The sequence below is a fragment of the Paenibacillus sp. FSL K6-1330 genome, assembly GCF_037976825.1.
Classification (GTDB): Bacteria; Bacillota; Bacilli; order Paenibacillales; family Paenibacillaceae; genus Paenibacillus_AQ.
The window spans coordinates 433,357-491,027 of record NZ_CP150269.1; the positions used below are offsets into that span (position 1 = coordinate 433,357).

The window sequence follows — 57,671 nt, forward strand, 5'->3', positions numbered from 1 at the left end:
AAAATTGGGGGCTGCTTTCACATAACGCTACGCAGCTGCTATGGGGAGCAGGACCGCCCAGACAGGAGACTTTTGAATGGGATGGCAGCCGGGACGGAATCAAAGGCGGGAATACGGATGGCAAGCTGGCTTATGCCCGTTATGTGAAGGTAATCTTTTATATGCATCCTACACAGTGGGAATACATTGACGAAATCGAAATTATGGGTATGGACGGCAAGATTGAAGGGGCGGTAAAGGTTCCTGCCGAGCAGCATCGTTTTTTGGAGCCGGGAGAAGCTACGGCCGGGATCCGGAATCTGAATCTGCTATATAACGGGCAATACGCGAATGGTTTGGGCGATTGGAAGAAGGAACGGATTATCCCTAATATCAGCTATGTAAATAAAGACGGCGAGCCGGTCGATTGGCTTTATGACGGCGTTCTATACCTCGGAATTGCTTCGCCTGCTGGTCGCGATTTCGGTCAGGGACAAACGAACCTGGACGATTGGAAATGGTATTTGGATAAAACATTTGCAGCCACGGGCGATATGCAGCAGTTGAATGAGGCCGCCAAGGAAGTTGGGGCCAAGCTGAAACAGCCCGATCATCAAGTCAAGGTTGTGTTAATGATTCCGAATCCAGGGGAATCCTTAACAGATTTTGGCGACATTGACGGTAGCGGTTCCTTGAATTTCAACGACTCCGTCGTAGGCAAAGAAAAAGCGTCTGAAAACAGAGGAAAAGCGGTGCAGTGGTGGCTGGACCAGACCCAGCAAAGATGGCAGGCTGCCAACTACTCTAATCTTGAGCTTGTCGGCATGTACTGGATGCCGGAACAAATCGACATATCCGAATCAGGACCGGACATAGCTCGCATGGTGTCGGATAAAGTGCACGCCATGAACATGAAGGTTTTCTGGATTCCACACTCATATGCTTACAAAATGTTTATGTGGAAAGACGTAGGGTTCGATGCCGCGGCGCTTCAGCCTAACTATTTCTTCGGCGGAATGGATTCCGACCGTCTGGACGATGCTACAGATACTGCAAAGCGGTACGGAATGGGGAACGAAGTTGAATTTGATGACGGAATGCTGACAGATCCCGTACTTCGTCAGCGTTTTGTCGAATACTTGGACAGCGGCGTCAGATCCGGTCTGATGCAAAATGGCTTCAGAGCTCACTATCAAGGCAATAATGCAGTATACAACTTAGGGGTAAGCAAGGATCCAAGTTTGCGTTTAATGTATGACTGGCTGTATCAGTATTTGAACGGAATGTACGCCACTGACAGCAGTCCGGCGCCGGAGACGATGACGGAGCTTGTACAGCGTTATGTCGAGTCGAACGAAATCAATTCGGCTTTTGGTAATGATTTGACGTATCGATTGCAGACCATCAAGTTTCTTCTGGACGATAACAAGCCGAAGGACGCTGTGACGTATATGCAGGATTTCCTCGCGCACATTCACGACCCGGCCGTCCAAGCGCAAGGGTTGATTTCGGTCCCGGCCGCAACGGTGCTTGATTCCTACGCCCAAGTTCTCATTCAAACCTGGTCTGACGGAGGGGGACTCAGCAATCTGGTTCTTGGCCAAAGCTATACAATTTCACAGCAGCCTAACAGCAACTATCCCGATTCCGGGAACGAACTTACGGACGGCCGATTCGGCGGGACGGATTACCGCACCGAGCAGTGGCAGGCCCATGCGGGAAGCGACTACCCTGACGAACGAAGCCGCACCATCACATTTGATTTGGACGGTAACAAATCGATCGGGGCAATTAGAGCCCATTTTCTTCAGGATAAAGGGCCTGGCATCCAATTTCCTCAGAATGTCACATTTTCTGTTTCATCTGACGGCCAATCCTGGAGCACGCTGGCAACCGTTTCTCCGCCACCGGCACAGGATGCTGCCTCGGCCGAGTTCGTGGGTTGGAGCGGAATAACAGACGGTGTGCCGGGGAAAGCTGGAGCCGATAAAGTGTCTGCCCGCTACGTTAAAGTCGAATTCCCGGTCAATGTTTGGGTCTTCCTGGATGAAATCGAAGTTCTCGGTACGGATGATCAGGCAGGAGGTGAGACGGGTATCGACGGCGCAAGAGCCGTGGTGGATGCCGCTGCGAAGAAATTGACAATCGACGGTCTGGTCGTGAACGGCAGCCAGTCCCAAGTGAATTTGAAAATACTCGATTCGAAAGGGAAAGTTCGCTACGAAGGCCAGACGACCAGTACAGAAACGGGAAGTTTCGAATTCATGATCAAGCTTACCGGCAATTTAAAGGGAACTTGCGACGCCTATCTGTCTATGGAAGGAATGTCGGATCCCGTTAAGATTTCATTCGAGTACAATAAAAAGGACTGATGAGTTATTTCCAGCACGAGCTCAGGTTCCGATGGCATATGTCCTGATTTCCATGATGTGGCTCGTGGCTTTTGCTTTCGAATCGGTCTTGATGACTACATGAGAAATATGTGGCGCATCTCGATATGGCAGGGGAAGAAAACCACCAAATTGACACCATAATTTATTGATTAAGTCTTAGTCCCCATGATGGAAGTCATGGGGATTTTTTTGTTTATACGCAAAAACACTTAAAGATTGACAAAAGATAGTGGATAGTAAACACTTAAGATGACTGAATATCCAAATTGAGGAATGTATTTTAGCAAATATTGACGATTATTAGTGATTTTTAATATTTTTTTACCTAATATCTGAATCTTTTAGAAATCTTTAACGTATTAATACCGATAATATAAATAGATGTCTTTAAATTGGGTTTTAAGTTGGATCATACTCTAAAATCTAGTTATAAAGAACTATTTCGAGAGGAGGTGATAACCGTGACAATTTCTCTGGTAAAAGGTCAAAAAGTTGATTTAACCAAAGGCAACGCTGGACTTTCGAACATCATTGTTGGCTTAGGATGGGATCCAGCCGAGACTAAAGGCAAGGGCTTTTTTGCCCGGAAAAATACAACCGCGAACATCGACTGTGATGCTTCTGCATTGCTGCTCAATGCAAATGGTAAATTGTCGAAAGAGGAAAACGTCATTTGTTTTTATAACACCCAAAGTCCATGCGGTTCCGTTCGACATACAGGAGATAACATTACCGGTGATGGTGACGGAGATGATGAGCAAATTATTGTTGATCTTGCTAAAGTTCCGTCGGACATCGAAAAGATATTAATGGTTGTAAACATATATGATTGTGTATCTCGCAGACAAGATTTTGGGATGATTCAATCAGCATTCATTCGTGTTGTTAACCCTTCGAACAATCAAGAAATCGTACGATTCAATTTAACTGATAGTTATGCCGGGATGACAGCTCTTCTCGTTGGTGAAATTTACCGACACAATGGCGAATGGAAGTTCAATGCCTTAGGTGAAGGAGCACACGCTCCCCACATTAATGATTTAGCCCAGCGGTATACTTAATTTATATCAAGAGGAGTTGTATCTATGTCTATTAGCTTGGAAAAAGGCCAAAAGATCGATCTTACGAAAACTAATCCGGGGCTGACTAAAGTAGTTGTCGGTTTGGGATGGGATACAAATAAATATGATGGAGGCCAAGACTTTGATTTGGATGCCTCTGCATTCTGCCTAAACGCTACGGGAAAAGCTGGTAGCGAAAAAGACTTTATTTTTTATAACAATAAGGAAAACATCAATGGGTCTGTACTACATACCGGTGACAACCTGACTGGTGAAGGCGATGGAGATGATGAACAATTAAAGGTAGACCTTTCTGCTGTACCGGCTGAAGTCGATAAAATCTCCTTTTGCATCACCATTCATGATGCGACTGGACGTAACCAAAACTTTGGACAAGTATCCAATGCCTTCGTTCGCATTGTTAACGAAGATACGAATGTGGAACTCCTTCGTTATGACCTTGGAGAAGACTTTTCCGTAGAAACCGCGATTGTTGTAGGTGAACTGTACCGCAACAATGGTGAGTGGAAATTTAACGCGGTAGGGAGCGGCTACAAGGACGGTTTGTCCGGGCTTGTTCGTGATTTTGGACTTTAACCATTAAAAGCCTTATAAATGGGCCGTCTATCTGACAGGCGGTCCATTTTTATGGGCAAATCACTTTAAGGGGACGATATTTATGGCAGTTAACTTGGCGAAAGGTCAAAAAGTTGACCTGACAAAATCCAATCCGGGCTTGACTAAAGTTATTGTTGGACTGGGGTGGGATACCAATAAATATGATGGAGGGAAAGATTTCGATCTGGATGCAACTGCTTTTTGCCTTAATGAAAATGGTAAGGTAAGCTCAGACGCAGACTTTATGTTCTATAACAACCCATCTAACAGCAATAATTCTATCGTTCTTTCGGGTGATAATAGGACAGGCGAGGGTGCAGGAGACGATGAAACCGTTAAAATCGACCTTGCCAATATACCAGCTGATATAAATAAAATAGCATTTTGTATTACGATTCATGAGGCCCAAGAGAGAAATCAAAACTTTGGACAAGTTGCTAACTCGTATGTGCGTGTTGTAAGTGAAGCTTCTGGAGAAGAACTCATTCGCTATGACCTCGGTGAAGATTACTCTGTGGAAACTGCGGTTGTAGTTGGTGAGCTGTACCGCCATGGTGCCGAATGGAAATTTAGCGCTGTTGGCAGTGGCTTTCAAGATGGATTAGCGGGCCTTTGCCGGGATTTTGGTGTAAGTATCTAATTAACGAGAAAGGAGAAGCGAATAGCATGACGATAAGTTTATCCAAAGGACAACGTATTGATTTAACCAAGACGAACCCAGGTTTGAAAAAAGTACATATTGGCCTTGGTTGGGATATTAATAAGTACAATACTGGTCAAGACTACGATCTGGATGCATCTGCATTTTTGCTTCATGAAGATGGTAGAGCTAAAAGCGCTGATGATTTTGTGTTCTATAACAATCCTAAGACGGCTAATGGTTCTGTTGTTCATACAGGTGATAATCGGACTGGTGAGGGGGAAGGTGATGACGAGCAAATCATTATCGACTTTTCCTTAATTCCGCAACATATTTACCGCATTGGCATCACGGTAACGATACACGATGCAGCATCTCGAAATCAAAATTTTGGTCATGTATCTAATTCCTTTGTTCGTGTACTAGACGCAGAAACGAATAGGGAAATCGCGCGATATGATCTGGGAGAAGACTTTTCTCTGGAAACTGCTGTCGTCATTTGTGAATTATATCGTCATGGTTCCGATTGGAAATTTCAGGCGATCGGGTCGGGGTTCACAGGTGGATTATCTGCGCTTTGCAAAAACTATGGTTTGGATGCCCAGTAACATAACCATTTAGAGCATTTCTGTGTAATCATATTTTCAAATAATGAAAGGTTGATATCCGTGACGGTCTCCCTTGTAAAAGGTCAAAAAGGTGACCTTACTAAAAACAACCCCAACCTGACTAATGTCATCATAGGAATGGGATGGGGTAACAGAAATAGTTCCCTTGATGTTGATTTCTCGGCATTTTTACTAGCACCAAACTCAAAAGTAACCAAAGATGAGGATCTGATATTTTACGGAAATCCGACCAATCATGGTAATTCCATTTCCGTTATATCAAATAGGCAAACCTATTCAGGAATAACGGATCAAGCTCAAGTATCAGTATCACTAAGAAATATTCCATCCCAATACGATCGCATTTCTTTTGCGTTAACCATCTATGATGGCGAAAAAAGAGGGCAGGATTTTTCCCAGGTTGATGATACTTACATTCGTATTATAGATCCTACGAGCGGGAGCGAAATTATTCGCTTTAACATCGGGAAATCTTTTTCTGTAGAAACAGCAATCGTTGTAGGAGAATTGTATAGATACAATGGCGAGTGGAAGTTTAATGCCATAGGTTCTGGTTACTCAGGTGGGTTGGCCGCTTTATGCAGCAGCTACGGCATTGAGGTCAAAGAGCAGCCATCCAACAATTCTACGGACATATCGTCTGAATCGGGCACTCCAGCACCTACACCGGTACCACCTACACCAGTATCACCCACACCCAAACCACCAGTTAACCTTTCAAAGATAGAACTGAAGAAACGCGGAGATGTAATCAACCTTGAAAAGGGCTCCGGTTCTCTAGGTGAAATTCTTGTTAATTTAAATTGGAACCAAAAGAAACAGAAGGGGTTTTTCGGAAATAAGGGGGTAGACCTTGACTTAGGCTGCTTATTCGAGCTTAAGGATGGTAGCAAGAGTGTAATTCAGGCATTAGGGAATCGCTTTGGTTCTCTGAATCGCTCGCCCTACATTTCCCTTGATGGGGACGATCGAACGGGAACGGTTGTCGGAGGTGAGAACCTTAGAATTAACGGCCATCATATTTCCGAAATTAAAAGGGTCCTTGTGTTTGCCTTTATATACGAGGGTGTAACGAACTGGTCAGAAGCCGATGGAGTCGTAACGATAACGCAAAAAGGCGGACCAGATATCGTTGTTCGTATGGACGAGCATAACAACCGAAAGGGTATGTGCGCAATTGCGATGATTCGTAACGTGAAAGACCAAACTTTCAGCATTGAAAGACTTGTGGAGTATTTCTCTGGGCATCAAGAGTTAGATCGGGCATATGGTTGGGGAATGAGATGGACTACAGGGTCTAAATAATTTTAATTTCTATGGGGGAATCTCAAGCACATGTCCGACTTCATTAGTAGTTTTGTTGATAACTTTATGGCCTTTTTTGATTGGAATAACCTCACCAGTCTCCTATCAGATCCAGTCACATGGGGAATTATTGCTTCGCTCGTTCTTCTTGAAGGGCTATTATCAGCAGATAATGCGCTAGTACTTGCGGTACTGGTCAAGCACTTGCCTAAAGAACAACAGAAGAAAGCATTACTTTACGGTATCATTGGTGCCTATGTATTTCGCTTTATAGCTATCGGTGTGGGTACTTTTCTTGTCAAGATTACCTGGGTTAAAGTTGCCGGAGGTTTATATCTCCTGTGGATCGCCTGCAGCAATTTGTTTGATCTGCAGGTGAAGTGGATCCGTGCAGGCAAAATTCCTGTAATCCCCTACATTGGTAAAAAGGTAGATGACGAGGGTGAAATAGAAGGAAAAGGTTTGAGTTTCTGGCGTACGGTTATTACCGTTGAGTTGATGGACATTGCGTTTAGTATCGACTCTGTCATCGCAGCATTTGGTGTAAGCGAACAAGTATGGGTCCTGTTCCTGGGAGGTATCCTCGGGGTTCTCATGATGAGGGGAGTCGCGCAAGTTTTCCTAAAACTTATTGACCGTTTTCCTGAACTTGAGAAGGCAGCATTTATTCTAATTATTATTATCGGAGGAAAAATGCTTGCTGCTGTAGTTGGATTCCATATGAGTCATGTCCTATTCTTTGGACTATTAATTGCAGTTTTTGTTGGGACGATGATTCTCAGTTCTATTCGCAAAAAATCAGAAAAATCGAACGTGGAGTCCATGTAATAACACATGAGAAATGTATTTGGATTTAAGTGCCTTAGCCTAAAAATAAATATCCCTCCTCATATATCAAGGGAGGGATATTTTTTAACCTTCGAAAATTAGCAGATGAATAATTTGCTCAATCATAGATTTATAGGCTTATGAAGGAGGTAAATGTGGTGCGCTATTTCAATTATTTACAGGGTAACGAAGACTTTTTCTTTCAAAGTCCACAGCCATTTACCAACAAGTCTAGTAAAGAAATTATTGCTCATGCTGTAGGCGCAGCACTATACATGCCTGCAACAAGACCGAACATCGCAAACGAACTGGTGTCGGGTAAGATTCAGGGGTTAGTTACGGCTGTTATTGATCTGGAAGATGCAGTGGGCGATAACCAGCTGGAAGTAGCCGAGAAAAACCTATGCGTTCAATTGTACAGGATCTCTACGTTAAAGAAACAGGGGGTGGTCACAGAGGAAGACATCCCTCTTATTTTCGTCAGGGTCCGTACCCCAGAACAAATGAAGAGGATTATAACTGTTTTGGAAGAGACAATTGAAGTCATAACGGGATTTACTCTTCCTAAGTTTTCGTTAGCTAATGGACAGCAATTCTTGAATTTATTACACGAGTATAACCAGAGTAAGAGTGACTGCGCCCCAACTGTATACGCAATGCCAATCTTGGAGACGAGTGATGTCATTTATCGCGAATCTCGAATGCGGACGCTACTGGACATCAAAGACCTGCTGAACTGTTATAAAGAATACGTTTTGAACGTTCGAATTGGGGCTACGGATTTTTCCAGTCTATTTGGACTAAGGCGAAACCCGGACATGACCATATACGATATTGGAGTTATACGTGACTGTATTGCAGACATTATAAACGTTTTCGGAAGATTTGATGATCCGTATGTGATCTCAGGGCCTGTATGGGAGTATTTTAAGAGCGACCGTGTGCTTAAACCCCAGTTAAGACAGACGCCTTTTGAAGAAGCAGCAGGTAAGCAAGGACGCCTTATTCGAATGGATTATATAAATATGTATGTAGATGGACTGATTCGCGAAACTGTTCTGGACAAGGAAAATGGGATCATAGGAAAAACGATTATTCATCCGTCTCATTTGTTACCAGTTCAGTCTATGTACGTGGTTACGCATGAAGAATATATAGACGCTACGAATATCATTGCCAATAACAATGGTTCTTTCGGGGTTTTAAAGAGCCAATATGAGAATAAAATGATCGAAATCAAACCACATTTGAACTGGGCAAAACGGATTATATTACGATCTCAAATTTATGGGGTGTTACATGAAAACCAAAACTATACAACACTACTCATCGAAACTAGAGGTATCGAACAGGTACACGTATAAAGTCCTCGGCGACCTGGAGGTTCATATTGAAGTCTTGGATAATCCCTTCGGATTACCGCTCGAGTCATTATTTCGGATGGCTGCCAGAATCAACAAAAAAAGAAGCTTTTTGTTTGTAAGCAAATTGTTGGGAAAGCATATTCCTGTCATTCCGGAGGTCTCTTTGCTTGGCGGAGCTGCATTGGCACTGCTTTATCAGATGCATGCTAATGGAAAGTTAACGCTCGATATTCATGACATTATGCGTGCCCTTGTAGATCTTAACTCTGCAGGTGAAACATATAAGTATATGAAGTCCAACCTGCTTGAACTATCGGAGCCAACGTTATTTATAGGCTTTGCTGAAACTGCAACAGCCTTAGGGCATAGTATGTATGATGTTTTTAATGGACCAACGAAGTACATTCACACTACAAGGGATGAAATTGTCGGAACCAAGCCGCTTCTTACTTTTGAGGAAGAGCATTCACATGCTACTGCACATCGGTGTTATTCGTCTGATCCGGAGTTTTTTCATGGAGATACACCGGTAGTATTAGTTGATGATGAGATTACAACAGGGAGAACAGCGTTAAACATCATAAGGGACCTACAGCAAAAACATCCAAGAACTCGTTATGTTGTTGCCAGTCTATTGGATTGGCGTTCTAATGAAGATATTAATCGCTTTGCTGCGATGGAAAGGGAGCTGGGTATCTCCATACACTGTTTGTCTCTTCTAAAGGGTCGAATAAAAGTGGAGGGTGCTGCTCCGGAAGTTCACGGGGTAGACAGTTTATCTTTGATTCCGACACACAAGGTACAGGTGCAGCATCACTATATAGGACATGCTTTCAGTGATATTCCAATGTCTTCCATTAACTCATTGAGAGAACAGAATGATAAGCCTTACTTGGAACTAACCGGTAGATTTGGTTTGCGGAGTTCAGACAATAAAGTACTGGATCACATGATTTCTTCAGCGGCTTCATTATTAAAGAACCACAGAGTAGGAAAAAGAACCTTGTGTATGGGTACAGGTGAATTTATGTACATACCGATGAGGATCGCGTCTGAAATGGGACAAGGAATTCTCTATCAGTCGAGCACGAGAAGCCCTATACATCCCAGTAGAGAAGCAACTTATGGAATCCAGAATGCTTATTCTTTTCATTCCCCTGAGGATCGTAATGTAGATTACTACTTCTACAACATAGCTGATGGGCAGTATGATGAAATTTTTGTATTCGTAGAGCGGTCAGACGAATCAAGCCTAGATACTTACTTAAATGCCATAAGACTGACCGAAATTCCTGTTATCCATGTTGTGCATTTTAATGTTAATAACCAGGATGCTGCCCATAATGTTCTTCTGGAGGTTGAAACATGACTGTTATAAACAGGATAATTCCAGCTCCTGCTCCTCTTGGCAGTTATAAGAATGAAGATGTTGTATTTCTATTAAAGGATTTAAGCGATATCCCCCTTGAAAAAGGGAATGAGGACCGTGAGGTGGCGATTCAATCGGGCACTCATTATTCGGAGATGTTACCTGTAGAATATCAGCCGACTGATGAATATATACAGCTGTTTCACTCTACATTAGCTGCGTCAGCCCAAAAAGTAGCTGCAGCAGCAGCTGTCACAGCCGAGCTGATCGTCCGAAAAAGAGGGTTCAATACAATTATCGCTTCATTAGCAAGAGCAGGAACACCAGTTGGAATCCTCATTAAACGATATATTAAGATGGTATATAACCATGATCTTCCGCACTACAGCATATCTATCATTCGAGGTCGAGGAATTGATGAGAATGCGTTGTTGTTCATGCTTCAGAACCATTCCGGTTTAGATATTCAATTTGTAGACGGGTGGACCGGAAAAGGAGCAATCCGAAACGTACTGATTGAAGCTTGCAACTTATTTGAAGACAAGTATGGAATCACACTTAGTGATGATCTGGCTGTCTTGGCAGATCCGGGCTGCTGTTCGACTACCTTTGGCACGCGTGAAGATTTCCTTATTCCCAGCGCGTGTCTGAATTCTACCGTATCCGGATTAATGAGCAGAACGGTGCTTCACAAAGATCTTATAGGTCCGAATGAATTTCATGGAGCAAAATATTATAAAGAATGGTTGCCAAACGACGTATCTAATTTGTTTGTAGACCATATCTCCAATCAATTTAAGAACGTCATCGCACAGGCAAAAGCAGAAGCAGATACCCTGATTAGAAACCCTTCTCATAATATAGCCACCTGGCAAGGTATGAAGGATATCCGAAGAATACAGGAGGAGTTTGGTATTGAGAATGTTGATCTGGTGAAGCCGGGGATTGGTGAAACAACCAGAGTTCTTTTGCGTCGAGTTCCCTGGAAGATTCTTGTGAACCGTTTAGACAATCCTAACCTTAAACATATTCTACTTTTAGCCAAAGAACGCAATGTTCCTGTTGAGATGTATCCTGAACTTACTTATTCTTGCTGCGGAATTATTAAGCCGTTAAAAGGCGGTGAACCAGTATGATATTTGCCAGTGATTTAGACCATACCCTCATTTATTCCAAGAGATCTATGGGGGATGAGCATAGAAATTCAGAGCTTATTCCTGTGGAACTTCACAATAATGAATATAGATCGTTTATGACCCAAAATACCTTATCGCTGCTGCAACAGGTAATGCAAGTTTCAACATTCGTACCGGTCACGACTCGAACCGTAGAACAATATAAACGGGTGTTCCATATTTCTGAAAATTTGAAAACTAAATATGCTGTGACAAGTAACGGCGGTAACATTTTGATAGATGGTATGCCAGATCCAATATGGGCCAAGAGGATAAAGGCAGCATCGGACCGTTGTCTTGATCCTGCTGAAATCAATAAATTGTTTGAAGAAATTTCATCGCCGGAGTGGGTACTTCGGGGGTATCTTGCAGATGGCTTGTTCTTCACCTATATGATCGATCAAACGAAAATTCCAGTTGATATAGTAGAAAATTTCAGGATTAAACTGGCTTGCCTAGGATGGAGTCTTTCAATTCAAGGTCGAAAGCTGTATCTTATCCCAACAGAAATAAACAAAGGGAACGCTGTTAAATATCTTAAAGAAGTGTTATCGTGCTCATTCGTGGCTGCCTCGGGAGACTCTTTACTGGATGAGAGCCTATTAATGGCTGCTGATTTTGCGGTGGCCCCCTCTCATGGTGAATTGTTCAGTACGTATAAAAATAGCGGAGCGTATAACTTCACAAAGGCAGTGGGTATAGTGGCAGCCGAAGAAATTCTGAAATCGGTTTTGGATGCTTTTAAATTACGACAAGTCACGTCAGCTTAAATCATATTCGTGAAAGAGGGAAGATATGTGATCAAGAATATATGGTTTAATCGGACATTCTCAACAGCGAGTCATTATGTTGAAATGATTCGTAACAATCCAGATCGAAATGACTTCAACATTTTCGCTACTCATCCAAAACGTCACTCATTAATGCTTCAAGTTGCTGACTATGCTGAACTTGAGCCGATATTACAACTCGATGAATACCCTGCTTACTGTTTAGATTTCTGTAAAAGGCATAAAATCGATATTTTCATTCCTCATTACGGATTGAATGAGATTGTAAAATTTAGAACACAGTTCGAGGAAATCGGGACAAAAGTAATGCTAGCTGGGGATGAGAATCTATTATCACTTGTTGATGATAAAGGCATGCTGTTTGAAACCTTGAAAAATGTTTCGGGCCTTCATATTCCAGATTATTACGTTGTACAAACATTGAATGAATTTATGGAAGCATACACAAGTTTAGCTGACAAAGGTCACCGGGTCTGTATTAAGCCTGTTTCAGGGGAAGGAGGAGCAGGCTTCAGGATTGTGACGGAGGATCGGAAATCAATTTCCAGCTTATACCGATCTGTAGATTCTTCGATACATCTTGATGAAATCATTAGGTTGCTTGGCAGTGAACCGAGATTTCAAAGATTAATGGTGATGGAGTATATGCAAGGGAACGAGTATAGCGTCGATTGTTTAGGAACCCCTAACGGAATTGCGGCCGCAATTCCACGTAAAAAAGTAGAGGGGCGTATACGGGCCTTGGAATGTAATGACGAGTTAATATCCATGGCTCATTCTATTCATAAGGAATTGCCACTGCAGTATAATTTCAATATACAATTTATCTATCAAGGAAGTACACCGAAACTATTAGAAATTAATCCTCGTACATCCGGAGGGTTATATACAACATGCCTATCGGGAATAAATTTTCCGTATCTTGCCGTTAAACTTATACTTGATCAGGAGATCGAAATACCTGTTCCAAAGTATAATATTTATGCAACTCACATAGAAAAAGAAGTGCTGTTAAGCCGGCAATTTTAATAGTTTCATCTTGTATCTTTATATTGGGACGCTCCATTGAGAGCGTTTTTTCTATAGTTCTCCAAGAATTGACAGGCTGTTGCTTAGGACTTAAGATACATATATTGATAGGCGAAGAAAAGTAAGGAAGTGTAAGGAGTGTTGTGAATGTAAGGGCTCCTTGTCCTGAAAACACTGCTTGTCTACTAACTATGATCTATCCATATGTTAATGCTAACAGATTGGAGGTTTACCCACATGACTCGATATAAAGCTGCTGCAGGGATATCTCTGCTTGGATTCATCGTATCTTTGTTTACATCCAAATTTTTACCGGAGTTAATCAACTTACTAATACCCACATTATTTGCAATGGCAGCAATTGCCCTTTTAAGCCGGTTTTCTACTCCAAAGATAAAGGGCCCTGTTGTTCCTCAGACAGAGTCTATGGAGCAATCTAGGGCTGTTCCTGACCGTTTAGAAGAGAAAGTGCAAGTACAGCCTGATGTTGAGGAGAAAGGTTCCGAGATAAACGATCCTTTTTGGGGACCTGTTATCGAATATATTCAGGTTACCGAAGATATGGTTATATCAGAAGGACAAAAAAATAATCTTGATGATGAGATTGTCGAAAAAACACTAAGTGTACTAGCGAGAGTAAACCGATTAATACCTCAGTTGAAGACATTACAGGATGGTAATATTAATCACAATATTCAAAGACTCATTTTCAAGGATTTAAATGGAGCTATAAACCCATTCTTAAACTTAAGCGGTGAAGCCAAGCGTCAAAACCGCAGATTATTGTTGAACGGCTTGAAGGATATTAACACAAAACTCTCGATGTATGTAGAAACTATTGAACATAAAGATCTTATCGAATTACAGACCAGAGTGGATCTGATTCAACAAAGATATCGTTCTGTTTAATTAAGAAACCGTGAAGAATAACAATATACTATAATGGGAGGACATATTCATGTCTACAATACAAATGGTGCAATTAAAAGAGACGGACATCACCAAAGTAGAGCAAGAAGCACAGCAGCTCATCCAACGTGTTGCGTCTACGGATTCGATGGAACTTGAAACTTTAATGGACAACATCGGACGAATGGGACAAAAGACCATGGAACAGGCGAGCCAATCACTCGGCATGTTACAGCGTCCGGTAAATGAAATGATGTCGGGTAAAAGATCCGAAGTTTCCAATAATATATTAAAACTTAGATCAGAGATCGACTCACTCAGCAAAAGCAAGCAACTCGGTTTTTTTGATAAGCTGTTGAAGAAAACGCCACTAAAAAATTACATATATAAGTACCAATCTGTTAAAACAAATGTCGATGCGATTGTTCAGTCTTTAAGAAATGGTAAAGAAACATTAGAAGAAAATATTGTTTATATGAAAAATCTCAAACGTTCATCTCTGGAATCTGTATATAATTTGCAAATCCGTATTGCAATGGGGCATAAACTAAAAGAGCTATTTGAGCTTGAAATTGCAAAGCCGGATAATGCAAATCGGAAAACCCATTTGGAGCGTGGTTTGCGAAAAGTGGTAACCCGAATACAGTCCTTTGAAGAAATGGTTATGCTCTATCAACAAGCAATCGCTGGAACAGATATTATTAACGATAACAATGATAAGCTTATTGACTCGGTTGAATCGACAATTGATAAGACCCAGCATTTAATTTCCGTATCGGCAATGATAACTATGGCTCTTCAGGATCAGTTAGACACGATCGATGCGGTAAACTCTGCAAATTCGACACTTCAGAATATGTTTGAAGAGAATTCACGCATGCTGAAGGAGACAACCCAGAAAACCAATGACCTGCTAGGAAAACCTGCTATTCAATTGGAATCAATTGATCGAGCAATGACGGATTTATTCACCGCAATTGATCTGTATGAACAATCCAATCGCTCTATCATTCAATCAGCGTCAGAGCATACAAAGCGTTTAAGCGAGATTAACGGCAAGATGCACGATCGTTTGGGTTTAATGCCTGGAAATAAGCCGAATCAACAACTGGAGCCGAAAACAAGCGAAGCAGTGAGCAGCAGTTTTCTGGATTAATTGTTCATGAGAGGTGCCTTTGGGCACTTCTTTTTTGCAAGACTCAGGCTGTAAAAGTATTTATATTAACATAACGGAACAGCCCTCTTCATACACTATTAAAAAAATGAAGAGAGGCTCAAATATGTGGGGACCCATCGTTTGCGGAATATTAATCGTTGTGTTTATCATTGTGGCCAGTTTAAATAAGGCTGAGGGCATAGATGACCACACGAAGTAGTTTAAACAGCAACTGATGACCGGCACTGATCAATTTGGTTAGGAAACAATTATCAGTTAATCCCATAGCCAAGGAGCGCGTTCTAAATGGAGGATTTTAGTTATTCTCAACCAACTGAAACCAGCTATAATATAAAGTTTATGTATGGAGGGGAACCCTTCAATTTCAATCTTTTTCTAAAAAACGGATCTTGGATTCTACATCCGTTTGACGGGATTTTACTTGGTAATCAACAGATGTGCTCTTTAGTAATGAATGAGCTTTTTAAATATAAACCCTTTCAGGTGATGCTTGCCAAACAGCGTATTTCTTTTTCCGAGATCAGGAGCTCTATTGAACTGGAAAGTGTGGACGAGCCGATTTCCATTTTTAGAGATCAGGATCAATTTAAGTCGAATAGTCAGAGAGACGAAATCATGGATTTTGTTGAACAGAATACTGTCGAAGAGGTCATTCAAATAGAGTGCGATTTCATTCGGGAACGAAGAGACTTCCACCAGAAAATTCTGGAACGAATGTTTATGGACAACCTGAGCCCTTCTGATCATGAGTTTGTTATTATTCAGAAGATCGCTAAAATATACAATCAAGCTGAAATGCAAATGTCAGACCTCCTTGGTCCTCCATTTAATTTCGAAGACAAGAGACGGTGGTAATATAGCAGCAAATTCAATTCGTTAGGCAGGGCTTTCTGCCTATTCGTGTTATTTTCTATTAAATAATAATGTTTATGTTTTCGGTATGCTAAGTGATGCTCATCTTGGCTTGTATGGTATCCAAAGTTTTATTTTTACCGTCACTAAAATGTAAACGCATACTTATTCATGGTATAATGTTTCTAATAGATTAAGCGATTTTAGTCATTTGGGATTATAATGCTGCAAATCTGGCCTGGGGGTGTTGCGAGGATGAGAAGGTACAGCGTGTGGCGTCCGATTATGTTGATTGCGGTGGCGCTGCTTACGAACAGCTTGGTTACGAATTTGGCGGGGGTATTTGGTATGACGCCAGAGTCGGCAAGCAGCTTGGGCGTAGTCGCCATGATTATTGCCGGATTAATTACGTATAATCGCATGATGAAGTCCCGCCGCAAATGAATAATCATTCAAAACATTCATTGAAATGAACACCATGTTTGTAAGCACCTTGCCGGGTGCTTTCTTTCATAAGGGGCTATTATTTTTTTCCAAATTGCAGGGTCTGATCACTTGCAAGTTTTCGTAACACACCAATTGTAACCCCCCGTGTTATCTATAAAAACCGTGATATCAACACCGCGTTAACTACGGCTTCCTATCTCTACTAGAATTGGAATAAAACATGTCTTAAACGTTTCACCGCGACACAGATGCAGCTTGACAGATTCACCCAAATTTATGTTGAAAAGGGTCTGTTTTATTAATATATTGTAAATAGCACGAATCTAGTATTCGGGCATATATACCTAGGAGGGTTATCCTTAATGAAAAAAGGGGTCATATCTTTAATCAGTTTGGCGTTATCTGTCACAATGCTGGCAGGTTGCGGCGACAAACCGGCGTCAGAACCAAGCGGCGGCGCAGGCGGCGATGCACCTAAGGCAAACTTCAAGGTAGGGATGGTTACGGACGCGGGAACCATCGATGACAAGTCGTTTAACCAGGGAACGTACGAAGGTATCGAGAAGGCGAATAAGGACTTCAACATGGAGTATAAATACCTGAAGCCGGCCGGAACGACAGAAGCCGACTACTCGAAAGAGATCGGAAACCTGTATGATGCCGGATTTAAGTTCATTGTAACTCCAGGCTTCAAATTTGAAACAGCCGTGTTCAAAGCACAGGACAAGTATAAAGATGCTAAATTCGTTATTATCGATGGAACACCTCATTCCGGCGACAGCAATCCGGTAGTTAAGGAAAATACAGTATCCATCTTCTTCGCTGAGCAAGAGTCCGGTTTCCTGGCTGGCGTAGCGACTGCGCTTCATGTGAAGGATGGACAAGCTGGATTTATCGGCGGAATGGAAATCCCTCCTGTACAGAAGTTCAACTGGGGCTTCCAGCAGGGTGTAGCTTACGCCAACGAGAATCTCGGCACGAAACTGGTAATTAACAAAGAAAACGTTGTTTACCAAGGATCCTTTGATGATGTTGCAGCAGGCAGCCAATTGGCGGCTCAAATGTATGACCGTGGCGTAAACGTGATCTTCGCAGCAGCAGGCGGCGTTGGCGTTGGTGCGATTAACGAAGCGAAGACTCGCGTACAGAACGGATCCGAAGTATGGATCGTTGGCGTAGACGTTGACCAGTATCAAGATGGCGTTTACGAAGGCGACAAATCCGTTGTCCTGACTTCGGCCGTGAAGAAAATCGACCATGCAGCTTACGATATGATCAAAGCTGAAACCGAAGGTAAATTCCCAGGCGGACAGACGCTTACGCTGGATGCGACCAATGATGGTGTCGGCCTTCCTGAGAAGAATCCGAACCTGAGCGATGACGTCCTTAAGCAAGTTGACGAAGTGTTTGGCAAGATCAAAGCCGGCGAAGTTAAAGTAACGGCAGAGCAAGGCGATTTGATTAAGTAATCCAAGACAACCAGGTCATCTTCAGAAGCGTGGATAGACTTACTTGAAAAGCAGTGATACCGCATGAAAAAAGACGGATTCCCTCCGTCTTTTTTTAAGGTATCAGAATTTATAAGTTATTTCAGCGAAGCGTAAGCAATTCTGTAATTGCATTTATATGTTTTGGGGCCCCCCGCAAAGTATTTGGAACAAGCATCGAAGCATAGGCTCCACTTTGTGGGGCTATTTTAGGTATCAGACCGTATCACCAGCGCAAGCGATTGCATCCTGATATTGAATGTAGAATGATCTCTATGAAACTGCGTTCGGGCGGTTTGGAAGTGAGTCGATCCGCGTTTTTTAGCGGTTAATAATGAACAGGAAGATATCCAACAAAAAAGAAGGAGAGGACCCAAAACCATGGACTATGTTGTCGAGATGGTGGGCATCCGCAAGGAATTTCCGGGGATCGTGGCCAATGACGATATCACGATTAGACTGAAGAAGGGCGAGATTCATGCGCTGCTCGGCGAGAACGGCGCGGGCAAGTCGACCCTGATGAGCATCCTGTTTGGCATGTACCAGCCTGACCGTGGCGTGATCAAAGTCAACGGCAAGGACGTGCGGATCTCGAATCCGAACGTCGCGAACAAACTTGGAATCGGGATGGTGCATCAGCATTTTAAATTGGTCGAGCCGTTTACCGTAACCGAGAATATTATTCTGGGCAGCGAGACGCGCAAGTTCTTTTTCGGCTTGGACGTGAGATCGGCTGCCAAACGGGTTGAGGAGCTGTCCAAACGATACGGCCTCAACGTGGACCCTTATGCCAAAATCGAGGATATATCGGTTGGAATGCAGCAGAGAGTGGAAATTCTCAAAATGCTGTATCGCGACGCGGAAGTGCTCATATTCGACGAGCCGACCGCTGTGTTGACCCCTCAGGAAATCGAAGATTTGCAGGGCATTATGAAAAACCTGGTCAATGAAGGCAAATCCATCATTCTGATCACCCACAAATTGAAAGAAATTAAAGCGGTTGCGGACCGATGCACGGTCATTCGCCGCGGCAAGACGATTGGCACCGTAGAAGTGGCAGACACGAGCCGCGAGGCAATGGCCGAAATGATGGTGGGCCGCAGCGTTTCCTTTAAGGTGGACAAGCAGGAGAGTCACCCGGGCAAGACCGTTCTTGAGATTAAATCGCTTACGGTAAAGAACAGCAAGAAAGTTGATGCGCTCAAAGGCTTTAGTCTGGACCTGCATGCCGGGGAGATTGTGGGCATTGCAGGCGTGGATGGTAACGGTCAATCGGAACTGATAGAAGCCATTACCGGACTTCGGCAGGCGGAGAGCGGAACGGTGAGCTTGAATGGAAAAACGCTCAACGGTCTATCTGTCCGTCAACGAAATGAAAGCGGAATCGGCCACATTCCGGAGGACCGCCAAAAGAGGGGCCTCGTACTGGATTATACGATTGAAGAGAATTTGATCCTCGAGGTGTATAACCGCCCACCGTATTCCAAGAACGGGCTGCTGCAGCCAGCAGCGATTCGCAAGCATGCGGAGCATATCATTCAGAGTTTTGATGTGCGTTCCGGAACGGGCGGCCGGTCGATCGTGCGTTCGATGTCCGGCGGTAACCAGCAAAAAGCGATCATCGGCCGCGAGGTAGAGCGCGATCCGGATCTGCTTATTGCCGTCCAGCCGACTCGGGGCCTTGACGTAGGCTCGATTGAATATATTCACCGGCGTCTGATCGAACAGCGCGACAAGGGGAAAGCCGTTCTGCTGGTTTCCCTGGAGCTTGATGAAGTGCTGAACTTGTCGGACCGCATTGCCGTTATCAATAACGGTGAACTGGTAGGTATCGTTAAAACCTCCGAAACGAACGAAAGAGAGCTCGGACTGATGATGGCCGGGTATCAAAAAGAGGAGGCACCACATGAATAACAGCGTAAAATCGTTGCTTGCCGTCCTGTTCGGACTCATTGCGGGGGCACTGCTTATGGCGCTGACCGGACATAATCCGGTAGAAGGGTATAAGTATCTCATCCAGGGTGGACTCAAGAACCCGGAGAGGATCGGAAATACGCTGGCGACGGCGACTCCGCTTATTTTGACCGGTTTGTCCGTGGCCTTTGCCTTCCGTACCGGACTGTTTAATATCGGTGCTGCAGGCCAGATGCTGTTCGGTGGCTTTTGCGCGACGGCTGTCGGCCTCTCGCTGGATCTGCCGCGGGCTCTGCTCCTGTTGGTTATGGTACTGGTCGGGTTTATCGGAGGTGCGCTATGGGCGGTTGTCCCAGGTTTCCTGAAGGCTAAATATAATGTGCACGAGGTCGTATCCACGATCATGATGAACTGGACGGCCTACTGGACCGTTTATTATGTTATTCCGGGTTACTTCAAAGGGGCGAGCCTGGAGACGGAATCGCGCCAGCTTCCGCCGGAAGCGATGCTGCATCAGCAGTGGCTCAGCGATATGTTCCAAGGTTCTTATGTCAATCTGGGCTTTTTTATCGCGGTCATTGCTGTTCTGGTCGTCGCTTTCCTTATTAACAAAACAACGCTCGGGTATGAATTGAAGGCGGTCGGATTCAACCGGCACGCTTCCGAATATGCGGGTATCGCTGTCAAACGCAGTATCGTACTGTCCATGTTCATCTCCGGCGGCCTCGCGGGCCTCGCCGGTGTTGCACAGTATACGGGGAATGCCTCCAGCATGCAGATCGGCATTCTGCCGAGCCAGGGATTTGACGGGATTGCCGTAGCTCTGCTCGGAATCAATGCACCTATCGGTGTATTGGTGTCGGCCTTGTTCTTCGGAATTCTCTATTCGGGCAGAGGGTTTATGAATGCGATGACGGAGATTCCGCCGGAAATCGCCGATTCGATTATCGCCATCATTATCTATTTTGCGGCAACCAGCATCTTGATCGAACGACTATACCGTAAAATGAAGCTGCGTCGCGCGGCTAATAAAAAGCAGGGGGAGTAAGGACATATGTGGACAACGATTGAACAGATTTTTCCGTATGCCATCGCTTACACGATCCCGCTTTTGATTACCGCCTTGGGCGCGCTGTTCAGTGAACGAAGCGGGGTCGTCAATATCGGCCTTGACGGCTTGATGATTGTTGGTTCTTTCATCGGAGCCTTTGTCATATTCAAAATGCAGGCCCAATGGCCCGGCCAATCGTGGGTACTTTGGGTAGGATTATTGGCAGCAGCGGCAGCGAGTGCACTATTCTCGCTATTACATGCCTTTGCCAGTATCAACCTCAGTGCCAACCAGATCATAAGCGGTACGGCGATCAATATGATCGCGGGTGCCCTGACGATTTTCCTTGCCCGTAACATTACGGGGAGCGGTAAGATCAGCATTACGAATGGTTTTGCACCGTTTGATGTGCCTGTGCTGTCTAAGATACCGGTTATTGGGGATTTGTTTTTTACCAAAACCTATGCAACAACCTGGCTTGTTCTATTAGTGTTAGTGCTCAGCGCACTAATATTGTACAGAACGCCGTTCGGTCTGCGACTCCGGTCCTGCGGCGAGCATCCGCACGCAGCGGAAGCAGCAGGTATTAAGGTACAGTCCATGCGGTATGTCGGCGTCATGATCTCGGGTGCTTTTTCCGGACTTGGGGGGGCTGTCATTCTGTTGACGTATTCCGGTGAATTTACGGGGAACGTAGCGGGACTAGGGTTCCTGGCGCTGGCGTCCCTCATCTTCGGACAATGGAAGCCGCTCGGCATCCTGCTGGCCACCTTGTTCTTCGGATTTGCCACGACGGTAGCCAACGTATCGCAGGTGATCCCGTCATTGGCGGTGATCCCGCCGGTCATTCTCAAGATTTTCCCTTATGTTGTCACGCTGATCGCACTCGTGATTTTCTCCAAATCCTCGAATGCGCCGAAAGCCGTAGGGGAGCCGTTCGATTCAGGTAAACGGTAACGGATTGCGCAAGTCGATGTAAGACATCTAGAACCTCTGATATGCCTATGCCCACTTAGGGTTAGGTCTATTGGAGGTTTTTTTACATTTAGCATACTTTAGGTTAGAACTCCCAAAACATCTCTGGTATATATAGTAAATAAGGCTACAGAATTTAATAGAATAGAGGAGTGAAAACCTGAATGCGCATTCGGTTACATAGGTGCCAAAAGCAGCTAAGTATGTTTATGGCTATTGTAATGCTTCTGAGTCTCATCGTTCCTTTCAGTCCCGTGAAGGTGGCGGAGGCTGCTCCCCAACATGATCAGGTTGTAATCAGCCAAGTGTATGGCGGCGGCGGGAATGGCGGGGCAGTGTATACGCATGATTTTATCGAATTGTTCAATCCGACCGGCAGTCCGGTTGACCTTACAGGCTGGAAGGTACGTTATGCAAGCGCAGCAGGCAGTTTTAACGGCACGACCTCTTTAACTGGTATTATAGAGCCTTATTCTTATTATTTAATCCAACAACAGAGTAGTGGCTCGGTAGGTGCTACTTTGCCGACAGCTGATGCTGCAGGAACACTGAACTTAAGCGGCTCTAACGGCAAAGTAGATCTGGTAAACGCCGCGGGCGATCGTATCGACCTCATTGGCTATGGATCGGCTTCGGAATCTGAGACGAGTCCGACCGCAGCTTTATCTAACAGTACGGCTGCGGTCCGCAAGGAATTGACCGTTGGTCAAAATGACCGCGGCCACGACAGGGATAACAATGCAGCGGATTTTGCGGTTACGACACCGGATCCCCGGAACAGCTCGAGCCCCGCTACGCCGGTCACTCCGGGCACGGGCTTGGGAATGGTAACGGCTAATCCGGAGCCTAACGCCTGGCCTGCCGGTACGAAGATTACGCTGAATCCGCCTACGGTAGGGGCTTCAGTCTATGCGGATGTGTATCTGTCCGGCGGAAACGGCTCCGGCTTCCAGCTCGTCAACGGCCCGATCACCATAAACGAGCCTACGAGAGTGGATGCCTATGCAGTCCAGGATGGCCAGCCGGATGGTCCGGTATCCTCTTTCCAATATGATATTTTAACGCAAACGTCTGTCGCTGAAGCCCGCAGCAAGGCAAAAGGCGAGCATGTGTGGACGGAAGGCATCATTACGCATATCGAAGGCAGAGAAACCTACATTCAAGACGACGCGGCAGGTATTGTTCTCTATGACTATCCCCTCAATGCCAGCGTTGGCGATCGGGTGAGCGTGGCCGGCGTGATGGAGATTTACAACAATCTTCAGGAAATCAAACCGCACGCCTTGCTGCCGCATGACGTGACGGGGAACCAAGTCGGAGTGCCGCAGGCTCTCCCAATTACCGGAGCTGATCTATCTGCAGCTGCAGGGGAGAATTATGAGGCAAGACTAGTCTCCCTGAATGATGTCACCATCAAGTCCGAGAATAGACCTGGGGAATACACAGCCGAGCAAGGCGGGCATGAATTCATCATCTATTCCGGCTTGTCCAAGCTGAAGACGGTGAAAACCTTTAGCCGCATCACGGGCGTGGTGAAGCAGTTCGGCAACATCTATGAGCTGATTCCTCTCGGCGAGCATGCCTTAATCGAGGAGATGTTCTCCGTGATTGCCAGTCCGGGTGCGGGACCGATCATCATCGGGGGAACGGTGACGCTGTCCAGCCCTACGCAAGGGGCGAGCATTTATTATACGCTCGATGGGTCAGACCCGACGCAAGCTAGTACACAGTACAGCTCGCCGATTCAAATAGACCGTGACACAACCATCAAAGCGGTTGTTGTCTCGGGTGCAGATGTGAGCAAGGTATACGAATTTGCTTATAAAGCTACTCAGCAGCCGCGCATCGCGGATATTCAAGGCGAGGACCATACTTCGCCGTATACAGGACAGACGGTAACCGATATTGAAGGTGTTGTAACCCAATATGGTTATACGTTCTCTAACGGCAATATCAAGGGATTCTATATCCAGGATTCGAAGCCGGATTCCAATCCGAATACCTCGGATGCGATTTTTGTGTATTCCACAGATCCAATCCGGCCTCAAATCGGAGATCTGGTGAGCGTAACCGGAAAAGTGGCCGAGTTTAACGAGGGAAGCTCCAGCAACTTGACCTCCACCCAAATCGAGCTGCAATCCATCAAGAAGCTTGATCAGGCTCAGCAGCTGCCCGAACCGGTTACCTTAGGTAAAGGCGGGCGCCCGATACCTGCCGCCATTATCGATAATGACAGCATGACAACGTTCGATCCGGGCGAAGATGCCATCGACTTCTACGAATCTCTGGAGGGCATGCTGGTCAGACTTCCGCAGCCAACGATCATTAGTCCGTATTGGACAAGCAGCGGAACCTACAACATTGCGACCCGGGTCGAGAATGATACCGCGGATGTCATTACGCCTGCGGGCGGTCTCGTTCTGAAAGAACAAGGCAATTTCAACCCGCAGCGTCTTATCATTGCTTACGGCAATCCGGGGCAAGAAGTAAGCACCGGCGATACGTTTGCCGATGATGTGATCGGCGTAATCGGTTATAACAGTGGCAATTTCAAGGTGATTCCGGCTAAAGGAGAGTTGCCTGCAATCCACAGCAGCTCTTTTAAGCAAGAGGTATCCACTATCGACGTGAATGATGAACAGCTCAGAGTGGCGACGTATAATATCGAGAATTTCTATCCGGGTGTTAGCTCCGCTAAAATCAACAAGCTGGCGGAGTCGATCGTAAACAACATCAAGTCTCCGGATATTATCGGTCTCGTAGAAGTACAGGATAACAACGGAGAGCAGAACAATGGAACTACCGCGGCAGACCAAAGCTACCAGACCTTGATTAACGCCATCAAGGCAGCGGGAGGACCCACGTACAGCTTTACCGATATTGATCCGGTGAATAATAACGATGGGGGAGCGCCGGGAGCGAACATTCGGGTCGGATTCCTCTATAACGCCGATCGTGTCCAGTTATCGGACAGTGTAAAAGGCAAGAAGGGGTTGCCGACGGAATCGGTTGCGTATGATGCGGCAGAGGATCAGTTAACCCTGAATCCGGGCCGGATTGATCCGCTGAATTCAGCATTCAACGCATCGCGTAAGCCTCTGGCCGCACAGTTCGAATTCCAGGGCGAGAAAGTGATCGTCATCGCGAATCATTTTAACTCGAAATCCGGGGACCAAGGACCATTCGGCAATACCCAGCCGCCGGTTCTCTCCAGCGAAACGCAGCGCCATCAGATTGCAGCGGTCGTGAACGGGTTCGTGAAAGACGTTGTGTCCGCTAATCCTGATGCGAACGTCGTCGTTCTGGGAGATTTGAATGATTTCCAATTTACCGAGACGGCGAACATTTTGAAAGGCAACGAATTAGACAATCTGATCGATACGCTTCCGCTTAAGGAGCGGTATACCTACACGTATGACGGGAACTCGCAGGTACTGGATCATATTCTCGTCAGCAAGAATCTGACCCGTTCTACGCAAGCCGATGTCGTGCATCTGAACGCCGACTTCCCGGCTTCCAAGGGCCGCGTATCGGATCATGATCCGGTTGTCGCGCAGATCGACCTGAAGGGAGAAGCCGTGAACGGCTTCCCGCTGACGATTTTGCATACCAATGACACGCATGCCAATCTGGATACTGTAAGCTCACCGGATAACATTGCGCGCCGGGTGACGGCGATCAAGGAAGCCAGAGTAAACGCGATCAATCCTCTGCTTGTGGATGCAGGGGACGTATTCTCCGGCACGCTGTATTTTAATCAATATTTGGGACTGGCGGATCTGGAGTTCATGAACCTGGTTCAATATGATGCCATGACCTTCGGTAACCATGAGTTCGATAAAGGATCTGAGGTGCTGAACGATTTCATTGAGCATGCGGAATTCCCGTTTGTTTCCTCGAACGTGAATTTTTCGGCCGATGCTATATTGACCCAGAAATTCAAGAATGAAGTGACCCGGGATGCCAAGGATGCAACCATCTACCCGGCCATCATCATGGAGGTAGACGGGGAGCAGGTTGGCCTCATTGGACTTACAACCGAAGACACGGCGAACATCGCTTCGCCTGGAGACGTCACCTTCGATGATGCGGTGCAAAAGACAAGAGACACCGTGGCGATGCTGCAGAAGGAAAGCATTAACAAAATCGTCGTGCTGTCGCACCTCGGTTATGACGTGGACGTTAACCTTGCTAAGGAAGTTGAAGGCATCGACATCATCGTGGGCGGTCACAGTCATACCAAGCTGGATCAAGCAGTCGTGGACAGGTCGGACAGTGAACCGAAGCTGATCGTGCAGACAGGGGAAAAAGGACAATTCTTAGGTCGGCTTGAGGTCGTATTTGACGACGAGGGTGTTCTGCAGGAGTGGAACAGTAACCTCATTTCCGTTGACGAGAAAGATAGTGCCGGCCAATACGTGGTACAGCCGGATCCCGAAGCCTTGCAAATTCTGAACACCAAATATAAGCCGGGCGTGGAGGAACTAAAACAAACGGAAGTCGGTTTGACCGAAGTGAAGCTGAACGGCGTTCGTGCCGACGTGCGGACGAAGGAAACGAATCTTGGCAACCTGATTGCCGATGGCATGCTGGATGCGGCGCAAGCGGCCGGCACGAATGCGGTCATCGCCTTGCAGAACGGCGGCGGCATACGCGAATCTATTGAGGCAGGCAAAGTCACAATGGGTGACGTGATGACGGTGCTTCCGTTTAACAATGATCTGGTCACGATTACGTTAACGGGCGCCGAGATTAAAGAAGCCATGGAGAACGGGGTTTCCAAGACGCCGGCACAGGACGGGCGCTTCCCGCATATCGCGGGCATGAAGTTTATCTATGACTCCACCAAGCCGGTTGGATCACGCGTCCTGCGTATCGAGGTCAAAGGCAAGAACGGATACGAGCCGATCGATATGAATAAATCCTACGAGGTAGCGACGAACGCGTTTACCGCTAAAGGCGGCGACTTCTATGCTTCGCTCGAGAAGGCTTATCTGGAAGGACGTGTGAACCTGCTCTATAAGCCTGACTATGAAGTATTCTCGAACTATGTGAAAAGAGTAGGCACCATCACAGCCAAAACCTCCGCCGTCGAAGGACGGATTACGGACTTGAAGGGAGCGCCGCTTCCAGGAGGACCTGATCCGGGCGGACCGGGAGAACCTGGACCGGGGAACCCTGGGAACCCGGGCACCCCTGGAACTCCAGGACCGACGACGCCTCCCGTGAATCCTTCGAATCCTGGCACGACCCCGCCGGTCGAACCAGGCAAGGTAAAGGTTCCGGTTAAGGTGGAGAATGGTGTGGCAACAGGCAGCGTCACTGGGGCTGCCATGAAGGAAGCCCTGAAACAGCCTGTTGGCGGAAAAATTACCGCAGAGGTAACAAGCACGCAGCCAATCACTTCTTCATCCGTTACCATCGAGAATGAAGCGCTCCAGGCCTGGCTTGATCAAACAAGCGCACAGGTGCTGGTGGTAGCGACGCTTTACGGAAGCTATGAGCTTCCGAAGAAGGAGATCAATCTCCAAGCTCTGGCTGCGCAAACCGGCTCGGATATTAGCGGCCTTCACTTGGTCATTCAGCTTGCAGTGGATTCGGATGCTCTTAAATCAGCAGCTTCCAAAGGATATCATGCGCTGCAGGCTGTGAGCTACACCGTGACAGCGAAGTCCAGTAATGGCAAGACCATCACGCTCGGTTCATTCCAATCGTATGTGAAGCGGTCCCTGAATGTCGACAAAGCGCATGCTTTGACCGATATTGCGGTTGTTCGAGTGGGCGGAAACGGCAATGAATATACGCCGGTACCATTCAAGGTGAATGGTCAACGAATCGATATCTATAGCCGTACCAACAGCACGTACCTGGTGCTGCAGAACCCGGTAACGTTCCAGGATATTGCTACGCATTGGTCCAAGGCAGACGTTGAATCGCTTGCGGCCAAAATGATCGTAACCGGACGCACAGAGCAGACCTTTGTTCCGAACGCATCGGTCACTCGAGCCGAGTTCGCAGCGCTTGTCGTCCGGGCATTGGGCCTTTCTGCAGACGCTGCGTCAGGCAGCTTCCAGGACGTGGTGTCATCCGATTGGTATGCCGGAGCTGTCCAGGCAGCGGTCGATTCCGGTATCATTACTGGCTACACGGACGGCACCTTTAAGCCGAACCGGACGATCACGCGCGAAGAGATGGCCGTGATGGCCTACAACGCGCTGGAGTATGCCGGATACAACCAAGCCGACGCGGCAAAAGCCCATTTTGCCGATGCGACCTCGATCGGTGGTTGGTCCAAGACAGCGGTGTATGAATTGGCGGCTCTTGGTATTCTGAACGGAGACCAGAATCAGCGCTTCAACCCTAAATCGAGTGCCACCCGCGGCGAAAGCGCCGCTGTGCTCCATCGTTTGATGCAGGATTTGACGTACGCAAAATGAACATGTTGCATAGCGGCAGGATGTATATTGGATTTGCATCTGCATCTTTGTAGTATACGGGGGGGGCAACAGCAAATCTGCTGAAGATCGCTCCAATTGATCAAAAAGTGGAAAATAGAAATGGCGGTACTAGGGATGATTCCTAGCGCCGCCATTTCTTGCTTCTTGGTACGTTGCCACCGTTCCGTCCCTTTCGTAAATGGGTAGTGGATCGCACATCCATTTTGTGAACATGTGGTTTCTCTTCTTATGTCTAAAGGATGTGCTTGCTCATGGTAGCGGAGAGGACGAAACGGTTCCGGACAAGCGGCAGCGGTCGCCTTTGTCCGCCGAATTTCCTCCTTGATTAAAATATATCTAAGAAATTTGGGGACAACAGCGATGGGAGGAACGATTCGTACACGGAGCGTCTCCTATCAGAAAGAGGGGCACGCCAGATCTAAGATCTTTTGGGACATTCTCTTTTTTATGCCGAAAAAACTATAAACAAAATGTGACCGATTCGCGTCCATAACTGTGTTAAGGGTAAAAGGAGGTCTAAAGGCGATGCAGATCGATTCGCTCCGGCCGGGCGGAGATATTACGGAAACCTACGAATTATATGGCGACATGCTTTTCAAAATAGCGATGGTGTACCTTGGAAACAAACAGGATGTAGAAGAAGCTATTCAGGAGACGTTTATGAAGCTGATATATAAATCACCTGAATTCAGCAATCAGGAGCATAAGAAAGCTTGGCTCATTCGGGTGATTACGAACCACTGCAAGAACATGCAAGGGAGCCTGTGGCGCAAGCGGGTAACCAAGATGGAGCATATGAACGATTATTTTGTCGAACCGTCGGAACGGACCCTGATGGATAGCGTCATGAGTTTGCCGTTCAAGTATAAGTCGGTGATCCATCTGTTTTATTACGAGGATTATTCCGTTAAGGAAATCGCCGGAATTTTGCAGATTAACGAGTCTGCGGTCAAGATGCGTCTTCAGCGCGGCAGGAAGCTGCTGCGCATGGACTTGGAAGGAGAGGACGATTGATGAATCGGAATGACTACAAATCATTGATAGATCGAATAGAACCTGACAAGGGATTGGAGGAGCGGATCATGAAAGGAATGAAACAAAATCAGTATCAAACGACAAGAAGGAATCGATGGGGTATGGTAGGCGTTAGCGCGGCCATCATGCTGGGGCTGGTGGTGGTGGCTTCGCTGGTATTGAATCTTGAGAACGAGCCAGCGGTTAGCGATATCCCGGTTGCTCAACAAGGGGTGGGGGAGAATACCCCGCCGACCGCCCAGGCCGGTCATGACCCGGTAACCATCCCGAAAATCGAGCTTCCGGGCGAGAGCAACGTCAAAGCCGACATGATCGGTTTGGTTGTGTACCAGGGCAATATCTACACCCAAACCGGTACGCAAATCACGCCGGAAATTGCCAAGCAGCTGCGGGGCGACAAGCTCGGTCGGTCGAAATCGGGGATTACGGAATGGAGCTCCTCCGATGATTACACGGAGCTTGCTTCGACAATCGGCGAAATGGACATCTTCACGGTTAAGGGATATGACGCCGATTTTAGAATCATGTCCTACATGGAGCACGACGGGGAAGTCTACGCCGAATTGTATGAGCATCTGAACGGAATTACGGTGACCAAGGGCGAGGATATCATCGGCAAGCTGAATTTAATGGGGAACATGACTTCGGTTAAATGGCAGGATTTCGACAGCTGGAACATGGGTGAGAATAAGCAACACAAGCTTTCCGGTGATGCGGCGGTGCAAGCTTTCGTCGAGGCGTTATACGAGGCGAAGCCGGTAGCGGCCGAACCTTTGTTTGAGCAAGGGATCTACGAGACCGGGGCGGGCGAGCAGAAGTTTCTATATATCCAGTTGCAGGACGGGACGGAGGTCCAGTTAAGATTGTTTAAAGGCGGCCAATATGTGCGATATGCCAACGCGCCTGTATTCTTTCAATTGGAGGACGAGGCGTTCACCACGCTGTGGAAGCTGATGGAGGAGTAGGTCGTCCTACCGTTTATACAACGAAAAAAAGGTAATGTAAAAAACTAGAGGCTATCCCTAATCTGATGGCCTCTAATCATTGATGTAGGGTCGCTAATGGCGCCCCCTTTATCGCATGGCGGTCCCTTGCTATTCGCGTTCCGTCGATGATGGGCGGTTCGCTTTCACGAATGCACTCGGCGTCATTCCGAAATACCGGGTAAAGGCGCGGGAAAACGTGAACAAATCCGAATAGCCCAGGGATAAAGCGGTCTGCGTGATGCTGATGCCCTCGGCATATAATAGGCGGGTCGCTTTCTCCATGATCAACTGCTGCATGTAGCGGGACGGAGAGATGCCGTATCGGCGGGTAAACGCGCGGGTGAAGTGACTGCGATGCACGCCGGCCCACGCGGCAAGCTCCTCCACGGACAGGTTCTCGGTACAGTGAAGCTGCATATACCTGGGGATGGATCCGAGCCAGTCGGATGCAGCAGAAGAAGGTGATTGGTGCCGGTTCGAATTGATGCTGTGGATCAATTGGAATCCCAATGACATCAGCTGAAGACTGTGGTCTAGCTGGGGCTGCCGGAGCAATCTCTGAATCTCCTTGATGATCGCCAGGGTATCGTCCCCGAAGGCGTTTTGTCGATAGGGCCGCTCCGGACATAAATCGATATGCTTCAATATGGATGGCATCAACTCGCCCATAAAAGCCGTCCAGGTGATCGTGGTAGACGGCTGCTCGCAGTCCTTGACATAGGTATAGACCGAGCCGGGGAAGAGGCAGAACAAGTCGCCTTCCGAGAGGGAGACGCTGCTGCCGTCCCATCCGAATTGCACCTTGCCGCTGGCAACGAAATGTATACTGTAAAATCCGACGGACCGGGGACCGACTTTTTCGGTGAAAAAGGGGTGCGTACCGGATTTGTATATCCACAATCCCATTTTTGTCTCAAATGGAACCGGATTGTTAAAGTATTCTTCTCTGGATAGTTTTGGGTTCACTGTTACGCCTCCTCCTGCCAGCTGTTCCTGACATTTTTCTTGTTGTTGCTACTATGCAACATATTGTATAACGATTGCAAGGATTGAGCATTCCTTGTGGGCCTGTCAAAGGGTACGATGATGAGGAACAAGTCGAACATAGTAGAGGTGAATTAAGATATGAAACAACCGAATTTTATCGTCGTATATTGCGATGATCTAGGGTATGGGGACCTTGGGTGTTACGGTTCGGAAACCGTGAAAACCCCGCACCTGGACGGATTGGCTGATGAAGGCATTCGTTTTACAAATTGGTATTCCAACTCTCCGGTCTGCTCTCCGTCACGAGCCTCTTTATTGACAGGCAAGTATCCGGTCAGAGCGGGAGTCGGTGAAATCCTGGGGGCGAAGCGCGGCTCCCATGGCCTGCCTGCCGCCGAGGTAACGTTGGCGAAGGCGCTTAAACCCGCCGGCTACAGAACGGCATTGTATGGAAAATGGCATCTGGGTCTGTCAGAGGCAACCAGTCCGAACGCGCATGGGTTTGATGAGTTTTTCGGATTTAAGGCGGGCTGCGTCGATTTTTACTCGCACATCTTTTATTGGGGCCAAGCCCATGGAGTCAATCCCCTTCATGATCTATGGGAAAACGAAACGGAGGTTTGGGAGAACGGCCGGTATATGACCGAACTGATTACGGAACGATCCGTTGATTTCATTAAGCGGTCTCGGGAGCAGAAGGCTCCGTTCTTCTTGTTTACGTCATACAATGCGCCGCATTATCCGATGCATGCACCACAGGAATACATGAACCGGTTTGCGCATTTGCCTTGGGATCGGCAGGTCATGGCCGCCATGATTGCAGCGGTGGATGACGGCGTCGGGGAGATCGTGAAGGCGCTGAAGGAAGCGGGTTGTTATGAGGATACGGTCATCTTTTTCTCCAGCGATAACGGACCGTCCTCCGAGAGCCGGAACTGGCTGGACGGGACAGAAGACGTTTATTACGGCGGGAGCGCGGGGATCTTTCGCGGGCATAAAGCAAGTCTGTTTGAAGGTGGAATCCGCGAACCTGCCATACTAAGCTGGCCGAACGGATTGGAGGGCGGACAAGTACGCGATGAGGTGGCGGCCATGATGGACATCGTACCGACCTTTCTGGATCTGGCGGGCGTCGATCCGGCGGCGGCACCGCTTCAAGGCGTTGCACTGGATGGAAGCAGCCTGAAGGGGATGCTGCGAATGGGCGAGCCGTCGCCGCATAAGCAATTGTTCTGGGAGTATCAAGGCCAACTGGCTGTCCGGGAAGGGAAATGGAAGCTGGTGCTGAACGGGAAACTTGATTTCGACCGCGTGGTTCCGGATCAGGTTCATCTGTCCGATCTGTCCAAGGATCCCGGGGAGCGCTCCAACCTGGCGGACCATTACCCCGAGATCGTGGAACGGCTTAGCCGGGATGTGCGAGCCTGGTACGAGGAAGTGCAAAGTAACGGATCATAAGCGTGGATTAGAGCGAATCATATAAACCTTAGCGATTATGCAAAAAAAAGCCCCGGCATCGGGGCTTTTTCATATATGTTGGTGACAGGTATCAGCAGATTCCGGTAGCTGGGACCCTTAAAAAGGATTCAGCACATGGTAGAACACGTTCGGCGAAGCCATGCGATAATAATGACTGCACCAGCCGACCCCTTTGTGGTTGTCGCGGTTGGTCGTGCTGAACACCAGCCGTTCCTGCTCAAGCTCCTCAATGTTTGCCATCCGTCCCTCAACGTATTCTAGAATGCGGAACGATGCGCTATCCAGGCGGGTGATGACGCCGCCATAGCGGATGTCGATGACCTCCCAGCCGAAGGGCTTGAACATCCGGTGCCACTGCGTGCGGTGGACAATGCGCAGCTCTTGCACGGCTTTGGAAATGGCAGGGAGCACGACCTTGGCCATATGCCTTAAGGTATCGGTGTCCTTGGTGTCATAGGCTTTCTTCAGCAAAATGCCAATCTCGCTTTTGCGTTTGAGGACGGCGCTCAACTTCTCCGGCATATCGAACAGATAGTCCAGCTCGGCGCTGCTATCGCGCTTCGCTCGCAGGTTTTGCTCCAGTTCGGCATAGTGGTTCGAGAGGTCCAGGCCTTCGATCTGTTTGTCGAACATCCCAAGGAGCACGTCCTGATACAGCAAAAATTTCGACGGGTTGCTCTGCTTGGCGTTGTTCGGCTCCTGGCCGGGGATTTCGTCCAGATCCTTAAGCAGGAGGAATGTATCCATATCGATGCCCGTACAGAATTTCACCCGTTCCGCCAACTGAACCGGGGACGGCTTCTGTTCCGAGTAGGCATGCTCGGCATAGAGCTGCAGACCAAGCAGCGCCGCGAACGGATTTCCTTCGTTGCCGTCATCGCCCCACATCGTGGCGTATACCTCGCGGATTCCCTCCTGCTTGCACACTTGAAGCGCAACATCCGAAGCGTTCAGGGACAAACCGTAGTTGACGCCGAAGGTGTTGAAAATCCAGACGGCTCCCGCAAACACGAGGTTGCACCCCAGCGGACGGTGATTGGCGATCAGCTTCTTATAGTCCTCCGGCTCCATGTGGGTATAGTCCCAGTACACCATGTCCACGTCCTTCGGGATGCGGCGGGCCATATCCTCTGGAATCGACGTTTCCTTATCGTAATATGCCGCATCGCCGCCTCCGCCGGCAGCGAGCTTCAGAAACATGTCGCTCCACATCATCGGCTTCAGGCCGCGTTTGCGAACGGCAGCCAGGACTTTGTTTAGATGGGTGATCATGATGTCGAAACGGCTCACATAACCGTTGTGATCCAAATATTTTCCCCGACCAAGCTCCTCCGCTTCGTCCATCCCGATATGAATCTTGTTGCTGCGGAACGGAGCGCTGGCTGCCTCGATCATCCGTTCAATCAGGGAATCTGTCTGCTCGCTGCCGACAAGAAGGGCCCCCTTCGTATCACGGTAATGTTTGATGGGCTCCCACTTCAGAAACTCCTCCAGGTGCGCCAAGGTTTGGATGCTTGGAAAAGCCTCGATGCCGAATTGGTCGGCATAATCGTCAATGGCTTTCAGTTCCGCCTGCGTGTAGCGACCGCGCATATAACCGAAATACGGCTCGCCTTCGATTTGGTAGGTATCCTCCATGTATAACATCACGCTGTTCATTCCCATCAGGGCCATCTTGTTCAGCATGAGTTTGAAGCTGTCCACGGTCAGCACGGCGTTGCGGGACAGGTCGAACATCGGGCCGATCCGGTCAAATTGCTGACGTTCGTGAAGGTGGAACGTATCGCTTTGGCGGCTATGTTGAACCAGCAAGCCGAGTCCCCGGAAAAATTGATGTTTTCGTCCGTAACGAATATAGGCGTGAGTCCGGTCCCTGCCGACCTCCAGATCTCCATCCGACAAGGCTACCTCTACGGGGACTCCGTCCTCCCCAAGCTCTACGCCAAGCTCATCCAGCAGCAGCTGAATGCCGGGCATGACATCCGTAACAACGCCCTCAAAACGAAATTTCATATGAAATCCCCCTGCATCCATGATTTTGCGAACATTAAACATTATATCATTATAATGTTTAATGTTATGGGAATCGTCGTGGGAAATCAATCATTAGTTTGCGAAAGTATGCTTCCAATTCATTTTACTAGAAACAACAATCAGTAACACCTTAAACGGATGAAGCGCGCGTGGAAGGGAATCATTCATTCCGATGGTTGATTCCCTTTATTTGTTAGAGCCAGATCTGATGGTGAGAGTCTCACTTGAGCCGCAAAATAGTTCTTGAAAACAGGCCAAAATGTGGTTGACGGCAAGGAACCTCGATACTACAATAAAGAATGCAAACGTTTCCATTGTAATCGCTTTCATCTATCTTTGTTTCATTCTATATTTCGAACCATTTCTCTAACCATTGTCAGTTATTGTCGTGCTTTACTTGATGGAAGCTCAAACCTATTTATGCAAGCGTTTGCGCAATGATTGGCATTAAAATAGCATCAACTGTACCTAATTCAAGAACCGAAGGAGGTTATTTGTTCATGAGAATGACTGTTTTAAGCAAACGAACGTGGTCCGTCATCATGATTTTTTCGTTGATTTTCTCCATGCTTGGCATTCCGCCATCACCGGCCAGTGCCAATAACGCGCCAAACCAGGTTACGCTGGTAGGAAGTCTGCAATCCGAACTAGGCCATAGCGGAGATTGGGACCCGGCCGCCGCCGCGACAACCATGCACGATACGGGGAACGGAGAATACAGGTTTACCGGCCACTTGCCCGCGGGATCGTACGAGTACAAGATCGCGATTGATGGCAATTGGAACGAGAATTACGGCTCCGCCCATTATTCCAATCCCAGCGGAGCGAACAAGGATGGCAACATCCTCATAACGCTCGCCCAAGACTCCCAGGTTACCTTTTATTACAATCATGGGACCCACCGGATCGCGGATTCTACATACTACGCTCCGATTGAGGCGGATAAGCTTCCCCGTGTGATCGGCAGCTTCCAATCGGGCATCGGCGAAGCAGCCGACTGGTCGCCTGCGGATGCAAGATTAATTATGCAGGATTCCGATTATGACAATGTATACACGGTGACAGCCGACGTGTACGAAGGGGATCATGAGTATCAAATCGCTTTGGGCAGCGATGCGGCAAGCGCGGTTCACCCCGCTAATCGGGAAGCGCTTCAGCTGCCGCAAGATGTGAAGGTTACATTCAGCTATAATGCGAACGATCATGGTGTTGCCGCTCGTTTCACGGTGCCTGCAGATCCGGGAACGCCGGTTCCCGCTAACCATCTGCGCGTCCATTACAACCGGGCAGACGTGAATTACGGCAGCATTGGTCTGTGGATTTTTGATGACGTTGCAGTTCCGTCAGCCAACTGGCCGACAGGCGCAACGCCATTCCCGAGCGGTCAGCAGGACAGCTACGGCACCTTCGTCGACATTCCGCTCAAGGACGGCGCCCAAAAAGTCGGGATCGTCGTTGTCGACCGCATTAGCGGCAACAAAGACGGCGGCGACAAAAAATTTGCCTTAACCTCGCCGGACATGAACGAAGTATGGCTCAAGGAAGGCTCCGATACGGTATATAGCTTTGAGCCTGTTGAGCTGCCGGCAGATACCGTGCGTATCCACTATCAAAGACAGGATCAGAACTACGATCCGTACGGTTTGTGGATATGGGGTGATGATGTCGCTGCGCCTTCGAAAGACTGGCCGACAGGAGCCACCATGTTCCCGGCAGATCAAACCGACCGTTACGGCACTTACGTGGACGTGCCGATGAAGCCGGGGGCCCAGAAGATTAATTTCCTCGTGCTGGATCCGTCCAAGGGAGATGCCGGGAAAGACGGCGGCGACAAGGGTTTTACCCTGATAGACCGATACCAGCATTTGTTTATTAAAGAAGGCGACAATACCGTCTACACATCTCCGCATGGGGAGGTGCCTACGGGGTTAGTCTCGGCAGAGGTATTGTCTCCCGGAAAGCTCCAGCTCGGATTTACGATGACCGATGGTTTGGAAGCGGATATGCTGAAGAATGAGCTGCAGATCAAGGATAAGGCCGACAACACGGTTACCATTCAAGACGTGAAGATTGTCGGAAAAACCACCATCGAAGTGTCGGCATTATTCCAGTTGGATCAGACTCCGCTTAAGGTAACCTACGCCGGAAAAACCGTATCGGCTTCGACCGGCTGGAGAATGCTGGATGAGATGTACGCGTACGACGGCGATGATCTCGGGGCGACTTATCAGTCCGGTGGGGCCGAGCTCAAGCTGTGGGCACCGACGGCAACCGAGGTCACCGCGAATGTGTACAGCAAGGATGATGCAACGCAGTTGATTGGCAATGTAACCCTGCAAAAAGGCGATAAAGGGGTTTGGTCGGTTCATTTGAAACCGGGAGATCTCGGAATTCAGGATTTTAGAGGATATTTTTATCAATACGAAGTGACCAACAACGGTGTGACGAAAGCCGTGCTGGATCCATATGCCAAATCCATGGCGCAATTTAGAGTGAACACCAAAGGTGAAGCAGGACCGGACGGTGATACCGTCGGCAAAGCGGCTATCGTCGACTTGAGTCAAACGGATCCTGCCGGCTTCGGTTTTGCGGACATTCCTGGTTATGAGCAGCGGGAAGACGCCATCATCTGGGAGATTCACGTCCGGGATTTTACGTCGGATCCGACGATTGAGAACGATCTGCATAACGCGACTTGGGGATCCTACGACGCATTCAAAGAGAAGCTCAAATACATCAAGTCCCTAGGCGTTACCCATGTTCAGCTGCTGCCCGTGATGGCGTGGTATTACGGGGACGAAGCTGCCATGAAGAACAGGGAGCTGGAATATTCGGCAAAAGACAATGAGTACAACTGGGGATATGATCCGCACAGTTATTTCTCGCCTGATGGTGCTTACTCCGAGGATCCTACGGATCCGGAATTGCGAATCAAGGAACTGAAAGCGATGATTAACGCCATCCACGAGGCGGACATGGGCGTCGTATTGGACGTGGTATACACCCATATGGCCAAGGCAGAATTCCTGAATGATATCGTGCCAAACTATTATGCCTTCCAGGACGCCAACGGCAATTTCATCGGCGGCTTCGGCAACAACCTGGCAACCAACCATAAGATGGCCGAGAAGCTGATGGTAGACTCCGTGAAATACTGGTTCGACGAATACAAAATCGACGGCATGCGCTGGGACATGATGGGCGACGCCACGTATGAGGCTGTACAGAACGCCTATGATGCCGCAGCCTCCATTAACCCGAACGCTCTGTTTATCGGCGAGGGCTGGGTCACCTTCGGCGGACATCTGTCGGATCCTTCCCTGGCAGGCAAGGGGGCAGACCAGAATTGGATGGATAAGACGGACGACGTCGGCGTCTTCTCGGATGAGTTCCGCAACGAGCTGAAATCCGGCTTCGGCAATGAAGGTGAGCCTAGATTCATTACGGGCGGCGCACGCGACATCCAAACGATTTTCAACAATATCAAGGCCCAGCCTAGCAACACGAAGGAAGATGACCCGGGCGACATCGTTCAATACATTGAAGCCCATGACAATCTGCCGCTGTACGACATCATTGCGCAGTCTATCAAGAAGGACCCTTCGATAGCAACGAATGATCTGGAGATTCATAAACGCATTCGTCTGGGCAACCTGATTACTTTGACTTCGCAAGGAACGGCTTTCCTCCATGCAGGACAGGAATACGGGCGGACTAAGCAATGGCTGGGTCTGGGTGTGCCCGAGCAAAAATATCACGAATTAGAGGACGAGGCGGGAAACCGTTTCGGTTATTTCATCCACGACTCCTACGACTCCTCTGATGCCATCAACATGTTTGATTGGGAAAAGGCAACGGATGAAACCAAGTATCCGGAGAACAACAAGACGCGGGAATATACGACCGGATTGATCGAGTTAAGAAAATCGTCCGACGCCTTCCGCCTTGGCGATCAGTCCATAGTGAATTCGAATGTGACCCTGCTGCAGATTCCCGAGGTGAAAGCGCAGGATCTGGTTATTGCTTATAAAAATAAAGCCACGGACGGAACCGGCACTTATTATGTATTCGTTAATGCCGATAACCAGTCAAGACGATTGACGCTTAGCGAGGATCTAACCTCCGGCACGGTGGTGGTTGATAACGACGAAGCGGGCACGACCGGCGTCAAGGCGAAGTCCGGATTTACGTTATCCTCCGGCTCGATTACGCTTGAACCTCTGACGGCCGTTGTAATTAAAATGAAAGCTAAGATCGATGACGGTGGCAACGGCAGCAACCCTGGCAGTGGAAATGGAAATGGAAGCGGAGGCGGGGGAGCAGGCGGCAATCCGGCGACCGATCCGGGAACGAAGCCAAATCAGGGTCAGCGGATCATCAACGAAGAATCGCTGCGCGGCGGGCAAGAGAAAGTGACGATTCAGCTCGGTGCCGAGGATATCGAAGTTCTCCTGCCGCTGACGGCAGGGGATATTCTGGGGACGAAGCCGTTAGAACTGAAACAGGACGGCGTGATGGTACAGCTTCCATCCGCGCTGCTCAAAGCGCTGCGCCAACTCGTACCGGCCGATCAGGCTAAGGATGCGGTTATCTCGTTTAAGCTGGAGGAGATTGGATCGCAGACGGCTGCCTCTCTTATAGCCAAAGCAGCTGCTTCCGAGAAGGCTAAACTGAAGCAGGGCAGCAAGCTGTATGATTTCCAGCTTTCCGTCCGCACGAAAGATGGCAAGGCATATAAACTGGAGCGTTTCATAGCACCCGCAACGATTGGATTTGCAGTCGACAGCGCCATTCACGGCAAACTGGCCGGTATCTACCATATCTCAGATCAAGGCCAACTGAAATATGCTGGCGGCAAGCTGGTAAACGGGCTGCTGACGGCCGAAGTCAGCCAATTCAGCACATATGCTGCATTGGAATATGATAAATCGTTTGTGGACCTTACCGGCCATTGGGCCGAGCAAGCGGTAAAAGAGCTTTCCGCGAAGCATATTGTAAATGGCACCGGCGATACGAAATTCAGCCCGAATCAGTCGCTGACACGCGCGCAGTTCGCTGCAATGCTCGTTCGTGCCCTGAGTCTTGAAAGTACGCAAGGCACGGCCTTCACTGATGTGGACGGCGAAGCGTGGTATGCTTCGGCGATTGCGGCAGCTTATCAGCATGGACTGGTGAATGGCAGAGGCAAGGACACCTTCTCGCCGAACGCGGCCATCACCCGCGAAGAGCTGGCTGTGATGCTTTATCGTGCATACCGGACCAGGGGGAACGCCTCTTCTTTAGCAGAAGCACCGGACCTGAAGGATAAGCAGCAAATTTCTCCATGGGCAGTCCAAGCGGTGAATGAAGCCTTGTCCCTTGGCTTGATGAAGGGGCAGGCCAATGGCACGTTTACGCCGAATGCCAAGACCACCCGTGCTGAAAGCGCACAAGCCATGCTGAATCTGTTGGACCGACTCTGAAGTAGCACCAGATATTCTTAAGCAAGAATATTAAATCGGGAAAAGAGCCCTGGATAATTCAGTGGCTCTTTTTACCGTCATATGACAGTGTTTTCTTTTTCCTTCCTCATCCGCTTATAAATAGTAAGTATGCATTCCTTGCCTACCGTCAACTCTAGTACGTAGAGTTATATGAGTGGCCTTGGTTGGTTCGTTGATCATTTATAATTTAGAAGTCCTTCAGGCAATCCCTGAAGGACTTTTTTTGTGTCTTTTGTCGCAGAACCATTGGATTATTTATGTAATTTTGATATAGTAACCCTACCTCTATGATCTTGCTTGCCTCGGCTTGGCGCCTCTATTCTTACAACAATTCTCTGCGTTCCACCATGGCTTTCCAGACACGGGACGATCATGCCCGTATCATATTAGCAAGGCGAGTTATCTGATACCAAATGGAATGAATTGTGAATCGGCAGGCCTATCGCGTGAGGAAAATGCATCTAACTTCGAAATGAGACGTAGTATGTGTTATATCCTTCATTTACCTATGTTTTACGGATATTTTAAAAGGCGGTTATAAGTCGAATCAGTCATCGCTCTATAGGAGTAAGGGAGGTGTTAATTCTTGAATGGCTCGAAATCCGTAAAACTGCTCCTGCTTATGGCGGTTATCGCGATCGTAAATATTGTGCTGGTTTCGCCCGGGCTGCTCGGATTCCATATTGGCGGCGATAGCGCCTTCCAGTCGGCATCGGTCATTACCGTATGGATTGTTAGTGTTCTTGCACTCTTTTATGGCAGTTATGTTTTGTTATTCAAGCCTCCGGCTGTGAAGGCGATCCAAACGATTCAGACCCGTGAGGATTACATAGACGCGCTTCATCATTATCGCAACGTGAAAGTGCTGAAGAATGATATCGCCCTTGCCCTGGACCAGTTGGAACGAATCGAGAAAAAGAGAAACGCACTGCTGGATGTCCTGGGTCAGCGTTTTGAGCAAACGGAGCTCAGTTACAAGAAATTCATTGCGGTCATCGATGAGGTTGAGAAGCTGTTCTATCTCAATATCCGAGGGATTCTGAACAAGCTGGGCGTCTTCGCCGCATCCGATTTCAACCGCATGGCCGATCAGCCCAAAGCATCCCAGCTATCCAGCAAGGTGGCGCAGAAAAAAACAGCCTTATACCAAGAGTATCTGGCATACGTGACCGGTTATCTGGAAGCGAATGAAGAAATCATGCTCAAGCTCGATAAACTGCTGCTGGAGATTTCCTTGCTTGGCAGCACCGATTACCGGGATGTGGAGGAGATGCCATGCATGAAGGAAATCGATACGTTAATCAAGCAAACCAAACTATATAAGCAATAAGAGAGGGAGATGATTATGCGAAGCAAAGGGAGTGCCTTTGTCGTATTAGTGGCCATTGCAGTGGTCGTGTTTGTTCTGGTGTATGCGGGGATCACGTTAACCTCCAATCTGGGCAAGAGCCAGTCTGAGGTCGATTCGGAAGGCGCGGCTAAGAAAATCAACAAAATCTACAAGGACATTGTGGTCACGACGGCGGATCCCATAAAAGGCCAAGTCGATCTGGACCCGGTTGCCGTAGCCGACTCTCTGCCCGATATATCCAAGTTTCCGATCTCGGTCGAGAATACGACGGACTTGTATGTTGAGATCTTCTCCTCGCCCGAGAAGGCAGGGCCTGGTATTGACGGTTGGTTGAATGAAGTGGCAGCGGAGTTCAACAACTCCAAGCCGGTGGTGAACGGCAAGCCGGTATCGGTGAAAATCCGTAATATCGCGTCGGGAACCGCAACCGATTACATAACATCCGGAAAGTACGTGCCGGACGCTTTTACGCCTTCTAATGAACTGTGGGGGGAGATGGTTAAGGAATATGGCGTCAAGGCCGAGCTTGTATCCAAGCGCCTCACGGGGAACGTGACCGGCGTTGTCACTCGAAAGGCCAAATACGATGAATTGGTGGAGAAGTACGGCTCCTTGAACGTCAAGACGCTGACGGATGCGATATCGAATAACGAATTGGCGATGGGTTACACAGATCCTTTTGCGAGCTCCACGGGTCTAAACTTCCTGATCACGGCCCTTGAAACGTTTGACAGCTCCGATCTGCTTAGTGAAAAAGCGGTACAGGGCTTCGAGAAATTCCAGGCGAACGTCCCTTTCACGGCTTCGACCACGATCCAGATGCGCGATGCGGCGAAGTCCGGCATGCTGGATGCCTTTGTCCTGGAGTATCAGACCTATGTCAACGCGGCGGACATGAAGAGCGGTTACGTCTTTACCCCGTTTGGCGTAAGGCACGACAGTCCCTTGTATGCGCTCGGGAAAGTACCGAAGGAGAAGCTGGACATCATTAAGAAATTCGCGGCGTTTGTTGGGCAGGACAAATACCAGAAGTTAGCCGACAAAAAAGGGTTCAATGGTCTTAACGATTATCAATCCGAGCTTGAAGTTGTCGACAGCAGTCTGCTGCCTTCTGCGCAGAAGCTTTGGAAAGAGAAAAAAGATGGCAACAAGCCGGTTGCGGCTGTGTTTGTAGCGGACGTGTCGGGAAGCATGGACGGCGAGCCGTTAAACCGCCTCAAGGAATCGCTGTTGACCGGGCAGAAATATTTGGGCCGGGACAACAGTATCGGCTTTGTATCGTATTCCACGGATGTCACGATTAATCTTCCGATCGGCAAGTACGACTTGAATCAGCAGTCGATGTTTGTCGGGGCGATCAACAGCCTTGAAGCCAGCGGGAATACCGCGACCTTTGACGGCATTGTGGTGGCAATGAAGATGCTTCAGGACGAGATGGCGGCGAATCCGGACGTGAAACCTCTGATTTTTGTGCTGAGTGACGGGGAGACGAACGTTGGGCACTCCCTGGATGACATCCGGGAACTGATCAAAGCGTATAAAATCCCAGTATACACGATCGGCTATAATGCCAACATTCAGGCGCTCCAGAGCATATCCAGCATCAATGAAGCAGCCAGCATCAACGCGGATACCGACGATGTCGTATACAAAATCGGCCAGCTGCTGAATGTGCAGATGTAGCAGCATTACAAGCGTTTTTCACATATAACGAAATGGTTCACACAAGAAACTTGTAGGAGGGGTTATATTGTCATTTACGATGGAAGTCATTAGTCCCGAAGAGATTAAGACGGCGATTGAAGAGCAGGTGAAGCCTGAGCCGGAAGAAGTCACGCAGCTGAAGGAGCTGGCGGCTAACAATGTGCAGGCCATCATGGAGCTGGATATCGAATCGCTCGAGAAGCGAAGACAGGTGCTGCAATCCATCGAGAGCTTTGGCATCAGCTCGATGAGATCCTCCTCGGAGAAGAATGCGCTTCTGCAGGTTCAGGTGGGAAGATTATCGAAAACCGGGGATGAAGGCGGTCAAGTGGCCAAAGGGTTAACGGAGCTGCAGCTGCAGCTGAAGGATTTGGACCCGAGCGTTGTGGATTTTGCGAAAAGCGGGCTGCTGGGCATGGTGTTTAACCCGCTGCGCCGATATTTTGCCAAGTTTCAAAAGGCGGATGCCGTCATTTCAGATATCATCATTTCTCTTGATAAAGGCAAAACCGTATTAAAGAACGACAACACCACGCTGGAGATTGAACAGCAAACCCTCCGTGAGCTCACCAAAAAGCTGCAAAAGGAAATTCAGCTGGGCATGCTCATGGACGCAGAGATCGAATCCCAGGTCGAGGCGGCCAAAATGCGGCAGGAGTCGGAGGATAAAATCCGGTTTATTACCGAAGAGGTGTTGTTCCCGCTGCGCCAGCGCGTGATGGACCTGCAGCAGATGCTGGTCGTAAACCAGCAGGGGATTATGGCGATTGAAGTGGTCATTCGGAACAACAAAGAATTAATTCGCGGCGTAGATCGGGCGAGAAACGTGACGGTAACGGCGCTGAAAATCTCGGTCACGGTGGCTAGTGCCCTGTACAACCAGAAGATTGTCCTGAAGAAAATCGAGCTGCTGAACGAAACCACGAACAATCTGATCAGCGCTACCTCCAAAATGCTGAAGGATCAAGGTGCGGCAATCCACAAGCAGTCGCTGGAAACGAGTATCTCCGTCGATACCTTGAAGCAAGCGTTCACGGATGTGCTGTCGGCGCTCGATTCCATCAGCACTTACAAGCAGGAGGCGCTCCCGCGGATGCGTGAGACGATCCATCAATTCAGTGAGCTGGCGGTAACAGGCGAGCAGCAGATCCAGCGCTTGGAGCGGGGGCAGAAGCTGGGACTGTAGGTTTGGTTATAACAAATAAAGAGTGTGCGGTTACGAGACTGCACACTCTTTTTATTTGGCCAAAGCCTTAGGCGCGCATCTGCTTGAGGATGCCAGCTGTTTCTCGGGCGCGAGGTCCGGCTCGACCACCAGGATTTTTTTTGGAGGGACAGCTTTCTGGCGAAAATGCCGAACGTAGCCGTTCCGCGATGGAACGGAAGGTTTTGAGAACGGTTTCCAGCTTTTTCGTAGCGATGGCAACGACGAGTTTTTCCTTACGCGGAAAAAACCGAAAAATGGTGGCAATGCCCATTTTGGCCTCGGTGGCGACATCCTGCATGGTGGCTGTTTCAATGCCTTTATGGGTAAATACGCACTCTGCCACTTTTGACCACAACAAAGTGTGTATACATTGGCGGAAACAGCGGCCCGCAAAAGGACCGCTGTTTTATGGCGTTATTTCAATGGAATATTCCTTAATGAGGGACGTAAGTTCTTGGAAGGTGAATTTATGATTTACCATATCGACCGTAAAATCCTCTGCTTGTTTTTGTTCCATGATAAATCGATAACCGTTATAACGTAGAAACAGGAGAAGAGCCGTGAAGGCTGTTCTTTTGTTGGCATTTTGAAATGGGTGATTTTGTCCCAGTGATTCAAATAATGCAGCTGACTTTTCCCAGATGGATAAATAAGCGTCTTCTCCAAAAGCTGATGATTGAGGCCGATGGAGGGCGGACTCCAGTAAATGTGAATTTTTCACGCCGATATGCTCGCCAATACTATATTTCTGTATCATCGCAACGTTTATGGCGATAACCTCTTGAGAGGTTAGATAACGTATAGGGCTCATCGATCTTTTAACCCTTTTAAGGTCTGGTCGTATTCACTCATGATCTCAGACAAAGTATCTAAGAAATCAGGGCTGAGGCCATCAGGAAGGGAGACCTTATTAGCTTTTTTAATGATGATCTCTCCATTTGTTTGATTAACATCAATTTGTACCGTATCGCCTAGTTCTAGACCAATCTGTTTGAGGGCATCCGTCATTGTAATTCCCAGGCTGTTGCCGAACTTAGTGACTTTCCGTTCCATTTCGTTCACCCTGCTCATATAAAGTTTGCCTCCTTTATTATATTATTCAACTGTTATAACAATTATACATTGATTGAGAAATAAGATAAATCTCGATTCTTATAGTAGTGGTTAAATGCAGGAGCCGGCTATCCATATGCAGAAATCAATGCTCAGTGAATGCTTGATCATCCGGATGGTGAAGGGAGGTGATGCAATTGGAACGAAGAAGGGAACTTATGGCCGCCGCTGTAAGCAGGTTCGGACTCTTGGAGAGGGATAGACTCCAGACGCATTTTTCCGAACACAGCCTTGTCTGTTCTTATCGAAGGGGTGCGGAGACCGTGTATGTACGCTTGACCGACGAGTCCCATAAACCATATGCGAAAATTGAGGGCGAGGTGCAGTGGGCCGAGTTTCTTGGAAGTAAGGGAGTGTGCGTTTCGAGACCGCTTTTTTCAGTGGAAGGGAATCTGGCGGAACGTATCCGGATGGAGGACCGTGAATATACGGCGGTGTGTTACGAGGAGGCCAAGGGGCGTCCGGTCGGAGAGAACGATGCCAATGAGCGATTATACAAGCGAATGGGCCAATTCATGGGCTCCATGCACCGCATCACCAAAGGGTACACCCATCGGGATCCCGTTACAAGACGCCCTGATTGGTCGGATGAGGCGGAAAAGGTTTGGTATATCGATTTACCGCTAACCGAGAAAGGCGTCACCCGTCGTTACGAGGTTTTGCTCCATTATATTTCGGAGCTTCCGATTGCTGCGGACGCTTACGGACTGATCCATGCGGATTTTCATTACGGTAATTTTTTTGTGAATGGGGATACGTTGTGTCTGATTGATTTTGATGCAAGCCGGTATTCATGGTTCATTGATGATATTGCGGTCGCCGCGTTTTTCTCGAGTTTAACCGAAGGGGCAGATGCGGAGCCGGATCAGTTTCTGACCCCGTTTCTAGAAGGATACCGTCTGGAGCATCATCTGGAGGATAAGTGGTTTCGAGAAATTCCGTATTTCATGAAGCTGCGAGAAATGGGGCGTTATATCAAGCTATTCCATGCTTGTAGCGGGAAGCTTGATAAACTCCATCCGTGGGGGCAATGGTATATGAGGGGACGCAAGGAAAAGATTTTGGGAAGTTTCCCGGCTATTTAATAAACGCAGCCTTGGTTAGAAAGATGGAGCCAAGGCTTTTTTATTTTGTAAAAACCTGCCGCGGTTGATTCTATCGTGAAGGCGAAGCTCTTGTAAGAAGGAACTATGTGCCTGCACCATCGGCAATACGCTGAAGGATGAGACCGTTGTTGAACTGATCGAAGTGAATGAACCCATCGAAACGAGCAGCAATGCGTAATGGGTACGCTTTTATGTTAATCTTTTAAGCGAATCCAACAACAGCCTTAGTCCAGGATTCATCGCGGACTAAGGCTGTTCTGTTCTTAAGGGAATCATACAATGCAATATTATGAGTACGTGCTGCATCTATTTTCGCCGTATGCCTTATGGCGTTTAGTTACGACTGCGGCTGCACATCCCGCTCAAAAGCGATGATCCAATCGCCCTGAATGGCGGCATAGCCGGTGTCTCCCTCCACAACAAGACCGTACAGATTCTTGACATCGAGATATTCCTTCCGCTCCCCATTATCAAATTCGAGGGTGATGTAGTAATATGTTCGGGAAGAATTGCTGGAATGCATCATGCCGTTATTCCCGTTGTGATGATTGCTGTGATGACGGATGTCCATGCGTTTGGAGACAACCCGGGCAAACTCGGACGTGCGAGGTGACTTGGCGTTCTTAACATAACGGGCGCCATTAGAGATGAAGCCCACAATCACAATCACGAATACAATTCCAATCAGAATGGGAACCAGCGTAAACATAAAATCAAATCCTCCGCCAAAAGACGTTCCTTGCGGCATCATCGACTGCACTCCTCTCTGTCCGTTATTTTTTCATTGTATATATGTACGGTAAAATGGATTGAAATGTTTCAATCTTAAAGAATCAGTCATTTCACGCTTACTCCAGAGTCAGCATAATGCAATCCCAGCTGATAAGCACGCTCGAGCAAACTCTCCATATGCTCCGGTCTACCCTCCAACGTATCATAGAAGAATTCCACACGGGAATTCTTGATTCCGGAGTAGTCGGCCATCCCAATATTGAGGGAAAGGGATAACATCTGATCATAGCCCCGCTTGGCAAAATGATCTTCCGAAGCTCCCGCGAGCGCCAGCCATAATACCTGTTGGTGATGAAGCTTTGAGCCGCCGCCGTAAGCGAAGCCATGATTCCAGACACGGTCGATATACCCTTTCAGCATGGCCGGGATTCCGTACCACCACACCGGGAAGATATAGGCCAGCGCGTCGTGTTCCTTCATTCGTGCAATTTCGGCTTCTACTTCAGGAGAATAGATCTTGGTAGGATTAGACCAATCAGGTTCGTCTGCCTCCCACAGGACCGGATCGAAACCGATGCGGTGGAGGTCCAGAATCTCCGCTTCATGCCCGGAGTCCCGAAGCCCTTGTACAAACTTCTCGGTAATTGCAAATGTAAAGGAATTTTCGCGTGGATGCGTAACAACCGTTAATACCTTCATGAGGGTTCACCGTCTCTTTCTTCTCTTCGAATTTGAATGCCAAATTGTTCAATACGTGTCATTGCAGTTACAAGAGGAACCAGCGTTTCAGGTAGATAGAAGCCTCCGGGAGCAGGAGGTGAGCCATCCCAGCCCAGAATACGCTCAATGGAAAGGAGGATACCGAGGGCCGTAAAATGCGCCTGTCCCTTCGGATCGGTCAACGTGATTCTCCGTTTCGCGGAACGGCCGTCAAGAAGAACACCTTCAATATCAATGTAGAGGTCTTGAGAGGCCGTGCCTCCAGCCCGTGTCCCTATAGAGTCATGAATGGCGAAATCGAATCGAATATTAGGCGCTCCCGTAACAGCAGCGAGGCTTGGAACATCCAATAAACTCATGGGATGGCCCTCTACCCGGGAACCGTTTGAAAGACTTATGCTTCTCGGATACTTCGTAGCCTCAACCCATTTCCATATCCCGTTTTCCCGGATGAGGGCACGGTTGATAAATCCCTCGGTTTCCTCAAGCGTCATAGGCCCCATTGGATCGCGTTCATCATAGTGACCCGCCAAGCCGATCGATTGGATGCTTCGGAAAGACTTCGCCTCCTGATACGCGACCAAGGTCAGGATTCCCGCTTGCGAATGTCCCAGAGGCACAATCGGTGCTTGAGGGGGATGGCTTTGCATGGCGAATAGAATAGGTGTCAATTCGTCGGCAAGCTTGGTGATCCCGATATGCGCAATTCCTTTTGCAAGGGCCTCTTGCATGAGGAGGTCGGCCGGATCCTGGATGGTAGAAACGATAAGGTCGGCTTGATCCAGCTCTGTTGGAGACAGACCCTGGCGGATATCTAAAAAAGCGGTACGGGCGTTTCCTAGTTCTTGTACTAGTAAGCTCCCCTTCGCGGGATGCCTTCCGGCGAGTATAATCTCGGCATCTTGATTGATCGTTCGGATATGCCGGGCAACGGCACTCCCGATTACGCCATAACCTCCGGCAATGTATATACGCTGCATGCCATTTCACCTCCAATTTTTATGCTTAAGCACTGGTATAAGGGGATTATGTAACATATAATGACGGAAAGGAAGTACGCACTTAATTGTTCTATAGGTACCTAAAAGTATCATTAATACTCCAAAGTGCCTGTTATCAGTCATATGCCAATTACGTCCGAAAAGGAGAGAAGATCTTATGAATGGAATGGGGAGCGACAATACAATATTCCGTCTGAGGCGACCATGGATGTAATCGGCGGCAAGTGGAAGGTCATTGTGCTGTGCCACTTAAGTTATGGACCCAAGCGAACGAGTGAAATTAAGAAGCAGATGCCGGATATTACGCAGAAAATGTTAACCCAGACGCTGCGGGAGCTGGAGGAGGATGGGATTATCACGCGAACGGTCTTTAATCAAGTGCCGCCTAAGGTCGTGTATGAGCTGAGTGAAATGGGCGTTTCGCTGCAACCGATCCTTGACCAAATCTGTGAATGGGGCGAGAAGTACTTGAATGGGAAATCGAAGGTAATTACACCTTGAGGACAGACAAAATAAAAGCTGCTGACCTAATAAGGGTCCGTAGCTTTTTTATTTTTTGAAATAGATTGTTGTCGCTCATAATTTCCATAGGGTAGAGGAAAAGCCAAGATATCCGCAGAATATTTAGTGCTTTAGACTCATTAAAATCCGGGTGATTTGAGCAATTTCTATGTTTGTCGAGAAATTGAATAGTTACTATAGATATAATAATGGATAGGGTGTAGGGCTGGGGAGGCCGTAAATATAAGGATTATCAATTTCTGACATGCAGCGGGACGAGTCACCCATGAATTAATAGAAACGTTTGTCCATTAGGAAACGTATGATCTTCATAGGACCTAAGGATTACTCACAAAAGGAGTGTGTACAGCTCAGATGGAAGGCAATTATAACTTATATATTGTTGGGCTTTCAATTGCGATTGCTATACTTGCTTCATACTCGGCTTTGAATATTACCTCTAAAATTTCGGATGCGAACGGAAAATCCAAGTTTTTTTGGCTTTGCGGTGGCGCCATGGTCATGGGAAGCGGCATTTGGTCCATGCATTTTGTCGGCATGCTGGCCATGCACATGAATATGAATGTGAGGTACGATGTCTTTCTGACCATCATGTCGATGCTCGTCAGCGTGGTTTCCTCCTTCATTGCGTTTTATATCACGATGCCCAAAAACATTAACTGGTCCAAAATCGCCATTGGCGGCTTCATTATGGGAAGCGGCATCGTCACCATGCATTACATGGGAATGGAAGCCATGGTCATCCATGCCGAAATTAGTTATGATCCCGGCATTTGGGTTCTGTCCGCCATCATTGCATTGGTTGCTTCCTATGCGGCTTTATTATTGTTTCTCCGTTTTCGGAATCATCCCAAGTCCAGCTTTCTTAAGTGGGGCTCGGCGGTTGTCATGGGATTTGCCGTATGCGGGATGCATTATACAGGCATGAAAGCTGCACGGTTTGAGGCGCATGCCGGTATGATCACACAGCCGCCGCAGTCTGTCGATTTTCTTCTTCTGTATGGTGTGACGGTCACGATTTTTGCTATCCTGCTGGTTTCTTGGGGGGCGATGTTCTTTGATCGGCATGTGCTGGAAAAGCTGGCCTATCAGGATACGATCACGGGATTGCCTAACCGCAATGAAATGAACCGATTCTTTGAGACGAATGCCGAGACAGAGAAGATTACGATCCTGTTTCTGGATTTGGACCAATTCAAGGCTATCAACGATACGCTGGGCCATAATGTCGGGGATTTGCTGGTCCAGGAAGTGGGTAAGCGACTGCGTCAATTCATTCGAGGCGGCCAGCAGGTATTCCGGATCGGCGGGGACGAATTTCTGGTTATTTTGAAGCAAAGCGACCCGAATTATGCCCAGCGCTTAGCCGACGATATACTTCAACAAATAAAAAACGTGTACCATATCGACGGCAACGAATTGTACGTGACGGCAAGCATCGGAATCAGCATCGGTTCCGTCCATAGCTCTGACCGTACGACGCTGCTGAAGAATGCGGATACCGCAATGTATAAAGCGAAGGGACTGGGCAAGAACCAGCAATGCCTCTATGACGAGGAGATGGGTCTTCAAGAGGTTCGCAAAATGGAATTGGAGAAGGACCTGCAACGAGCGTTTGAGCTGAAGGAGTTCTTCATTGTATATCAGCCCAAATGGAATGTGCAAAGTGATCGCTTGGTCGGATTCGAGGCGCTGCTTCGCTGGAAGCATCCCAGATTAGGCGTGATATCGCCGCTTGAATTCATTCCGATTGCCGAAGAGACGGGGCTGATTATACCAATGACCCGATGGACGCTTGAGGAAGCATGCAAACAGTGCAGAATTTGGCAGGAGAGAGGAATTGTCCAGCCGGTTTCGGTAAATTTATCGATTCGTTTATTTCATGGTGACAATCTGCTTGAGCTTATTCAAAACGTTCTGGATCAGGCGAATTTGGAGCCTCGCTTGTTAGAACTGGAAATAGCAGAGTCCATGGTGCTGCATGATGTGAATGATATTATCCGCCAGCTTGGGAATATCAGGTCCTTGGGGGTTAAGGTCTCCATGGATGATTTCGGAACCGGTTATTCCTCGATTGGTCTATTGGACCGGATTCCGATTGATGCTTTAAAGCTGGACCGCCAGTTCACCAATGATTTGGACACGCCCAGCAAACGCGCCATTGTCAACGCCATCGTTCTTATGGCAGAGAATTTGAATCTGGATGTAATCGCGGAAGGTGTCGAGAACAAGGAGCATATCGACTTTTTGACCGGACTTGGCTGCCACGTCATGCAAGGTTATTATTACGGAAAGCCGATGGATATCGATGAGATTAAGGTCTGGATGTACGAACATAATCACAAAACAGAAGAGATCGAGATCCTCTGATGAAAAGTAAATGGAATAGATACAGAGCATACGAATAACGGGCACCGTGAGGTGTCCGTTATGCTGTTAGTGGAGACATATAATAACCGCCTGGGCCCCTCAAGTCTCTGCAATTAAACAAAATAGGCAATTTTCGCGCGAGGGAAATATTCTTGGATCCCCTTCTCGAACAACTGCTGGAACTCCTCGACGGTTTCAGCCTTATAGACATATTTAAACTTTCCGTACCTTCCCCATTTTAACTGCCGATCTTCCTCGTCCATATTCAGTTTGGTTTTGGGGTAACGCTTTAAAATGGTGCTTTTGGCCGTTTTGGTAAAACGGTGTTGAATGAGCTCGAACGTCAGATCCTTTACCTCCACATGGCTCAATCGCTCATGAAGCTTCTCTAACAAATGCCAGTATCCCTCTTGCCATCCGTCATATTTAACGATCGGGGCAATGATGAAACCTAACGGATATCCGGCTTCGGCAATTTTGCCCGCGGCTTCAATCCGTTCTTCGAAGGAAGAGGTGCCCGGCTCGAAATAACGGATGACATAATCGGAATTGATGGAGAAGCGGACCCTGGTATGGCCGCCGTGATCGATATTCAGAAGGGAATCGATGTTGGCGAATTTCGTCACGAATCGCAGTCGGCCATATTCCTGCTTGGCCATAAATTCAATGTAATAGGCAAGTGCTCCGGTCAAATGCTCAAGCGATACGGGATCCCCCGTGCAAGCAGCTTCGAAACGCGTAATTTCCGGGGTCCGATCCGCGATATAGGCCTTTGCTTTATCCAGGATTTGATCCAGGTTCACGTAAATCCGCACATAAGGTTTCGAACTCATCGTCGTTTGCAGGTAGCAGTAATGACAATGTCCCGCACATCCGGTAGTTAGCGGGATGGCATATTCCGCTGACGGCTTGGAGGTATCGAAGTCCAATGTTTTCCTGATCCCGACAACCAGGGTTCTCTTGGCGTTGCGGTATTTTTCAGTTTCCGATTCTCCTGGAATACCGGTCACCCTATTATGAGATGTTGTCATTTTAATGGGGGTACCTAATTCTTCAAACCATGCTTGCAGCTTTTTTCCAAGCGGATACTCCAACGCGTCCGGCTCAAAAAAGACCAGTTCCGGGTCAAAACGCTCCAAATAATCTCCCTCCCCGCTAAATAAAGAATATGATGTATAGGATTGGCAACAGTCGTGATGATCATGCATAGTTCAAGTTATCAAAAGGGGAAACGGATAAGCAGGTTTAAGTATGATTATGAAAGCCCTTTCGGAAATCTATGATATACTACGACATAACAGGCATACCATTTATAACAACCTATATTTTCCTATATTAGCCTCATACTTTCACAAGCAAAGGAGATTTCATGATGTTTAATGTTCTTGTTGTTGACGATGAGTCCGTTCAAAGAGAAGGCATTAAGGATTTGATCTCTCAGTACCGCTTTCCCTTTCAAGTACTGGAAGCCGAGAACGGAATGAGCGCGGAGCGGATTCTGGTTCAGAACGCGATTGATATCCTCATCACCGATGTCAGAATGCCTCTGATGGACGGACTTGCGCTAAGCAAACAAGCCCGAAAGATGCAGCAGGATCTAAAGATTGTCATCTGCAGCGGTTATGACGAATTTGAATATGCCCGCAGCGCCATCCGGCTGGGCGTGGTAAATTACTTGCTGAAGCCGCTGGTCAGGGAGGAGTTTCTGGAGGTGATGGAGGATATTACGCAGATCAGTCCTTATGGTGGGGATCTTGAGCAGGAGACGGTGGAATCCAAGGTCATCCTTCAGGTCAAGGATTATGTGAAGGATCATTACCAGCGGGACATTTCGTTGTCGGATGCAGCCCACGATGTATACCTGTCCCCGGGGTATTTGAGTATTTTGTTCAAGAAAGAGACCGGCGAGAACTTCTCGAAGTATTTAACCGATTACCGCTTGCGACGGGCAAGCCATCTGCTCCTGAACTCCAATATGAAGGTAAATGATATTGCCGGAGCGGTTGGCATCGATAACCATTCGTATTTTGCCAAGCTGTTCAAAAGCAAGTTCGGCGTCAGTCCCTTACAGTACAGAGAGTGCGGGGTGCTCCATGATCGGATGGATCAAGAACAAGTTCAATGATATCAGGTTCCGCAACAAGCTGCTGCTGTCCCACTTGGTGATTGCACTCATTCCCATTCTTCTGCTCGGGCTGCTTTCCTTCATTCAGTCCTACCGCATTCAGATGAAAGAACTGCGGAGCGAAGCTAAAGCCAGCCTGGAGCAGGTGGCTAACATTATGGATTACAAGATCAACCGGTACAATACGCTGAGCGAGTTCATGGTGCTAAATCGGGAGTTGTCGCAGATATTTATTAAGGATTACGAAGAGAACTATTTTAACATGTACCTGGATTTCCGTGACATTCTGGAGCCGTTAATCTCGAATATCCGGCTGATGGATGATGATATTGAGGCCATCACCTTTTATACATCCGGAGAGCTGCTGGGGATTCGCGACAATATTTTGCCGATCGGGGATCTTAAGAGCAAGTCTTGGTACGATGGATTTCGGGGCAGGCGCTGGATTGTGGACGGGGAGAAGCTTTATCTCGTTCAGGAACTGATCAGCAATCCGAAGGACAGCAATTTCATGGTCATTTCCATTCAGCATGACAGCATCTTTGCAGACCTGGACAAGCTGTCGGAGCATGTGGCGGTTCATATCGAGGATGCTGAGCAGCGGGTGATATTCAAGGAAAGCAAGGCGCCGGATGCATCTGCCGGTTTGGAGGATGGGGAGCCGAGCGGGCTAAGCCTAAGCCGATCACTCGCTAACAATGGCTGGACGGTTCACTATCATTTGCTGAACACGAATGCATACGCCAATGCGCTCGGTATTTTTCAAATTACGTTGTTTGTCATTATCCTCAGCTTGATCATTACCTTCCTGCTCATTTATGTGATCTCCAACAATTTCACGCGCAGAATTATCCATATCAAGAACAAGGTAGACAAGGTGGAGCAGAACAATCTGGATGTCATTATCCAAAGCTCGTCCAGGGATGAATTCGGTGAGCTGACCAACGGCATCGGCAAAATGCTGAAACGGATTAACAGCCTTATCTCCCAGGTGTATCAAGCGGAAATCGCCAAGAGGGAAAGCGAATATAACAAGCTAATCAATCAGATTAATCCGCACTTTCTATACAACACCCTCTCCTTTATCCGGTGGAGGGCCGAGAAGAAGGCGGATATCGAAACGAGTTATATGGTATCGGCATTGGCCCGGTTCTATAGAACGACGCTGAATCAGGGGAGGCATATGGCAACGATCAAGGATGAGGTGCAGCACATCAAAGCTTACCTGGATTTGCAGCTTATTATGAATGATGGCCGGTTTGATGTGGATTACCATATTGATGAGAGAGTGTTACATACCGAGGTCATCCATTTTATTCTGCAGCCGATTGTGGAAAATGCCATCAAACACGGATTTGTGGAGGCAGGAGGGGCAGATTACCAGATCTACATTGGGGTCAGCCAGGTCGAAGGGGGAATTAAACTAATCGTCAGCGATAACGGGGTGGGCATGACTCCCGTGCAGGCGGCGAGGCTGCTGGCCGGAGAGAGCGGGGGCTGCGGCGTTCGGAACGTGAATGACCGGATCAAGCTGTATTACGGACAGGATTACGGACTCGATATTCATAGTGAGTCAGGCAGCGGAACGGAAGTATCGATGGTCATTCCAGCCTCCTGAACAGCGTATGTTATTCGGTCCATAGCATTGGTAATGAAAGCGGTGTGCTGAGGCAGCCGCTTTTTTTTGTAGTTTGAAGTGGAGAACAAGAAGGTCATGAAAAAAGTGATACATATCCGAAAAATGTTGCATATACGCCAATTTTGAAACCGCATACAATTTGATTATCAACCAAAACGAGAAGAAGGGGATGACAGGATGAACAAACGCAGAAAGATGGCTTCTCTGCTGCTCAGCTGTATGATACTGGCCGTATTCAGCGGCTGCGGCGGGGGCAAGAGTGATAACGTGCAGCCGGAAATTTCAGAGCAGGATTATGAGCCTTACGGAAAATATGAGACGCCGGTGGAATTTACGATCGGCCGGAATACCAATCATGTGAACAACCTGCCATCAGGCGATACGATTGAGGACAATTTGGCTACCCGTTACGTGGAGGACCGGGTGAATGTGAAAGCCAAGGTGGCTTGGGAGACGGATGATATGGATCAGAAGCTCTCGCTATCGATGACAACGGGCGATCTGCCGGACGTTATGCTGGTTAGCCGCGATATTTTCAACCAACTGGTGGATAATGACCTGATTGCCGATATGACGGAGGTGTACGAGAAGACCGCATCCGACGGGGTCAAGAATATCTACGCTTCCTATGGCGACTTGCTGCTGAACCAGGTGAAGGTCGACGGTAAAATCATGGGCCTTCCGATGACGAATATCGGCAACCAGCACCAGCTGCTGTGGGTTCGGAAGGACTGGGTGGATAAGGTCGGCGCGAAGATGCCGGAATCCGTCGAGGATGTATGGAACCTCGCCAGAACATTCGTGGAGCAGGACGCCTCGGGAACAGGCAAGACGGTCGGAATGGTGATGGATTCCAATGCCATGAACTTTACGCCGGTTTTCGCTGCGCATGGCGCCTTTCCGATGAACTGGATCGAGAAGGACGGCCAGGTTGTATATGGTTCGGTCCAGCCCGAGATGAAGCAAGCGCTGACGGAGCTGAGCGCCATGTACAAGGAAGGTTTGATTGATAAACAGTTCGCCGTCCGGTCGAATGAAGAGAAGGAAGCGCTTGTGATCAACGGTCAGGTAGGCATGCTGTTTAATCCATGGTGGATCGGCTACACCAACTACAAGGACTCGATCAAGCAAGATCCCGATGCTGTCTGGGTTGCCGTATCGGCACCGGTAGACGAGAACGGCAAATTCAAAACGATCCGTCAGGATCCGGTGGGCGGCGGTATCGTTGTGGTGAAGAAGGATTTTGCCCATCCCGAAGCGATCATGAAGTCGGTCAATCTGACTACGGATTTCCTGTACTCCTTAACGGATGATGCAATTAACTACAAGAAAGAGCATCCGGACGAGATGCTGACCGATGCCAGTCGTTGGAACAATGATCCGACGCAAATTCCGATGCAAGTGGATTATGACGACGTGTTGAAGCGTTATTACGACGATCTGATGAAGGCGGATCAATCCGGGGATGCTTCGGCCGTTCAGGAGGACCGGGTGGTATCCTTCAAGGCATATCAGGAGTTTAAGGAGAAAGGCAATGCCGTCGATGTGAACACCTATGGCGAATACCTCTCCCGTATCGAGGGTCAACGCGAAGCGAACAATCCGAATCTGGAAGTGATTCCTGCA

Annotated in this window: 43 protein-coding genes (2 of these 43 only partly in view); 34 read left to right on the top strand and 9 right to left on the bottom strand. The window is 47.9% G+C overall.

All coding sequences use genetic code 11. The annotated features are described in order from the left end of the window. From NYE54_RS01950 to NYE54_RS02060, 23 genes are all read left to right on the top strand, one after another. Positions 1–2,351, top strand: the 3' portion of a protein-coding gene (locus tag NYE54_RS01950) for a DUF4855 domain-containing protein (protein ID WP_339269622.1). Its footprint begins 505 nt before the window's first position; 2,351 of the gene's 2,856 nt are visible here — the last part of the coding sequence; its start codon lies off the left edge, out of view; its stop codon occupies positions 2,349–2,351. Between the two features lie 482 nt (positions 2,352–2,833). Next, positions 2,834–3,433, top strand: coding sequence for a TerD family protein (locus NYE54_RS01955; protein WP_339269624.1), 600 nt, complete (start codon positions 2,834–2,836; stop codon positions 3,431–3,433). Positions 3,434–3,457: 24 nt separating this feature from the next. After that, positions 3,458–4,030 carry a TerD family protein gene (locus tag NYE54_RS01960; protein ID WP_339269626.1) on the top strand — a complete coding sequence of 191 codons (573 nt, stop codon included), beginning with the start codon at positions 3,458–3,460 and terminating at the stop codon, positions 4,028–4,030. A gap of 82 nt (positions 4,031–4,112) precedes the next feature. After that, positions 4,113–4,691: a TerD family protein gene (locus NYE54_RS01965; RefSeq protein ID WP_339269628.1), complete on the top strand. Its 579-nt coding sequence runs from the start codon at positions 4,113–4,115 to the stop codon at positions 4,689–4,691. A 26-nt stretch (positions 4,692–4,717) separates the two neighbouring features. Then, the gene (locus tag NYE54_RS01970) at positions 4,718–5,299 is read left to right on the top strand and encodes a TerD family protein (protein ID WP_339269630.1); all 582 of its coding nucleotides are present in this window, start codon (positions 4,718–4,720) and stop codon (positions 5,297–5,299) included. 60 nt (positions 5,300–5,359) lie between these two features. After that, the gene (locus NYE54_RS01975) at positions 5,360–6,625 is read left to right on the top strand and encodes a TerD family protein (protein WP_339269632.1); all 1,266 of its coding nucleotides are present in this window, start codon (positions 5,360–5,362) and stop codon (positions 6,623–6,625) included. A gap of 30 nt (positions 6,626–6,655) precedes the next feature. Next, positions 6,656–7,453, top strand: a complete 798-nt coding sequence (locus tag NYE54_RS01980) for a TerC family protein (protein WP_339269634.1) — start codon at positions 6,656–6,658, stop codon at positions 7,451–7,453. Positions 7,454–7,728: 275 nt separating this feature from the next. After that, the gene (locus NYE54_RS01985) at positions 7,729–8,817 is read left to right on the top strand and encodes an HpcH/HpaI aldolase/citrate lyase family protein (RefSeq protein WP_339273365.1); all 1,089 of its coding nucleotides are present in this window, start codon (positions 7,729–7,731) and stop codon (positions 8,815–8,817) included. Continuing rightward, the gene (locus NYE54_RS01990) at positions 8,753–10,186 is read left to right on the top strand and encodes a phosphoribosyltransferase family protein (RefSeq protein ID WP_339269636.1); all 1,434 of its coding nucleotides are present in this window, start codon (positions 8,753–8,755) and stop codon (positions 10,184–10,186) included. The genes NYE54_RS01985 and NYE54_RS01990 overlap by 65 nt, the downstream gene beginning before the upstream one ends. Next, positions 10,183–11,322: a cysteine protease StiP family protein gene (locus NYE54_RS01995; protein ID WP_339269638.1), complete on the top strand. Its 1,140-nt coding sequence runs from the start codon at positions 10,183–10,185 to the stop codon at positions 11,320–11,322. Before NYE54_RS01990 ends, NYE54_RS01995 begins: the two co-directional genes overlap by 4 nt. Next, positions 11,319–12,131: an HAD family hydrolase gene (locus NYE54_RS02000; protein ID WP_339269640.1), complete on the top strand. Its 813-nt coding sequence runs from the start codon at positions 11,319–11,321 to the stop codon at positions 12,129–12,131. Before NYE54_RS01995 ends, NYE54_RS02000 begins: the two co-directional genes overlap by 4 nt. A gap of 27 nt (positions 12,132–12,158) precedes the next feature. Then, a complete protein-coding gene (locus NYE54_RS02005) occupies positions 12,159–13,181 on the top strand; it encodes an ATP-grasp domain-containing protein (RefSeq protein WP_339269642.1) in 1,023 nt (340 codons plus the stop codon). Positions 13,182–13,418: 237 nt separating this feature from the next. Then, positions 13,419–14,090 carry a hypothetical protein gene (locus NYE54_RS02010; RefSeq protein WP_339269644.1) on the top strand — a complete coding sequence of 224 codons (672 nt, stop codon included), beginning with the start codon at positions 13,419–13,421 and terminating at the stop codon, positions 14,088–14,090. Positions 14,091–14,139: 49 nt separating this feature from the next. After that, on the top strand, positions 14,140–15,246 hold the full coding sequence (locus NYE54_RS02015) for a toxic anion resistance protein (RefSeq protein ID WP_339269646.1): 1,107 nt from the start codon (positions 14,140–14,142) through the stop codon (positions 15,244–15,246). 306 nt (positions 15,247–15,552) lie between these two features. Further along, on the top strand, positions 15,553–16,122 hold the full coding sequence (locus tag NYE54_RS02020) for a hypothetical protein (protein ID WP_339269648.1): 570 nt from the start codon (positions 15,553–15,555) through the stop codon (positions 16,120–16,122). A gap of 252 nt (positions 16,123–16,374) precedes the next feature. Further along, positions 16,375–16,563 carry a hypothetical protein gene (locus NYE54_RS02025; protein ID WP_076322526.1) on the top strand — a complete coding sequence of 63 codons (189 nt, stop codon included), beginning with the start codon at positions 16,375–16,377 and terminating at the stop codon, positions 16,561–16,563. A gap of 365 nt (positions 16,564–16,928) precedes the next feature. Beyond that, positions 16,929–18,035, top strand: coding sequence for a BMP family ABC transporter substrate-binding protein (locus NYE54_RS02030; RefSeq protein ID WP_339269650.1), 1,107 nt, complete (start codon positions 16,929–16,931; stop codon positions 18,033–18,035). Between the two features lie 399 nt (positions 18,036–18,434). Next, the gene (locus tag NYE54_RS02035; protein WP_339269652.1) at positions 18,435–19,967 is read left to right on the top strand and encodes an ABC transporter ATP-binding protein; all 1,533 of its coding nucleotides are present in this window, start codon (positions 18,435–18,437) and stop codon (positions 19,965–19,967) included. Then, a complete protein-coding gene (locus NYE54_RS02040) occupies positions 19,960–21,015 on the top strand; it encodes an ABC transporter permease (protein WP_076322523.1) in 1,056 nt (351 codons plus the stop codon). Before NYE54_RS02035 ends, NYE54_RS02040 begins: the two co-directional genes overlap by 8 nt. 6 nt (positions 21,016–21,021) lie before the next feature. Then, positions 21,022–21,975 (top strand): ABC transporter permease, encoded by a 954-nt coding sequence (locus NYE54_RS02045; RefSeq protein ID WP_076322522.1) that lies wholly within the window; start codon positions 21,022–21,024, stop codon positions 21,973–21,975. Between the two features lie 227 nt (positions 21,976–22,202). After that, positions 22,203–28,430: a 5'-nucleotidase C-terminal domain-containing protein gene (locus tag NYE54_RS02050; RefSeq protein WP_339269655.1), complete on the top strand. Its 6,228-nt coding sequence runs from the start codon at positions 22,203–22,205 to the stop codon at positions 28,428–28,430. 546 nt (positions 28,431–28,976) lie between these two features. Next, complete coding sequence (locus tag NYE54_RS02055) at positions 28,977–29,465, top strand: sigma-70 family RNA polymerase sigma factor (RefSeq protein WP_339269656.1); 489 nt, start codon at positions 28,977–28,979, stop codon at positions 29,463–29,465. 68 nt (positions 29,466–29,533) lie between these two features. Next, positions 29,534–30,451 carry a hypothetical protein gene (locus NYE54_RS02060; protein ID WP_339269657.1) on the top strand — a complete coding sequence of 306 codons (918 nt, stop codon included), beginning with the start codon at positions 29,534–29,536 and terminating at the stop codon, positions 30,449–30,451. Positions 30,452–30,580: 129 nt separating this feature from the next. On the opposite strand, the gene NYE54_RS02065 is transcribed toward NYE54_RS02060, so the two are convergent. Then, complete coding sequence (locus NYE54_RS02065) at positions 30,581–31,438, bottom strand: AraC family transcriptional regulator (RefSeq protein WP_339269658.1); 858 nt, start codon at positions 31,436–31,438, stop codon at positions 30,581–30,583. Positions 31,439–31,597: 159 nt separating this feature from the next. On the opposite strand from NYE54_RS02065, the gene NYE54_RS02070 reads away from it, so the two are divergent. Beyond that, a complete protein-coding gene (locus NYE54_RS02070) occupies positions 31,598–32,917 on the top strand; it encodes a sulfatase-like hydrolase/transferase (protein WP_339269660.1) in 1,320 nt (439 codons plus the stop codon). A gap of 117 nt (positions 32,918–33,034) precedes the next feature. Here the strand turns inward: NYE54_RS02070 and NYE54_RS02075 are convergent, their stop codons facing one another. Continuing rightward, positions 33,035–34,951 carry a beta-N-acetylhexosaminidase gene (locus NYE54_RS02075; RefSeq protein WP_339269661.1) on the bottom strand — a complete coding sequence of 639 codons (1,917 nt, stop codon included), beginning with the start codon at positions 34,949–34,951 and terminating at the stop codon, positions 33,035–33,037. A gap of 521 nt (positions 34,952–35,472) precedes the next feature. Here NYE54_RS02075 and NYE54_RS02080 point away from each other — a divergent pair. From NYE54_RS02080 to NYE54_RS02095, 4 genes are all read left to right on the top strand, one after another. Further along, positions 35,473–40,434 (top strand): pullulanase, encoded by a 4,962-nt coding sequence (locus NYE54_RS02080; RefSeq protein ID WP_339269662.1) that lies wholly within the window; start codon positions 35,473–35,475, stop codon positions 40,432–40,434. 607 nt (positions 40,435–41,041) lie between these two features. Continuing rightward, the gene (locus tag NYE54_RS02085; RefSeq protein ID WP_076322511.1) at positions 41,042–41,785 is read left to right on the top strand and encodes a hypothetical protein; all 744 of its coding nucleotides are present in this window, start codon (positions 41,042–41,044) and stop codon (positions 41,783–41,785) included. Between the two features lie 15 nt (positions 41,786–41,800). Further along, positions 41,801–43,489 (top strand): VWA domain-containing protein, encoded by a 1,689-nt coding sequence (locus NYE54_RS02090; RefSeq protein WP_339269664.1) that lies wholly within the window; start codon positions 41,801–41,803, stop codon positions 43,487–43,489. Positions 43,490–43,556: 67 nt separating this feature from the next. Continuing rightward, complete coding sequence (locus tag NYE54_RS02095; protein ID WP_339269666.1) at positions 43,557–44,696, top strand: toxic anion resistance protein; 1,140 nt, start codon at positions 43,557–43,559, stop codon at positions 44,694–44,696. Positions 44,697–44,763: 67 nt separating this feature from the next. On the opposite strand, the gene NYE54_RS02100 is transcribed toward NYE54_RS02095, so the two are convergent. From NYE54_RS02100 to NYE54_RS02110, 3 genes are all read right to left on the bottom strand, one after another. Next, complete coding sequence (locus NYE54_RS02100) at positions 44,764–45,060, bottom strand: helix-turn-helix domain-containing protein (RefSeq protein ID WP_339269668.1); 297 nt, start codon at positions 45,058–45,060, stop codon at positions 44,764–44,766. Between the two features lie 63 nt (positions 45,061–45,123). Continuing rightward, the gene (locus NYE54_RS02105; protein WP_339269670.1) at positions 45,124–45,528 is read right to left on the bottom strand and encodes a type II toxin-antitoxin system death-on-curing family toxin; all 405 of its coding nucleotides are present in this window, start codon (positions 45,526–45,528) and stop codon (positions 45,124–45,126) included. Beyond that, positions 45,525–45,788, bottom strand: a complete 264-nt coding sequence (locus tag NYE54_RS02110) for an AbrB family transcriptional regulator (RefSeq protein WP_127594012.1) — start codon at positions 45,786–45,788, stop codon at positions 45,525–45,527. Before NYE54_RS02110 ends, NYE54_RS02105 begins: the two co-directional genes overlap by 4 nt. A gap of 179 nt (positions 45,789–45,967) precedes the next feature. On the opposite strand from NYE54_RS02110, the gene NYE54_RS02115 reads away from it, so the two are divergent. Beyond that, the gene (locus NYE54_RS02115; RefSeq protein WP_339269672.1) at positions 45,968–46,915 is read left to right on the top strand and encodes a phosphotransferase; all 948 of its coding nucleotides are present in this window, start codon (positions 45,968–45,970) and stop codon (positions 46,913–46,915) included. 358 nt (positions 46,916–47,273) lie between these two features. Here the strand turns inward: NYE54_RS02115 and NYE54_RS02120 are convergent, their stop codons facing one another. From NYE54_RS02120 to NYE54_RS02130, 3 genes are all read right to left on the bottom strand, one after another. Next, positions 47,274–47,687: a DUF2500 domain-containing protein gene (locus NYE54_RS02120; RefSeq protein ID WP_339269674.1), complete on the bottom strand. Its 414-nt coding sequence runs from the start codon at positions 47,685–47,687 to the stop codon at positions 47,274–47,276. Between the two features lie 86 nt (positions 47,688–47,773). Further along, positions 47,774–48,367 carry an NAD(P)H oxidoreductase gene (locus NYE54_RS02125; protein ID WP_339269676.1) on the bottom strand — a complete coding sequence of 198 codons (594 nt, stop codon included), beginning with the start codon at positions 48,365–48,367 and terminating at the stop codon, positions 47,774–47,776. Beyond that, positions 48,364–49,368: a hypothetical protein gene (locus tag NYE54_RS02130; RefSeq protein WP_339269677.1), complete on the bottom strand. Its 1,005-nt coding sequence runs from the start codon at positions 49,366–49,368 to the stop codon at positions 48,364–48,366. Before NYE54_RS02130 ends, NYE54_RS02125 begins: the two co-directional genes overlap by 4 nt. Positions 49,369–49,593: 225 nt before the next feature. Between NYE54_RS02130 and NYE54_RS02135 the strand changes: the two genes are divergently transcribed. Then, positions 49,594–49,890 (top strand): winged helix-turn-helix transcriptional regulator, encoded by a 297-nt coding sequence (locus tag NYE54_RS02135; RefSeq protein WP_339269679.1) that lies wholly within the window; start codon positions 49,594–49,596, stop codon positions 49,888–49,890. A gap of 375 nt (positions 49,891–50,265) precedes the next feature. Continuing rightward, a complete protein-coding gene (locus NYE54_RS02140) occupies positions 50,266–52,281 on the top strand; it encodes an EAL domain-containing protein (RefSeq protein ID WP_339269681.1) in 2,016 nt (671 codons plus the stop codon). Positions 52,282–52,394: 113 nt separating this feature from the next. Here the strand turns inward: NYE54_RS02140 and splB are convergent, their stop codons facing one another. Beyond that, entirely contained in the window at positions 52,395–53,420 is a 1,026-nt protein-coding gene (gene splB, locus NYE54_RS02145; RefSeq protein WP_339269683.1) for a spore photoproduct lyase, read from the bottom strand. A gap of 230 nt (positions 53,421–53,650) precedes the next feature. On the opposite strand from splB, the gene NYE54_RS02150 reads away from it, so the two are divergent. The 3 genes from NYE54_RS02150 to NYE54_RS02160 form a co-directional block, all read left to right on the top strand. Continuing rightward, positions 53,651–54,406: a response regulator gene (locus NYE54_RS02150; RefSeq protein WP_083659640.1), complete on the top strand. Its 756-nt coding sequence runs from the start codon at positions 53,651–53,653 to the stop codon at positions 54,404–54,406. Further along, positions 54,375–56,024, top strand: coding sequence for a histidine kinase (locus NYE54_RS02155; protein ID WP_339269686.1), 1,650 nt, complete (start codon positions 54,375–54,377; stop codon positions 56,022–56,024). The genes NYE54_RS02150 and NYE54_RS02155 overlap by 32 nt, the downstream gene beginning before the upstream one ends. Positions 56,025–56,222: 198 nt before the next feature. After that, positions 56,223–57,671, top strand: the 5' portion of a protein-coding gene (locus NYE54_RS02160; protein WP_339269687.1) for an ABC transporter substrate-binding protein. It continues 189 nt past the right edge of the window; only the first 1,449 of its 1,638 coding nucleotides appear in the window; it begins with the start codon at positions 56,223–56,225; its stop codon lies beyond the right edge, outside the window.

Coding starts and splice junctions, on each gene's coding strand:
- NYE54_RS01960 (WP_339269626.1), top strand. CDS start 3,458: ATGTCTATTAGCTTGGAAAAAGGCCAAAAGATCGATCTTACGAAAACT.
- NYE54_RS01965 (WP_339269628.1), top strand. CDS start 4,113: ATGGCAGTTAACTTGGCGAAAGGTCAAAAAGTTGACCTGACAAAATCC.
- NYE54_RS01970 (WP_339269630.1), top strand. CDS start 4,718: ATGACGATAAGTTTATCCAAAGGACAACGTATTGATTTAACCAAGACG.
- NYE54_RS01980 (WP_339269634.1), top strand. CDS start 6,656: ATGTCCGACTTCATTAGTAGTTTTGTTGATAACTTTATGGCCTTTTTT.
- NYE54_RS01985 (WP_339273365.1), top strand. CDS start 7,729: ATGCCTGCAACAAGACCGAACATCGCAAACGAACTGGTGTCGGGTAAG.
- NYE54_RS01990 (WP_339269636.1), top strand. CDS start 8,753: ATGAAAACCAAAACTATACAACACTACTCATCGAAACTAGAGGTATCG.
- NYE54_RS01995 (WP_339269638.1), top strand. CDS start 10,183: ATGACTGTTATAAACAGGATAATTCCAGCTCCTGCTCCTCTTGGCAGT.
- NYE54_RS02000 (WP_339269640.1), top strand. CDS start 11,319: ATGATATTTGCCAGTGATTTAGACCATACCCTCATTTATTCCAAGAGA.
- NYE54_RS02010 (WP_339269644.1), top strand. CDS start 13,419: ATGACTCGATATAAAGCTGCTGCAGGGATATCTCTGCTTGGATTCATC.
- NYE54_RS02015 (WP_339269646.1), top strand. CDS start 14,140: ATGTCTACAATACAAATGGTGCAATTAAAAGAGACGGACATCACCAAA.
- NYE54_RS02020 (WP_339269648.1), top strand. CDS start 15,553: ATGGAGGATTTTAGTTATTCTCAACCAACTGAAACCAGCTATAATATA.
- NYE54_RS02025 (WP_076322526.1), top strand. CDS start 16,375: ATGAGAAGGTACAGCGTGTGGCGTCCGATTATGTTGATTGCGGTGGCG.
- NYE54_RS02030 (WP_339269650.1), top strand. CDS start 16,929: ATGAAAAAAGGGGTCATATCTTTAATCAGTTTGGCGTTATCTGTCACA.
- NYE54_RS02035 (WP_339269652.1), top strand. CDS start 18,435: ATGGACTATGTTGTCGAGATGGTGGGCATCCGCAAGGAATTTCCGGGG.
- NYE54_RS02040 (WP_076322523.1), top strand. CDS start 19,960: ATGAATAACAGCGTAAAATCGTTGCTTGCCGTCCTGTTCGGACTCATT.
- NYE54_RS02045 (WP_076322522.1), top strand. CDS start 21,022: ATGTGGACAACGATTGAACAGATTTTTCCGTATGCCATCGCTTACACG.
- NYE54_RS02050 (WP_339269655.1), top strand. CDS start 22,203: ATGGCTATTGTAATGCTTCTGAGTCTCATCGTTCCTTTCAGTCCCGTG.
- NYE54_RS02055 (WP_339269656.1), top strand. CDS start 28,977: ATGCAGATCGATTCGCTCCGGCCGGGCGGAGATATTACGGAAACCTAC.
- NYE54_RS02060 (WP_339269657.1), top strand. CDS start 29,534: ATGAAAGGAATGAAACAAAATCAGTATCAAACGACAAGAAGGAATCGA.
- NYE54_RS02070 (WP_339269660.1), top strand. CDS start 31,598: ATGAAACAACCGAATTTTATCGTCGTATATTGCGATGATCTAGGGTAT.
- NYE54_RS02075 (WP_339269661.1), bottom strand. CDS start 34,951: ATGAAATTTCGTTTTGAGGGCGTTGTTACGGATGTCATGCCCGGCATT.
- NYE54_RS02080 (WP_339269662.1), top strand. CDS start 35,473: ATGAGAATGACTGTTTTAAGCAAACGAACGTGGTCCGTCATCATGATT.
- NYE54_RS02090 (WP_339269664.1), top strand. CDS start 41,801: ATGCGAAGCAAAGGGAGTGCCTTTGTCGTATTAGTGGCCATTGCAGTG.
- NYE54_RS02105 (WP_339269670.1), bottom strand. CDS start 45,528: ATGAGCCCTATACGTTATCTAACCTCTCAAGAGGTTATCGCCATAAAC.
- NYE54_RS02110 (WP_127594012.1), bottom strand. CDS start 45,788: ATGAGCAGGGTGAACGAAATGGAACGGAAAGTCACTAAGTTCGGCAAC.
- NYE54_RS02120 (WP_339269674.1), bottom strand. CDS start 47,687: ATGATGCCGCAAGGAACGTCTTTTGGCGGAGGATTTGATTTTATGTTT.
- NYE54_RS02125 (WP_339269676.1), bottom strand. CDS start 48,367: ATGAAGGTATTAACGGTTGTTACGCATCCACGCGAAAATTCCTTTACA.
- NYE54_RS02130 (WP_339269677.1), bottom strand. CDS start 49,368: ATGCAGCGTATATACATTGCCGGAGGTTATGGCGTAATCGGGAGTGCC.
- NYE54_RS02135 (WP_339269679.1), top strand. CDS start 49,594: ATGGATGTAATCGGCGGCAAGTGGAAGGTCATTGTGCTGTGCCACTTA.
- NYE54_RS02140 (WP_339269681.1), top strand. CDS start 50,266: ATGGAAGGCAATTATAACTTATATATTGTTGGGCTTTCAATTGCGATT.
- NYE54_RS02150 (WP_083659640.1), top strand. CDS start 53,651: ATGATGTTTAATGTTCTTGTTGTTGACGATGAGTCCGTTCAAAGAGAA.
- NYE54_RS02155 (WP_339269686.1), top strand. CDS start 54,375: ATGATCGGATGGATCAAGAACAAGTTCAATGATATCAGGTTCCGCAAC.